Genomic DNA, 56,094 nt, shown 5'->3' with positions numbered 1-56,094 from the left:
GCTGTCGCCGAGCAGGGCGCCATTATTGGCCGCCTGGGTCGCGCCCGCATCCACTTTGACGTATTTAGTCAGCGACGCGATGGTCGACTGCAGCGAGTTATAGGCACTCACCCAGTCGGTAACCGCTTTTTTGTTCGCGTCGGTCGCACGGGTCACGGAGAGCGTTTCGTTTGCGGTGCTCTGCGCTTTCAGCGTCATCGTGGTGCCCGGCAGCGCATCGGAAATGATGTTAGTGGAGCGCTCAATTTCGATGTCATTGACGACCACTTTGGCGTTCTGCGACGCAGTCTGGATGGACAGCGCGCCAGTTTTAGACGTGGAGTCAAAGCCGATCACGCCCTGCAGGGTATCGTCGCCGGTGACCGTCACCGTCATGTCATTGCTGGTGCCGGTGGTTTTCGAGGTCAGCATCAGGCGGAAATCGCCGTCAGAGGCCTTGATAACGCTCGCAGAAACATTACCGCCCGCTTTGTTAATCGCCTTGGCAATACCATTAAGCGATGTGTCACCATCGGCCAGCGATACGGTCAGCGGTTTCGCGGTGCCCGGCTGGGTGATGGTCACAGTACGCGTGGTACCGGTGGTGTCGCCGAGCTGCGTGGTGCTGCTGGCGATAGAGCCAGACGTCAGCACCTGCGCTTTCGCCAGCTGCTTCACGTTAACGGTGTAATCACCGACCATCGCATCGCTGGTGGTGGTCGCGGCAAAGGCCGTATTGGTACTGTTGACTGACGTCGAGTTCCAGGTTGCGGGTTTGCTGAGCGCTGCCGTCGCTGTCTGCAGGCTCTGCAGCGAACCCTGCAGTTTGCTGTAGGCGCTCAACTGGGTGTTATAGGTGCTCTGCTGTTTGGTGATAACCGTCAGTTTGGTGCGCTCAGCAGATTCCAGCTTGTCATATAAATCGCCAAGCCCAAGATTCGTACCTACCGAGAGGTTACTAATAGTAGCCATGCGTGATTTCCTTAAGGTCGATGGACGTTTCAGTCTTTTATCGGCGCTGAAAAATAAAAGTTTACTCTGGAGGCTAAAAAAATAATCCCGCGAATAGGTGGCACAGTCGCAGGCTATTGAACCGATAGCGCGCCTTAAGCGAAATCCATTCCCTTCTTTATATGTCGGTAAAAGAAATACGATTCGGAGGTATTAATAAGGAAACAAAAAGCAAAAAACGCTCAGAATTTATTTATCCGATACATAAGAATAATCTTAGTTCTGAGCCTTATAAAAGAACATTAAATAAAATAAATCCTTATTAAACAGTGATATAGAAATTTTTTGAGTTTGTTTCTAAAGTCTTTTTAAGAAGCGTCGATAACCTTGTTGACGGTGAGAGACGCCGTGAGTGTTAGGCACCGAACCTAAATCCAATTTTTGAAGGAATTAAATTATGTCAGTTATCAATACTAACCTTTTGTCCCTGACCACTCAGACCAACCTGAACAAATCTCAGTCTGCTCTGGGCACTGCTATCGAGCGTCTGTCCTCTGGTCTGCGTATCAACAGCGCTAAAGATGACGCTGCTGGCCAGGCGATTGCTAACCGTATGACCTCTCAGGTTAAAGGTATGACTCAGGCTGCTCGTAACGCTAACGACGGCATCTCCCTGGTTCAGACTGCTGAAGGTAACCTGAACGAAATCAACACCAACTTACAGCGTATCCGTGAGCTGGCTGTTCAGGCTGCAAACGACACCAACGGTTCTACCGACCTGACCTCCATCAACACGGAAATCAGTCAGCGTCTGTCTGAAATCGACCGTATCGCTGGTGGCGCTAACTTCAACGGCAAAAAACTGCTGGATGGCTCTGTAAGCACCGCTCTGAGTATTCAGGTTGGCGCAGGCGTATCTTCTAACGATACCATCTCCATCGACAGCAACGCACTGATCAACGCGACTTCTGGTAGCCTGGATTCAACTCTGAGCACCTCTATCGCTGATAACTCCTCTGCACAGGCTGTTATCTCTGCTGCTGATGCTGCAATCGCTAAGATCGATACCGCGCGTTCTAACATGGGTGCGATTCAGAACCGTTTTGAATCTACCATCAACAACCTGAACAACTCTATCAACAACCTGTCTGCGGCACAGTCCCGTATCCAGGACGCTGACTACGCGACCGAAGTTTCTAACATGTCTCGCGCTCAGATCCTGCAACAGGCTGGTACTTCTGTACTGTCTCAGGCAAACCAGGTTCCGCAGTCCATGCTGTCCCTGCTGCGTTAATAGACGCTCAAGCTTTCAAAAAGGTTGCTGGAAACAGCAACCTTTTTTTTTGCCTTTCATTTATCGGCCTCCTCCTTAAATGCAATCTTCAAAATAAGCCGCTATTCGCGGGGTTTTTCCCTCCATTATGCCCGCGTCCCCGATGTTACCCTTTCAGGAAAGCTTCCTCTTTGCGTGCCGCGAGGGGTATTCACACCCAGGTTGCGACAGATATGGCCGGGTTAACTGGCAAAACGCCGTCGCGCGTTGCAATTAATGATGAGTTAAAACCGATGAATCAGTTTGCCCAGTGTCGTGCAATGCATCAGTACTACCGTGACATTTTCACCCGTAACATCTATCTACCGGAAGCGGATGCCATGCCGTCGCATCTGGTGGCGGAAGTGCTGCATTTCTGGAGCGCCGATTACGCGATGATGGAGCCTGCCATCATGGCAGCACCCACGCCCCCCGAGCTGGATGAAGAAAAAGCGCTCGCGATTAAACATCTGCTTTGCGCCGCAACGCTCGCTAATCAGGCGTTCGACAGCAAAAAGCAGGGGCATCAGATTGCCGCTGCTGAAGGTTTTGGTGAAAAAGTTACCGCGCACGTAGTGGAAGCCCTTCAGCGCGACGATTCCGTTAACGTTGTCGTTGCCGCTATTCAATTGCTGTTTCGCGTTAATGAAATCGACGGCGCGGTCTTTTTAATCTCTAATCATCTTTCGCGGCTTAGCACCAGCGCGCCGGTACTGAAAATCCTGCTGCTCATCTGCCTGATGGAAGAGGACTACAACCAGGCGCAGGTCGTGATTCAGGCGCTGACCGCAGACTCTTCCTTAATAGAGGAAGACACCATGACGCTGCTGATGATCGTTTGCGGCATTTATAAGCTCGGCGGCTGCCCCGATTCCTTTATTGATTTTCGCCCGCTGAACGAAGCGTTGCCGCTGCCGGACTACAGCCGCTATGCCTGGCCTGTCCCGAAAGCTGCAAGCGGCAATACCACGGTGCTGGTTTCCTGCGATCCGAAATACTTTTTCGACCATGCCCAGGCGCTGGTAGCCTCCGTTTACGAAACAAACGGCACTGCACTTGATGTGCATCTGCACATCTATAACTGCGATGCGCGTTGCGAAGAGCGCGTGCGCGACATGCAGGCGGCGTTCCCTGGCCTGAATATTTCCCTCAGTAGTGAAGTCATCGAACCGGTGCGCGGCATCAATGTGCATTTCGCGTCACGCCGTTTTGTCTTCCTGCGCCACGCGCTGGAGCAGTTCGATGCGCCGGTTATCCTGCTCGATGCCGACTGTCTGGTCCGTCATTCGTGGGCCGACGTGCACACGCGTCTTGATAACGCCGATTTGATCCTGACCTGCAGCGATGGCGCGCCGCTTTGGGAACGTGTACTGGGCGGCTTTATCTATGCCCGTTCGAATGAAGCGAACTTCCGTTATTTGGATATCGTGGCTCGCTTTATCGACCGTAACCTGGCGGCAGGAAACAGCGAATGGTTCCTGGATCAGGTCGCGCTCTCCTTTGGGCTCGACACGCTTCCGGCGATGGAGCAGATGCAGATCCGCCGCGAAGAGGCCGGGCGTCTTATCAGCATCAACCATACACCGGACGCGTTCAGTTGGGTGGTGACCACCGCCAAGAAGGGCGGCGGCAGCTATAACGACTACAAAATCAGCCTGATGGCGAAATATCTCGCTGCATAAGCGCTCGACTTATTGAAAACGGATGAATCACGTGACGATGCTCTACCCGGACTTTCGCATAACGCCTGTTGCTCTCCACGCCAGCGCCGCGCTGAACCACGTGTCGGCAACGCTGCCCGCATTCGCGCGCGTGCTGGAGATTGGCTGCGGGGCAGGCGAGGCGCTGATTGCGCACGCCCGCGCCTGGCCACAAAGCATCGCACTCGGCATCTCGCTTGACGAGGCGGGCATCAATGAAGGGCAGCAACAGATTCAGGCAAGCGGGCTGACTAATATTGAACTATTCGCTGCGGGGCTGGGCGATTTGCTGGCTGTTTCTCCGGGCGAGTTCGACTACATCATCATCCACCAGCAGTTTTCTCATACCGATGCCGACACGCGCGATGTGCTGCTGCGCTGGTGCCGTCAGCATCTTTCCGCGCAAGGTATTATTGCGTACTACGCGGCGCTGCCGGACACTTCTGACGACGAGACGCTTCGTCATGCGCTGGCGTTTCACTGCGCGCGCGCCGCAAGCCAGCAAGAACAGCTCGCCTCGGCTCGCGCTATGCTCGGATATCTGGCGATGACGCTACCGGACGGCACACTGAAAGCACAGGTCATTGACGCCGAAACGCTGGACGATGGTGCTCTGATGTCGCGTTATCTGGCTCGCGAGACGGCGGTAAGCGATTACACCGATTTCGCCCGCGAGATGCAGGCACTGGAACTGGAGTGTGTCGGCGACGCGCTGGCGCAGACCGAGCTTGCCGCCTCTTACGGCGAACATCAGCACAAACTGCACGCGATGATAGCAGGGCACAGCGATCGCCACAGTGCGCGTCAGTATCTTGATTTCGCAGTCAGCCGCCGCGAGCGCTTTACATTGCTTTGCGCGTCTGATGCTGCGCAGCCGTCATTTATACCGGATCTGTCAGCGCTGGACATGCTGCACTGGGCCGGCAACTTTACCCGTGTCCTCACACTGAACGGACAGGTGATTAGCGGCCATATTTCACAGTCCGGCGTGCCGGTGCGTACGGAAAACCCGGTGACGCTGCAAATTCTCGACCTGCTGGCAGGGGCCTGGCCAATGAGCCTGAGCCTCGATCAGCTGGTCTTTAACTGCCGTCTGCCAGAGCGTCCCGACGAGGATACCCGCAAGCTGGTGCTGGAATCGTTGTGCGATCTCTTTATCAACAATCTCGACGGCCTGCACTGGAGCGTTACCCCGGGCGCCTATAACTTCGCGACAAATGACGTGCTCGCGCCGGTCGTGCCGCTGCCGGAAACGGACGAAGAAATCCGCGTGCAAAACCTGTGGGGCGAAACGGTTACCGTCGCGCCCGCACACTGGCGCTGGCTGCGCGAGGGGATGACGGCCACCGACGACACGGCCTGGGAGAGCTTTACTGCGCTGCGCATTCGCGGCGTGCTGACAGGCTCGCCGCTGGCATGGAAAAACGCGATCCAGCCGTTTTTGCGCACCGGCAACGTGGCCTGGCTCAAACAATTTATCAACACGCTGCTGCTCCTGAGCGTCAGTGAGAAACGCGGTGGCCTGCTGCAAACGGAAACCAATCAGGATATCGACAACCAGCCTGACAGCATCGAGATGGACGCCATCTATGAAGAGGCCAACCGGCTGATCGGCAAAGGTATGGCGAAAGAAGCGAGAGACTATACGCGCGCGCTGCTGGAAAAAGACCCGCAGAATATGCACATCCTGCGCTGCTATTCGCGCACCTGCGTGCTGACCGGCGCGTGGGATGAGGCGCTGGACGCGCTCTGCCGACTGATGGGCTATTACTTCTCAAGCCTCGACATCTATTACGATCTCGCGACCGCGCTGCAAAAAACGCTCGACCATTTTAATGCCCGCAAAGTGGTACGCGGTCTGCTGCGGCTGGATGAAAAAAACGACGGATTCTGGAACTCGCTGGGCTCGCTCTACCACGCGCGCGGCGACATGACGCTTGCTGAAAAATGCGCGCGCGAGGCGTTTCGCTTCCAGCCGCGTAACCCGCGTTATCTGGCGATGATGGGCGTGGTGCTGAGCGATAACCAGAAGCTGGATGAGGCGCGCTATTTCCTGGAAAAATCGCTTGAGCTGGCACCAAACGATTTCGACTGCTTCACCAGCCTGCTGTTTGTGATGACCCACGACAATAAAGTGAGTGCGCAGGAACTGCTCGCGAAACACCGTGAATATGGCGAGCGTGTCACGTCCTGGGCGGCGCGCGGCGCGCTGACGCTGCCCCTTAATAATGTCAAAGATCCGCAGCGCAAACTGCGTATCGGTTTTGTGTCAGGTGACCTGCGCACGCACCCGGTCAGTAACTTTCTGCTGCCGTTCTGGGAATCGTTTGACCGCACGCGGTTTGAGCTGGTGGGTTATAACGCTGCCCCGATGCACGATGAGCTTACCGATCGCCTGAAAGCGGGCGCGGTGCTGTGGCGCGATGCGGCGCAGTTAAGCGATCGCGAACTGGCGCGCCAGATCAACGACGATGGCGTGGATATTCTTATCGATCTCTCCGGGCATACCACCTGGACGCGGCTGCCGATGTTCGCGCTGCGCCCGGCGCCGCTGCAAATGACCTGGATTGGCTATCCGGGAACCACCGGCGTGCCGGCGATGGATTACCGTCTGCTGTCGTCTACGCTTGCCAGTCCGCCGGGTCTAGCTGAGCAGTTTACCGAGCAGATTCTTTGGGTGCCGATGCGCAAAATTTTTGAGCCGCACCCGCACAGCCCGGAAGTGAATCCGCTGCCTGCGCTGCGTAACGGCCATCTTACGTTCGCAAGCTTCAACCGCCCGAAAAAGGTGAACGATGAAGTGATCGAGCTTTGGGCGCAGATCCTGGTGCGCGAACCGAGCGCGAAGCTGCTGATGGGCTTTATGGCTGATGACGAAATGATAGCGATGATGACGCGCCGTCTGACCCGCTTCGGCGCGCGTCCGGAACAGCTGATTTTCAAAATGCGTACCGGGCTTATGGGGTATCTGGAGTACCACCATCACATCGATATTCTGCTCGACGCCTTCCCGTATACCGGCGGCACGACGACCAACCACGGCGCGTGGATGGGTGTGCCGACATTAACGCTCTGCGGAGAAACAATGGCGGGGCGTCAGGGCGTGGACATTATGAATGGCTATGGACTGCCGGAATTTGTGGCGAACGATAAAGCGGACTACGTCGACAAAGCGCTCTCCTGGCAGGGCCGTTTTGAAGAACTGAACGCGATTCGTCTCTCCATGCGCAGCCGTATCCCGACCGACAACGCGGACGGGTTCAGGGTCGCGGAGACCTTCGAAAAAGGGCTTCGCGAAGCGTGGAAACTTTACTGTACCGGAGAGGCGCCGCGTTCGTTCTTCGTCGAGGAATAATGCGTCGCGACGGCATCATCCAATACCGGCTGCGGCCGGGAACTTTTGGTGTTAACACCGAGGTGTACTATGCAAAATCTATTTGTCACCAGCCCGCTGCTGCCGCCGCTGGAAGAGTTTATCCCGTATCTTGAGCAGATCTGGGAAAACAAATACCTGACCAACGGCGGCCCGTTTCATCAGCAGCTGGAAACCCAGCTCGCTGAATATCTGGGCGTGGAACACCTCTGCCTGTTTTCCAACGGCACGCTGGCGCTCCTGACCGCGCTGCAGGCACTGCGCATTACCGGTGAGGTGATCACAACACCTTATTCGTTCGTGGCGACGTCGCACTCGCTGTTGTGGAACGGCCTGACGCCGGTGTTCGCCGATATCGATCCGGTCACCTGCAATATCGATCCGAACAAAATCGAACAGCTGATTACGCCAGCGACTTCGGCAATTCTGCCGGTGCACTGCTACGGTCTGCCGTGTGACGTGGATAAAATTCAGTCCATCGCTGACGCCTGGGGCCTGAAGGTGATTTACGACGCCGCTCATGCGTTCGGCGTGAAGAAAAACCACCAGAGCATCCTGAACTGCGGCGATCTGTCGATTCTGAGCTTCCACGCCACCAAAGTGTTTAACACCTTTGAGGGCGGGGCGATTATCTGCCCGGATGCGCGCATGAAACAGCGCATCGACTATCTTAAAAACTTCGGCTTTGCCGGTGAAACCACCGTTGTGGCGCCGGGCATCAACGCCAAAATGAATGAAGTACAGGCGGCCTTCGGCCTCGTGCAGTTAGGGCATATCGATAAAGCGCTGGAAAGCCGCGCGGCTATCCACGATCGCTACTGCGAGTGGCTGAGCGATATTCCCGGCATCGAAACCTTCAGCGCGCCGGATGACGTGGAGTGGAACCACTCTTACTTTCCGATCCGCGTAGGCGATGATTTTCCGGTAAGCCGCGATGCGCTCTATGAGGCGCTGAAAGCTGAAAATATTTATTCGCGCCGTTATTTCTACCCGTTGATAAGCGCGTTCTCGATGTATCGCCATCTGCCGTCGGCGCAGCCGCAAAACCTGCCGATTGCAACCGGTATTGCCGAGCGCATTCTGTGTCTGCCGATTTTCCCGGATCTGACCGAGGACGATCAGCGCCGCGTTGTAGAGGCTATCCGCACGCAGGCCGCTCTGGGGATGACGGAGAAAGTAGCATGAAGCTTGGCATCTACGGCGCAGGCGGTTTAGGGCGCGAAGTGTTGATGCTGGCGCGCACCATTAATGCGCGTATGTCGCGCTGGAGTGAGATTTTCTTTATTGACGACGTCACCGACGCGCGCGAGGTGTACGGCGCGGCGGTGGTGCGTTTCGAGGCGCTCCCGACCGCGTGTGAAGTAGTCATTGGCATCGGTGAACCCGCGCTGCGCCAGCGTCTGGCGCAGAAACTGGAAGGTGTGGCACCGCTTGCGACACTGATTCATCCAAGCGTCGTCGTCCCGGCGCAGAGCGAAATCCGCGATGGCGCGATCCTCTGCGACGGCGCGCTGATTTCCTGCGGCGTCACGATTGGTGAAAACGCCCTGATTCAGCCGCGCGCCTGCATCGGTCATGACTGCACGATTGGCGCATACAGCGTCGTTTCAAGCCTGGCGGCGCTTGCGGGCCACTGTACGGTGGGCGAACGCGTATTTATCGGCATGAACAGCTGTGTGAAAGAACAGACCCGCATCGGCGATGACGCCATCGTCGGGATGGGATCGGCGGTATTCAGCGACGTGGCGGACGCCACGATAGTCCTCGGCAACCCGGCCAGGGCGATGCGCCAGAACACCGAAGGTAAGGTGTTTAAATAAGCGCCGCGACAGAACACTTTTTTTATCTGGAGTATGACCATGACGAACTTAGCGAAGTACAACACCATTTTTATGGAAACTTTTGACGTGCCGGAAGACGTGCTGGCGGATTACAAATATCAGGACACCCCGTCCTGGGACTCCGTGGGTCACATGACCATGATCGCCGCACTGGAAGAGACCTTCGACATCATGATGGATACTGAAGACATCATTGACTTTACCTCGTGGCAGAAAGGCAAAGAGATCCTGCAAAAATACGACGTAGAAATCGCCTGATTATGACGGAGGTCAGCATGCTGCTCGCGGGAAAAAATGCGGTAATTACCGGCTGTCTGCAGGGGATCGGCAACGCCACGATGGTCGCTTATGCGCGCCACGGGGCGAATATTTTCGCCTGCGTTCAACAGGAAGATGCGGCGTTCAGCGCGCAAATCGCTGAACTCTCTGAACAATACGGCGTGACTATCACGCCGGTCTGCTTCGACCTGCTGGACGATGCGTCCATCAAGCAGGCCGCGATGGCGATTCAGAAAGCGAAAGTGCCGGTGGATATCCTGGTGAACGTGGCAGGCGTCACGCTTGATGCACTGTTCCCGATGGTCACCATGGAGCAGTTGCACAAGACCTTCGCCATTAACTTCTTTTCGCAGATGGTGTTCACCCAGTACATCACCCGCCTGATGCTGCGCAACAAACGCGGCAGCATCATTAATATCGCCAGCATTTCCGGCCTTGACGGCAATAGCGGCCAGCTCGCTTACGCGGCCTCAAAAGCTGCGATGGTGGCGGCGACTAAAACGCTCTCTATTGAGCTGGCGCCGCAGGGCATCCGCGTGAACGCGGTTGCACCAGGCGTTATCGCCACGCCCATGACTGAAAATCTGGCAAGTGACGTCGTGGAAAGCAAGCTTTCGCAAAGCGCGCTGCGCCGTACCGGGCGGGCGGATGAAGTGGCCGATACGCTGGTATGGCTCGGCTCAGATGCCGCAAGCTACGTGACGGGCCAGGTGGTGCGTGTCGATGGCGGGATCGGTTATTAAAAGGGGAAGCCCATGTTGTTAAAAGAGAAAAACGTCATCATCACCGGTTGCGCGCGCGGTATCGGGCGCGCAATGGTGGAGGCTTTCGCCGCCGAAGGCGCATGTATTTACGCCCATGCCCGCAGCGAAACGCCGGAATTTCTTGCTGATATGGCGGCGCTTGCCGAACGCTATCAGGTGGAGATCTGGCCGTTGTGCTTTGATCTGACTGATAACGACGCGATGAAAGTCGCGGTCAAACGCCTGATGAGCGATAAACGTCCGCTGCACGCGCTGGTGAATAACGCTGGCGTCACCTGGAACGCGCTGTTCCAGATGACCTCCATGCAGGCGCTGCGCGATCAATTTGAAGTGAACTTCTTTTCGCTTTTCAGCTTTACCCAGATGGTGTCAAAGCTGATGACCCGTCAGCGTTTCGGCAGCATCGTGAATATCGCCTCGACCGCGGCTGAAGACGGTAATGCCGGTAAAGCGGCTTACGGCGCCGCCAAAGCGGCTGTCGTGGCGTTGACCCGCACTATTGCGACGGAACTTGGCGAGCAGGGCATTCGTGCCAACTGTATCGCGCCGGGCATGACCGAAACAGACATGCTCTCGACCATGCCGGATTACATCATCGAACAGACCCGTAACGGGACCGATCTGCGCCGCCTCGGCGCGCCGCAGGAGATAGCCGCTGCGGCCGTCTGGCTGGCGTCGGATCTGTCGTCTTATGTCACCGGCCAGACGATCCGTGTTGACGGTGGCCTGCGATGAACGCCCGCGTCGGTAAGCTTGTCTGCGACGCGCGCGCCATTCGCCAGTCGATTATTCGCACCGCCAGTGCCGCGCCGGTGGATGGCGTGCATCTTGGCCCTGCGCTCTCGATGGTCGAGATAGCGGCCGCCCTGTACGGTGCGGTGATGCGTTATGATCCGAAAAATATGGCATCCAGGGCGCGTGATCGTTTCCTTCTCAGTAAAGGCCATGCGGCGCTGGCGCTTTACGCCACGCTGCATCACTACGGCGTACTGAGCGACGAGGAGCTGGCGACGTTTGATCATAGCGGTTCTCGCTTTCCGGCGCTGACGCCGATGAACCCGCCGCTCGGGATTGATTTTGCGGGCGGCTCGCTCGGCATGGGCGTCGGTTACGCCTGCGGCGCGGCGCTCGCGCAGCGGTTGCGCGGCGAAAGCTGGCGACATTACATCGTGCTCGGCGACGGCGAATGCAACGAAGGCTCCGTCTGGGAAAGCGCGTTTTTCGCAGCACAACAGGGGCTGGATCAGCTCACCGCTATCGTTGACTGCAACGGGTTTCAGTCCGACTGGTCATGCGAACAGACCATCAAAATGGATTTTCCGGCATTGTGGGCTGCCTGCGGCTGGCATGTGGAAACCTGCGACGGGCATGACATCAACGCGCTGCTTGCCGCGCTGGACGCGCCGTCGCACGGCAAGCCGAAAGCCATTGTGGCGCGCACCGTGAAGGGGAAAGGGGTGTCGTTTATGGAGCACAATAACGCCTTCCACCGCGCCCGCCTTTCACCTGCCCAGCGCGACGCCGCGCTTGCCGAACTGGAGGCACACGCATGAGCCTGATAATTACGCCTGCCGAGATCCGCGCCTGGTCGATGATGGGCACGCGCGGCACCTTCGGCGTGACGCTGCTGAAACTCGCCGAAGAAAACCCGGCGCTGGTGGGCCTGACGGCGGATCTGGCTATCACTTCCGGCATGGAGCGCTTTAGCAGCACTTACCCGGAGCGCTTTTATAATCTCGGCATCGCCGAGCAGAATTTAATCGGCGTGGCGGCAGGCATGGCCTCTCAGGGGCTGGTGCCGTTCGCGACGACGTTTGCCAACTTCGCGGCGCTGCGCGCCTGCGAGCAGATGCGTCACTATCTGGGTTACTTACAAGAGAACGTGAAAGTGGTCGGGCTCGCCTCTGGCTTTGCGATGGGCATGTTCGGCACGACGCATTATGGCATTGAAGATATTGCGACGCTGCGTGCGATATCGGGGCTGACTATCCTTTCGCCTGCCGACGCGACGGCGACCGCCCAGCTCACGGAGCTTGCGGCGCGCCACCACGGGCCGGTGTATTTGCGCCTGACCGGTGGGATGCGCACGCCGGTGGTCTATCGCGAACAGGCTGCGTTTGAACTCGGCAAGGCTATGCGTCTGCGCGAAGGCGACGATATCGCACTGGTCGCGACTGGCAGTATGGTTGCCGTGGCGATGAAAGCCGCCGAGGCGCTTGATGCGCAAGGGCTACGCTGCGCGGTGGTGGATATGCACACCATCAAACCGCTGGATACTGACACGCTGAAAAGCCTGTTCGGCTGCCGTCTGCTGGTGACGCTTGAAGAACACAGCGTCGTGGGCGGGCTTGGCGGTGCGGTGGCGGAATATCTTGCTGAACAGGGCGGCGCGCCGCGACTGCTGCGACTCGGCATTCCACAGGGTTACGGCCCGGCAGGTGAATACGCCTGGATGCTGGAGCAGTGCGGGCTCACGGCCCCGCAAGTTACACAACAGATTCTGGACGCGGAGTTATGACCCCAACGCCTTTCTGGCAACTCTTTCACGCGCCACGCGATACCGTGGCGCTTATCGAAGATGGCGGCGCGACGCTGACTTATGGCGAACTGGCGCAACAGGTCGGGCAGGTGCAGGCGCATCTGCCCGCGCGCGCATTGTTATTTTGCTTTTGCGAGAACAGCGCGGCGTCGCTTACCGGTTATCTCGCGGCGCTGAATGCCCGCGCAGTGCCGGTGATGCTGGACGGACAGCTTGACGATACGCTCGCCGACGCTCTGCTGGCGCGCTGGCAGCCCGGATTTCTCTGGTTGCCGGAAAGCCGCCAGGTGCCAGGCAACGTGCTGCTGCGCCAGAATGGCTATCAGCTTGTCGCGACCGGTGAGCCTGCGCCCGCGATGGATGACGCGCTGGCACTTTTGATAACGACCTCCGGCTCGACAGGCAGCCCGAAACTGGTGCGTCAGAGCTATCAGAATCTCATCAGCAACTGCGAGAGCATTTGCGATTATCTGGCGATTGACGCGAGCGAGCGTCCGCTGGTCTATCTGCCGATGAACTATGTGTTTGGCTTATCGGTTATCCATTCCCATCTGGCGCGCGGCGCGACGCTATTAATGACTCGCAATGGCCCGGTACAACCGGGGTTCTGGGCGTTCGTGAAAAGCCAGCAGGCGACCTCGCTTGCGGGCGTGCCTTATACCTTTGAAATGCTCAACCGGCTGCGCTTTATGCGCATGGCGCTGCCATCGCTGCGCACGCTGACCCAGGCGGGCGGCAAGCTTTCCGCCGCGCTGCATGAGGCGTTCGCGGCCTGGGCGCAGGCCCAGGATAAACGTTTTATCGTGATGTATGGCGCCTCGGAGGCGACCTCGCGTATGGGCTATCTGCCGCCAGAGCAGGCGGCGTCATTGCCAGGCGCGATGGGCATCGCCATTCCGGGCGGGCGTTTTACGCTTGAAGATGAAGCGGGCAACGAAATAGCCACCCCTGATGAAACGGGTGAGCTTATCTATTACGGGGCGAATGTTTGCCTCGGCTACGCGCAAACGCGCGACGATTTAGCGCGCGGCGACGATTTCCGGGGGCGGCTCGCAACAGGCGATCTGGCCCGCCGTGACGCCCAGGGCATCTATACGATTGTCGGGCGCAAAAAACGCTTTCTCAAAGTGTTTGGTAACCGCGTCGGGCTTGATGAGCTGGAACAACTGGTGAAAAACCAGTTTGTCGGTCTCGACTGCGCCACCGGCGGCGTCGATGATCGCATCACGCTTTTTCTGACGGATGAAACACAGAGCGAGACGGTGAAAAGCTGGCTTGCGCAAACCTGTCAGCTGCATCACAGCGCGTTTCGCGTTGTGGTGCTGGCGTCCATCCCGAAAAACGCCGCCGGAAAAACGCTTTACGCACAACTGGAGGCGCTCAGTGCTTGATTACGCGCAGTGGTTACAGCAACCCCCTTATTCGCTGACGCGCGATGATAAACGCGCGCTGATGATGCAGCGTCTGCAGTGGCTGACGGAACATCACCGCGCACGCTGCGCACCATACCGCGCGATGCTGGACGGGCTGGGTGTGGATGTCGCGGCGCTCACGCAGCCGGAAGATATTCCTTTTTTGCCGGTGTCGCTGTTTAAGACCCTGACGCTTGCAAGCATGCCGCCTGATGACGCCGTGAAGGTGATGACCTCGTCCGGCACCACGGGACAAGCGGTGTCGCGTATTTATCTGGATAAACAAACCGCGGCCAATCAGCAGAAAACGCTGGTGAAGATTGTCAGCGCGTTTACCGGCGCGGGCCGTTTGCCCATGCTGATTATTGACGCGCCGTCGGTACTGAAAGACCGCACGATGTTTTCTGCGCGCGGCGCGGGTATTCTCGGTTTTTCGATATTTGGCGCCGATCGCGCCTTTGCCCTTAACGACGAGATGCTGCTGGATATGGCTGGCATTGAGGCCTTTCTTGCGAAACACGCGGGCAAACCGGTGCTGCTGTTCGGCTTCACTTTTATGGTCTGGCAGCATTTCTGGCGCGCGCTTTCGCAAAGCGGACAGCGGCTCGATCTCAGCCGAGGCATTTTGATCCACGGCGGTGGCTGGAAAAAGCTCGCCAGCGAAGCGGTATCGCCGCAGGAATTCGCCCATCGTTTGCAGGATGTCTGCGGGCTGACGCGTATTTATGATTATTACGGCATGGTAGAACAGACCGGCTGCATCTATATGCAGTGCGAAGAAGGCCATCTGCATGCCAGCATTTTCTCCGATGTAATTATCCGCGATCCGCATGACTTTTCGGTCTGTCCACCGGGGCGCGCCGGCATAGTACAGGTGCTGTCGCTTATCCCGGAGTCGTATCCGGGGCATTCGCTTCTGACGGAAGACGAGGGCGTATTGCTCGGTGAAGACGATTGTCCTTGCGGGCGCCACGGTAAATATTTCCGCATCAACGGACGCCTGCAACAGGCCGAAATCAGAGGATGTAGCGACACTTATGCAGCCCAGTTTTGATAACCTGACTTTTTTGCTGGGCGATGCCGCACAGCTTGCCGCGCTGGAGCATTTTCGTCCACGCGCGCCGTTCGATGACGAGACGCTTACTTTCTTAAGCGAGTTTTCCCGCAGGCTGCTGGCCGACCCGCGCGTGCGTGCTTACAGCGATGTGGTGAGCCTCGCGTTCTGGTGTCGCCCGGCGTCGCTTGAAAAGTTACGCCAGGAATTTATGCCGCAGGGCATTACCCAGGGCCGCGGCGTGGCGTTTCATATCGCGCCGTCAAACGTGGCGGTGAATTTCGCGTTTTCGCTGGCGGCGGGGCTGCTTACCGGCAACGCCAATATTGTGCGCCTCTCGTCGACACCTTTTGCGCAAACGACGCTTATCTGCGATGCGCTTAAAGGCGCGCTGGCTCATGTGCCTGCGCTTGCCGACAGTCTTTGCCTGGTGCAATACCCACACGATACAGCGCTGACCGATTATTTCTCCGCGCTGTGCGACGCACGGTTGATCTGGGGCGGCGATCGCACGATCGAGACGGTGCGGCGTTCACCGCTGCGCCCGCGCGGCGTCGATATCGCCTTTGCGGATCGCTATTCCTTTGCGGTGATCAACGCCGACGCGTGGCTTACCGCGCCCGATAAAGCGCGCCTGCTGGAGGCGTTTTACAACGATACGTTACTGACCAGCCAGCAGGCCTGTACGGCCGCGAAAATGGTGGTCTGGACCGGCGAGCGTACCGATGAGGCGCGCGCGCAGTTCTGGCCCGCCTTTCGCGACTGGTGCGGCGACCGCTATACGCCGCTGGCAACCACGGCCGTGAGTAATCTTGCCTGGTTTTGCGCCCATACGGTGAGCGATCCCACGCTGCGTTGTCTTGCGCAACCCGATAATCGTCTTTTCCTGGCGCAAACTCACGCGCCAAATGACGCGTTACTGGCGGATCATCATCAGAGTGGGTTGTTTATTGAATACGTTGCGCAGGATCTGCTGGACATTGCGCCGTTGTGCGGAGAGAAGTGCCAGACGATCGTCTCCTTTGGGGTAGATCCTGAGCATTTTCAACGGTTTTTAGCCACCGCCAAACCGCGTGGGGTCGATCGTATAGTGCCGCTCGGACAGAGTATGCAGTTTTCTTTGCACTGGGATGGCTATCCATTGGCCGAAATACTGACGCGTCGTTTAACTTTAGTTTCTTATTAATCTGCGAATTTTCAGTGGGTTAGCCTACAACCTGAAAATAACCCCTTATTTAGACCATTATTCGCCCGATTAAAAAGCGCTGTAGAATTAGATAATCACGCCGATAACTCAACTAACGCAGGGCCGTTTATCGTGAATTCTCTCTATACCGCTGATGGTGTAATGGATAAACACTCGCTCTGGCAGCGTTATGTCCCTCTGGTGCGTCACGAAGCGTTGCGCCTGCAGGTGCGTTTGCCGGCGAGCGTTGAACTGGACGATTTGTTACAGGCGGGCGGCATCGGCTTGCTGAATGCTGTAGAACGCTACGACGCCCTGCAAGGAACGGCATTTACCACTTACGCAGTGCAGCGTATACGTGGCGCGATGCTGGACGAGCTACGCAGCCGTGACTGGGTGCCGCGCAGTGTCCGCCGCAACGCGCGCGAGGTGGCGCAGGCAATAGGCCAACTGGAGCAGGAACTGGGGCGTAACGCGACTGAACTGGAGGTCGCAGAGCGACTGAGTATCCCGCTTGAAGAATATCGTCAGATGTTGCTCGACACGAACAATAGTCAACTGTTCTCTTATGACGAATGGCGTGAAGAGCATGGCGATAGTATCGAACTGGTGACGGAAGATAACCAGAACGAAAACCCGCTGCATCAACTGCTGGAAAGCAATTTGCGCGAGCGTGTCATGGACGCGATTGAATCGCTGCCGGAACGTGAGCAGATGGTGCTGACGCTGTACTACCAGGAAGAGCTCAATCTCAAAGAGATTGGCGCCGTACTGGAAGTGGGCGAATCAAGGGTAAGCCAGTTGCATAGCCAGGCCATCAAACGTCTGCGAACCAAGCTGGGTAAGCTATAGGTTGTTGATTCGTCATCATCCTGGTAATGCCGCACTTAGGAACGACAACCAGGAGTTATCATGACGGCGCAGCAACCTAAAAGGCGGCCCCTGAGCCGCTACCTTAAAGACTTTAAGCACTCACAGACGCATTGTGCGCATTGTCACAAGCTGCTGGATCGCATTACGCTGGTCCACCGTGGCGAAATTGTGAACAAAATAGCAATCGCTGCGCTCGACACGCTGCTTGACGAGGCCACCTGGGAGCTGGAAAAACAGGACTGGGTGGCACTCTGTCGCTTTTGCGGCGATCTGCACTGCAAAGAGCAGAGCAACTATTTCGACATCATCGGCTTTAAGCAATATCTCTTCGAGCAGACCGATATGAGCCATGGCACGATCCGCGAATACGTGGTGCGCCTGCGCCGTCTCGGCGCGCATCTTACCCAGCGTCAGGTGCCGCTTTCCCTTGCCCATGAGGACAACCTCGATGAGCACCTGGAGGCGTATCTCCCGCTGACCAGCACAAATAATTACCGTATTGCGCTTCGCAAGTATGCCCAGTATCAGCAGCTCTCCCTGGCCCCCATGGAGAAAACCGCGTCAGCGACCACTTCTGATATATATTAAAAAGGTATAAGTTGTAGCACAGTGGTTTTGATTTCTTTGCGTAACTACTTACACTACAGCTCAATTTCGTTAATTCGGGGTACTTATGAAACTTGCACTTTTAGGTCGTCAGGCGCTGATGGGCGTCATGGCTGTCGCGCTGGTCGCAGGCATGAGCGTCAAAACCTATGCCGCGGAAAACTTGCTAAATAAAGTGAAAGAGCGCGGCACGCTGCTGGTGGGGCTTGAAGGCACATATCCGCCGTTCAGCTTCCAGGGTGATGACGGCAAACTGACGGGCTTTGAAGTGGAGTTCGCCGAGGAGCTCGCAAAGCATCTGGGCGTGAAAGCTTCCCTTAAGCCGACCAAATGGGATGGGATGTTGGCTTCGCTGGATTCTAAGCGTATCGACGTGGTGATTAATCAGGTCACTATCTCCGATGAGCGTAAGAAAAAATATGATTTCTCAACGCCGTATACCGTTTCCGGTATCCAGGCGCTGGTGAAAAAAGAGAACGCCAACAGCATTAAAACCGCCGCCGATCTGAAGGGCAAAAAAGTCGGTGTCGGTCTTGGCACCAACTACGAAGAGTGGCTGCGCCAGAACGTGCAGGGCGTTGATATTCGCACCTATGATGACGATCCGACAAAATATCAGGATCTGCGCGTAGGCCGTATCGACGCTATTCTGGTGGACCGCCTGGCGGCGCTGGATCTGGTGAAGAAAACCAACAATACGCTGGCCGCGGCCGGTGAGCCGTTCTCCCGTCAGGAAGCTGGCGTTGCCGTACGTAAAGGCAATGAGGATCTGGTGCAGGCTATCGATAAAGCGATCGCGGATATGCAACAGGATGGCTCGCTGAAGAAAATTTCAGAGAAATGGTTTGGTGCGGACGTGACCAAATAACCGGTTCGTCGCTGAAAAAAGGTGCTGATATCAGCGCCTTTTTTTATGCCGCCGGAAAATTGCTGCATAATGACGGTTTAACCGCTGACTCTGGCATGAGGTCTTCTGATGCATAATCTCACCCGTTTTGCGCGTCTGGAACTTATTGGCGCGCCGACGCCACTCGAGTTCCTGCCGCGCCTGTCCGACTATCTGGGTCGGGAAATTTTCATTAAACGCGACGACGCCATGCCGGTGGCGATGGGCGGCAATAAGCTGCGCAAACTTGAGTTTCTCGCAGCCCAGGCGCTGCGCGAAGGCGCTGACACGCTGGTCACAGCGGGCGCTATCCAGTCTAACCACGTGCGCCAGACGGCGGCGGTAGCCGCGCGGCTTGGGCTACATTGTGTGGCGCTGCTGGAAAACCCCATCGGCACCCGCGAAGAAAACTATCTCACCAACGGCAACCGGCTACTGCTGGATCTCTTTAATGTTCAGGTAGAGATGTGTGAGGCGCTGGACGCGCCAGACCGTCAGCTCGACGACCTGGCGGTGCGCCTCGAAGCGCAGGGGTTTCGCCCGTACGTGATTCCGGTTGGCGGTTCGAACGTGCTGGGCGCGCTTGGGTATGTTGAAAGTACGCTTGAAATTGTGCAGCAGTGCGAAGGCATTATCCGCCCGTCGTCGGTGGTGGTGGCCTCCGGCAGCGCAGGTACGCACGCCGGGCTTGCAGTCGGGCTGGAGCAGGGGATGCCAGAGGCTGAGCTTATCGGCGTGACGGTTTCCCGAACGGTCGCGGAGCAAAAGCCGAAAGTCGTTGCATTGCAGCAGGGGGTGGCCGAGGCGCTGGAGCTTGAAGCGAAGGCAGACATCGTACTGTGGGATGACTATTTCGCGCCGGGCTACGGGAAGCCCAATGATGAAGGCATGGAGGCGGTTAAGCTGCTGGCGCGCCTTGAAGGCATTCTGCTGGATCCCGTCTATACCGGCAAAGCCATGGCCGGACTGATTGACGGCATCGCTCAGCATCGCTTTAAGGATAACGGCCCGATTCTCTTTATTCATACCGGCGGCGCACCGGCGCTGTTCGCGTACCATCCGCAAGTCTGAAAACGCAGGGTGAAACCAACATAATGCAGGAAAGTATCCAACTGGTTATCGATTCGGCGCCGTTTCTTCTGAAAGGGGCCATTTTTACGCTTGAGCTGAGCATCGGCGGCATGTTTTTCGGCCTGGTGTTAGGCTTTGTGCTGGCAATGATGCGGCTGTCGGCCTTCTGGCCGGTGTCATGGCTCGCGCGGTTTTATATTTCGGTTTTTCGCGGCACGCCGCTCATCGCACAGCTCTTTATGATTTATTACGGCCTGCCGCAATTTGGTATCGAGCTGGATCCCATTCCGGCGGCGATGATAGGACTGTCGCTGAACACTGCGGCGTACACCTCTGAAACGCTGCGCGCGGCGATTTCCTCTATCGATAAAGGGCAGTGGGAAGCCGCGGCGAGCATCGGCATGACGCCCTGGCAGACGCTGCGCCGCGCTATTCTTCCCCAGGCTGCGCGCGTGGCGCTGCCGCCGCTCGGGAACAGCTTTATTAGCCTCGTGAAGGATACGTCGCTCGCCGCCACCATTCAGGTGCCAGAGTTATTCCGCCAGGCGCAGCTGATTACCTCGCGTACGCTGGAGGTGTTCACCATGTATCTGGCCGCGTCGCTGATTTACTGGGTGATGGCGACGGTGCTGTCCGCCCTGCAAAACCATTTTGAAAACCAGTTAAACCGACAGGAGCGCGATCCGAAATGAGTGCTATTGAGGTCAAAAACCTGGTCAAGAAATTCCACGGGCAGACCGTGCTGCACGGTATCGATCTGGAAGTGCAAACCGGGGAGGTGGTAGCCATTATCGGCCCGAGCGGTTCCGGTAAAACGACGCTACTGCGCAGCATTAACCTGCTGGAACAGCCGGAGAGCGGCACCGTGCGCGTAGGCGACATTACTATTGATACCGCAAAATCTGCCCGTGAACAGCGCGGCCTGGTACGTCAGTTACGCCAGCAGGTGGGCTTTGTGTTTCAGAGCTTTAATCTGTTCCCGCATCGTACGGTGCTGGAAAACATTATTGAAGGGCCGGTCATTGTGAAGGGCGAGCCGAAAGCCGACGCCACGGCGCGTGCGCGCGAACTGCTGGCGAAAGTGGGGCTGACGGGTAAAGAGAACAGTTACCCGAAGCGGCTTTCCGGCGGACAGCAGCAGCGTGTGGCGATCGCCCGCGCGCTGGCGATGCGCCCGGAGGTTATTCTCTTTGACGAGCCGACGTCAGCGCTCGATCCTGAACTGGTCGGCGAGGTGTTGAGCGCCATCCGCCAGCTCGCACAGGAGAAACGCACCATGGTTATCGTGACGCATGAGATGAGTTTTGCTCGCGATGTGGCCGACCGCGCCATCTTTATGGACCAGGGAAAAATTGTCGAACAGGGTGAGGCGAAAGCGCTATTTGCCAACCCGACGCAGCCGCGCACGCGCCAGTTTTTAGATAAATTTCTTAATACCTGACCCTGTGCCCGGCGTGTTTTCCGCGCCGGGCTCCCGCCTGAAACCCTGGGAAAAATAAGCCTTAAAAATCTTCTGACGAATTAATCAGCACCAACAGCGCCTTAGCGATTTAATTTGCCTTAAAGCCTGAGTCTGGCTCAATGTCCCGTGCAGAATGCCGATTATTGATATTAATAATTATGTAGAATGTGTTACTTTGTCATATCACAAAAAATAATGCTTACAGCACGACAGGAGTTCCGCCCCACAGCATGAAGGAAAGTGACTTTTTTAACTGGCGTCGGGAAATGACGACCCGCTTTCAGGAAATTCAGGATTCGAGCGACATTTATTCGCTCCTGAAAACCGAAACGCAGAACCTCGAATATGATTATTTCGCGCTTTGCGTTCGCCACCCTGTGCCTTTCACTCGCCCAAAACTAACGCTCCACACAACCTATCCCGAAGCCTGGCTTGAGCATTATCAGGCGGAAAACTACTACGTGATAGACCCGGTGCTGAAGCCACAGAATTATCAAATGGGGTATCTCCCCTGGAGCGATGCGCTGTTTACTGGCGCGGCAGAAGAGCTCTGGAATGCCGCACGCGACCACGGTCTGGTCAAGGGCGTAACGCAGTGCGTCATTGCGCCTAACCGCGCCCAGGGATTTTTATCCGTCTCTGGAACCAGCTCGCGTGGACACTCCATGGCGGATGACGAACTGGCGTTGCGACTTCAGCATTTAGTGGAACAAAGTCTGGTGACTATGGGGCGGCTGGAAGATCCGGCGGCGACCGTGCTGGAAATGAAACTGAGTAAACGCGAAAAAGAGATATTGCAGTGGACGGCGGAAGGTAAAACGTCGGCGGAAATCGCGATAATATTATCTATTTCGGAAAATACAGTTAATTTCCACCAAAAAAATATGCAGAAGAAGTTTAATGCTCCAAACAAAACGCAAATTGCCTGTTATGCTGCTGCGATTGGCCTGATTTGAGCGTGTAATTCGTTCTGCGTGTCAGACACTCAGACCGGCTGGAAGAATAACCGCTTCCAGCCGGTTTTTTAATTACTGACGGTAAGCCTGTTTAATCTGCTTAACGGTATTGGTATAAACGGCCGCCTGCGCGTCGTCTTCCATTGCAGCGATCTGTTTTTCCATTTTAAGGATTACCCGGCCTGCGTCTGCCTGGCCCATCGCCTGCAGCATCAGCGTCAGCAGGGATTTCAGGCAGGATACTTCAACAGCCAGTTCCTGAATGTTCTCTGCGGTGGAAATATCGGGAGCGCTCATGTTTTATCCTCTGTCAGTGTAACGGCGTGCGCCTGGCACGCCTGTTGATGTTTTAAGGCGGCGGAGTATACCACAAGGTCCAAAAAAGTAATTAGCGACGAAATTTTGAGCGTTTCACAAGGCGTCTGGCTTATTATAATAAGGCTTTGCTGATAGAGATGATTTCCCGGCTTTCAAAGGCGCAGCGGCAGAAATATATGTTTCTAATAAGTTTCTTCGGTGTAAATTTAAAAGTTGTTTATAATCGCTTTTAAATTCACAGTTAGTAATAAGTTATACCAAAAAATGCTGTCTGTTGATTTGCCAGCTTTTTTTAAGAGGTACCTCGCATTTCCTTGTTTTAAAAAAGCGTTTTAATTCTGTTATACCCCCACAGAGTACGTACAAGTGCATTTTTTGCGTTTCAAAGTTGCGTTAAAAAACGTTAATATGGGGCGAATAAGTTACCAGCAGCGTTATCCCTTTTTGAGGAGTGTTTTCCTTTGATCAACGTTCTTCTTGTTGATGACCACGAACTGGTGCGCGCAGGGATACGACGCATACTTGAAGATATGAAGGGCATTAAAGTGGCAGGTGAAGCCTGCTGCGGCGAGGACGCCATCAAATGGTGTCGCATCCACCCTGTGGATGTGGTGCTGATGGATATGAATATGCCGGGCATAGGCGGCCTGGAGGCGACTCGCAAAATTGCTCGTTATTCTTCAGACATTAAAGTGATCATGCTTACCGTTCATACGGAGAATCCGCTTCCGGCGAAAGTGATGCAAGCCGGGGCTGCGGGGTATCTGAGTAAAGGTGCGGCTCCCGCTGAAGTGGTGAGCGCCATCCGGTCCGTTCACGCCGGACGACGCTATATCGCTTCCGACATCGCACAGCAAATGGCGCTCAGTCAAATAGAGCCCGACCGTTGCGAATCGCCTTTCGCGAGTTTGTCGGAAAGGGAATTGCAGATTATGCTCATGATTACCAAAGGCCAGAAGGTCAATGAAATCTCTGAGCAGCTTAATCTCAGCCCGAAAACCGTTAACAGCTATCGCTATCGTATGTTTAGTAAGCTAAACATCCATGGCGACGTCGAGTTGACGCATCTGGCCATTCGCCATGGCCTGTGTAACGCGGAGACCTTATCAAGTCAGTGACTGAAGTTTTTGATTCAAAATCGTTTCTGAAAACCGTCACCAGCCAGCCTGGCGTCTACCGTATGTATGACGCCAGCGGGACGGTTATCTACGTCGGCAAGGCCAAAGATCTCAAAAAACGCCTTTCCAGCTATTTCCGCAGCAACCTCGCCAGCCGTAAAACCGAAGCGCTGGTGGCGCAGATCCAGACTATCGACGTTACGGTGACCCACACCGAAACCGAAGCGCTGTTGCTGGAGCACAACTACATCAAGCTGTATCAGCCGCGCTATAACGTATTGCTGCGCGATGATAAATCCTACCCGTATATTTTCCTGAGCGGTGATACGCACCCGCGGCTGGCTATGCATCGCGGCGCCAAGCATGCCAAAGGCGAATATTTCGGCCCGTTCCCGAACGGCTACGCGGTGCGGGAAACGCTGGCGCTGCTGCAAAAGATTTTCCCGATTCGCCAGTGCGAGAACAGTGTCTACCGCAACCGTTCACGCCCCTGCCTGCAATATCAGATTGGCCGTTGTCTGGGCCCCTGTGTCGAAGGGTTGGTTAGCGAAGAAGACTACGCGCAGCAAGTCGAGTATGTGCGGCTGTTCCTTGCCGGGAAAGACGATCAGGTGATAAACCAGCTCGTCGCGCGTATGGAACAGGCGAGCCAGAATCTGGCGTTTGAAGAGGCCGCGCGGCTGCGAGATCAAATCCAGGCCGTACGCCGTGTTACGGAAAAACAGTTTGTCTCTAATAACGGTGACGATCTGGACGTTATCGGTGTGGCATTTGAGGCTGGCATGGCATGCCTGCATGTTCTGTTCATCCGGCAGGGGAAAGTGCTGGGCAGCCGTAGCTACTACCCGAAAGTGCCGAGCGGGACGGATCTTGCCGAAGTGGTGGAAACGTTTGTCGGGCAGTTCTATCTGCAGGGCAGTCAGATGCGCACGTTACCGGGCGAGATTCTGCTCGATTTCCCGTTGACTACGCCTGAACTGCTGGCGGAAACGCTGACGGATATCGCTGGTCGCCGTGTGAATGTCCAGACACGCCCGCGTGGTGACCGTGCACGTTATCTGAAGCTCGCACGCACTAATGCCGCGACGGCGTTAACCACGCGTCTGTCGCAGCAATCCACGATAAGCCAGCGTCTCACGGCGCTTGCGCAGGCGTTACATCTGCCGGAAGTGAAGCGCATGGAGTGCTTTGACATCAGCCATACCATGGGCGAGCAGACAGTCGCCTCCTGCGTAGTGTTTGATGCTAACGGACCGCTGCGTGCTGAATATCGTCGCTATAATATTACCGACATCACGCCGGGCGATGATTACGCGGCGATGAACCAGGTGTTGCGCCGTCGTTATGGCAAGGCAATTGAGGAGAGTAAAGTGCCTGATCTTATTCTCATCGATGGCGGTAAAGGGCAGTTAAGTCAGGCGAAGTCCGTTTTTGCCGAGCTGGACGTTTCCTGGGATAAACATCATCCGCTGTTGCTTGGCGTGGCGAAAGGCAGTGACCGTAAAGCAGGGCTCGAAACCTTGTTCCTTGAGCCAGAAGGAGAGGGGTTTGCACTGCCACCTGATTCTCCGGCGTTGCATGTGATTCAGCATATTCGGGATGAATCGCACAACCATGCGATAACCGGTCATCGGAAAAAACGCGCCAAAGTGAAGAATACGAGCACACTCGAAACGATTGAAGGCATCGGGCCGAAACGTCGTCAGATGCTGCTTAAATATATGGGTGGATTGCAGCCGTTGCTGAACGCATCGGTTGAAGAAATTGCAAAAGTGCCGGGTATCTCGCAAGCGCTGGCAGAAAAGATCTACTACTCGTTGAAACATTAAGGGCTATGTAGCAACATAGCGGTAATCTCAAATTATGACAGATAGTTACCTGCACTATGCGATTTAATATCCCTACATTGCTGACGCTGTTTCGTGTCATTCTGATCCCGTTTTTCGTGCTGGCGTTCTATCTGCCTTTTCACTGGGCTCCTTTCCTGTGCGCTCTCATTTTCTGCCTCGCGGCGATCACCGACTGGTTTGACGGTTTTCTTGCGCGTCGCTGGAATCAAAGTACCCGCTTCGGTGCGTTTCTCGACCCGGTGGCAGATAAAGTGATGGTAGGTATTGCCATGGTACTGGTGGCAGAACACTACCACAGTTGGTGGATTACGCTGCCCGCGGCCACTATGATTGCGCGCGAAATTATCATCTCCGCGTTGCGTGAGTGGATGGCTGAGCTTGGTAAGCGCAGCAGCGTGGCGGTTTCCTGGATTGGTAAAGTGAAGACGACGGCGCAAATGCTGGCACTCATTGGTTTACTGTGGCGTCCGAACATGTGGATCGAGTACGCAGGCATTGCGCTCTTTTTCGTCGCCGCCGTGTTGACGTTCTGGTCGATGTTCCAGTATTTGAACGCTGCCCGTGGGGATTTGCTCGAACGTTGATCTATCCGGCGCAAAATTCAGCAAACGAATCATGTTGCCTGAAAATTTCGTTGACTCATTGCGTCAGGTAAGTAGAATGCAACGCATCGAACGGCGGCACGATTCGCCGGACGGTAAATAAATCAAGTAATTAGATTCGAGCGGTTAGCTTAAATTACTTCGATAAGCGGGAATAGCTCAGTTGGTAGAGCACGACCTTGCCAAGGTCGGGGTCGCGAGTTCGAGTCTCGTTTCCCGCTCCAAATTTTGGTATTAGATTCACTGTCTGATACCTGCCTGAAAAGGCAACGCAATTCTGGCGCGTTAACAAAGCGGTTATGTAGCGGATTGCAAATCCGCCTAGTCCGGTTCGACTCCGGAACGCGCCTCCACTTTCTTCCCGAGCCCGGGTGGTGAAATCGGTAGACACAAGGGATTTAAAATCCCTCGGCGTTCGCGCTGTGCGGGTTCAAGTCCCGCCCCGGGCACCATGGGAAACACAAGAATAATCAAAGCAATAAGCAGTGTCGTGCAAACCACCTTCGGGTGGTTTTTTATTTTCTAATGGTCTCTCAAACTGCTTTTACTGCTCACCGGCTAACGGCACCAGCGCAATCTAAAATAACGCGCTATATGTGTTCACGCTTCTCTTGCGAGTTCCAGTAACCAGCCTCAGTTGCGCAGTCAGTTAATAAGATGCACCCTCGCGCCCTATCATGGCGGGCTGAACCGTCATCAGCGGCGAACACACCATTGTGCCGTATAAGCTCCATATCTGGATGTGTACCTCCAAGGTGAAACTGCCCGCTCCCGACTTACTGCCGTCGCTGAACGGGATTATTTCATCCCTGGAAACAATCTAAACTAGCGCGGGCATGATTACTGGCCTGCAGCACTACATAACAAAACCGTGTGTTAACTGGCCATTACGACAGCGGGTCGACGGTTTATGGGTGGCAAATCATTTAATAAACCTGTGCTTTTCCAGCACACCTTTATCATCAAACAGGAAAAAGGCGGTTTCGCCGAGACCATTCTGACAAACCACACCATCAGCATTCGTTTTGTCAGTGATGCCCTGACAAGCCATATTACTAACGAAAGGTCTTACCTGGCATTTCAGCGTCCGACCATCTTCAATTTTCAGTGCACCGTTGCTACCACGTTCATCTTTAGCAGGAGCAGGGCATGGGCCATCGCCCCAGTTAATACCATGATGCTTCTGAAAAGCGGAACATCCCGAAAGCATGATTACGCCAGCCATGAGCGTAACAACATGTAGGTTCTTCACCTGACACTTCCTCTGTTATTCGTTCGAATTTGATGATTTCAAAAAGCGGCGAAGTACCAACATCACTATTACGTAAATAGGGGCATTGGTACCACAATGCTGCGGTATCGTTAATCACGTAAGCCATATCACCGCTCTCGCCCAAAAGCCTAATAAGACAGACTACTGGCTGTATCAGTGCTGGCAAGGGAATCAATGTCAAAATTTCGGCCAAACAACACCGATAGCGCAAAAAAAGAGCACTTTAAAAGCGTTACAGGTCATCGTTGGCTTTTGCACACGCAAAATATAAGACGTTATCGGCGCGTTCTGGCAGGGATTTCGCTCATTCAGGAGGTGAATTTTTGCCGAAGCAGGGGGAGTGCCTTTAGCAGCATAAGCGATGGACGACTTCTCTCATTAAAACCTGTTCTGATTAAAACAGGCGGCGCTCTCTGGAGCCTGACCAATCTTTCTTTTTTCACTGCAGGCACGGGCTGCCTGATGAGATAAAGCCCTACACAGCCGGAAAGTACATGCGCCTGGCAGGAATAGCGAGAGGCCTGGCACCGGAAAAGCTGATTTATGATCGTCGGGCGTGCTATCCGTTTGTAATAACCTGTTGTGCCGACGTGAGAGGGCCAGCAACGCGCATGACTGATGCGACATTTCTGGCCCTTTGAAGTCGATTTACTTAAAGCTTAAACGAGCTTACCCCACTCAGGAGTTTTGCCGCCTGCTGGCTAAGAGAATTTGCTGCAGAGGCCATTTGCTCTACCATCGAGGCGTTTTGCTGCAGGTTACCTTCCATGTTATTTACCGCGATATTCACCTGCTCAATGCCGTAGCTTTGTTCTTTTGATGAATTATTCACCTGATTAATCAGTTGGGTCGTTTCATCAACCACATGCAGGGCCTGATCCATACGTGATGTGACATTGGCGGCGGACACAACGCCTTTTTCAACGTTCTGGATGGCTTCTTCAATAAGCGTTCTGATATCTCTTGCGGCAACGGACGAGCGCTGTGATAAAGAACGCACTTCGCCTGCTACAACCGCAAAGCCTTTGCCTTGTTCGCCTGCGCGTGCAGCTTCAACGGCAGCGTTAAGGGCGAGTATATTGGTTTGAAATGCGATGCCATCAATAATATTGGTTATTTCGGCAATCTTATTAGACGAGGCCGATATGTCATTAATGGAGTTTTGCAGTGTGCTGAGCTCACGGTTACCGTCGTGTACGATTGACTGAACCTGACTAATGAAGTGATTAGCTTCTTTCGCATTATCCAGGTTCTGTTTCACTGTCGCAGACAACTCATTCATGCTTGCCGCAGTCTCTTCCAGAGAAGAGGCATGGGATTCTGTACGTGATGAGAGGTCATCATTACTTAGCGCAATTTCACTGGCCGCGGTATCCACTTCTGCGCTGGCCGCTTTAACGCCGGACAGGACTTCGTGTAGTTTAGACAGCAGGTGATTAAAGCTCGTAGCCGTTGACCCCAGTTCATCTTTTTTATCAAGATCAACACGCTGCGTTAAATCCAGATGTTCACCGATATGTTTCATGCTGCCTTGCAAAGTATTCAGGCCGTTTTTCAGGTAATTAAGAATGCTGTAAGACGACAGTGCGGTAATCACCACCGCGGTACAAATTATGCCAATCAGCAGCCAAAAAGTACTCAGGTACTGTTTGTTATTCTCCTGGGCAAAATTGGTTGCAATTTCATAGTTATAAGCAAGCATTTTTTTAATGCTATCGCTCAAGGCCACCGAGGCTGTAGCTGTTTCTCCCCCATCGGCAACCATGATCCTGGCAGCATCAACACCCTGCGTATTATAAATATCAACGGTCTTATTAACTTTCTCCAGATAGACGTTGAAACTTTGAAGCGTGGAATTTATTGCCTGCGTATCTTTCTCATCTGATGTCAGATGGGATTTATAATAATTTAATCCCTCCTGCGCCTTGCTTAAAAAGTCGCGAGCATTAGTCATATGCTTTTCAAACGCGGTTTTGTTCGTTGCGAGCAGGCCCATCAGTATTTGCCGTCTCGCTTCCTCACGATTTTGAGATATTTCGCCGATTTTATGGATGCTCGGCAGTGAGTTAGTTGCGACATAATCAAAGCGATCTTGCGCATGATACAGAGAATTTATGCTTAATATTCCAAGCATTAGTAGCGCAACGAGCGTAAAGCCGAAGATAATCGATAGTTTCTTTAAAATGGTCATGAGAAATCCCTGGTGTGGCGAAAATGAATCTTCCTCTTTTATCGACGCCCAAAGCTAAATCTTTATGTCGCCAGAAAAATGTTTCTATTTTTTGTATATTAATAAACAAATCAATAAGTAAGCCTGACTGGCAGGCGGGAATGACTAAGGAATATATTTCTTGAGGGGCTCGCGGGAAGGTGAAAATAGCAAAGCGGCAGTGATATGGAATTGATATATCAACAGGTTAAATGCAAAACCCATGTGGATGCCACAAAAAAGACAGATTTTCTGACAATACTGATTTTGTGACTTACCCTTGGTTTTTAAACGCGGCAGCTGGCTGGAAGACAGGCAACGTGTGCCTGAGGCCGGATATCAATATCCACCGATATAAAAGAGGAGAGATTTAGTGACAGAGATGTTCTTCGATAGCGGTTCTGCCCTGGCTCGCACGCTCATCATTGGCGTACTCGCTTACATTAATCTCATCATTTTGCTCCGTTTGTCTGGCCGCCGGACACTCTCCAAAATGAATGCCTTTGATCTGGTTATCACCGTCGCGCTGGGATCGACATATGCAACGGTTCTGCTTAACCGTAATGTATCCCTTGCTCAGGGGACGCTCGCGTTCACGCTATTGATAGCGCTTCAATATACGGTGACCTGGACAAGCGTCAGGGTGAGCTGGTTTCGCAAACTGGTCACCGGGGAACCCGCTTTATTGTTTTATCAGGGGCATTTTCTTCAACAGGCAATGCGCGCATCACGTGTGACTCAGGATGAAATTCGCGCGGCGGTTCGGGCGGGGGGAATCGCTCAACTGGAAGAGGTCGATGCCGTGGTGCTGGAAACTGACGGGAGTTTCAGTATTGTCAGGTCTGGCTCAAAGCGTGCTTCTGCGCTTTCTGGCGTCAACCTGCCTGACCGTAGTGATTAACGCCTGCCTCAGCCGTCTATTGGGCAGCTCAGCGGGCCTCGAAAGAGTGTCCGCGCATCGCTGCAATTCGAAGGCGCAGGGAAAGGCGCCGCGCAGAACAGAGCCTCAAAGTTGGTAGCTTGAAGACATACGCTTACGTCAAATAAGCTACGTTCAGGGAATTTTTTATAGGATTTCAGTATGTCACGGCTACATCACGTTAAATGGGGCGTAATGGCCACGCTTTCCGTTACGCTTCTTGTGGGATGTATTCCTTATCCAAGAGAAAGACCGGGCTATATTGATCTCTGTAAACGTCAATATGAGTTTAATGTCGACAGCCCGAACGGGAAGCAAGATATTATCCTGGAAACCTATCTCTACGATCACGCTATTCCCGGCAATTATATGCCGGAGAAACAAGGCAACTTTACTATCCCTTTTGTGCAAGGCCCAGAAGCACGGCCTGAATTTTATGTGCAGCTGATTGCTTATAATAAAGGCCGGCAACGTCCGTCCCGTACGGGAAGTAAAGGGACGCCGCCTGTCCCTGTCATGCTGGATACCCGTAAGGCTTATATCGATCTGGGCGACGGTAAACGCCTTCAGGCGCGACCTGAGATTTTTCTTGGGACAACAACATTCCCCTATGATTTTCCGGAAGATAACATGGCATACGCCAGGCCTTCTCCTTATGACATCAACAGTGATGAAGTGCATCGTAATGTACCGCGGATCACTAACAATGATGATTACGGTTCGGCGTACGTCGTTTTCAATATTTATAACAAAGATGCGAACGTAGCATGGACAATCCACGCTGGCGTACTTGAAGTGGAAGGACAAAAAATAACAATCCCACCATTTAAGTTATGTTATCAGCCAACATTAAAGTGGATCGGAATAGAACCCCTGATGCGTCCCTGATATGTGCGGAATAAAAGGAAAGAATGATGAGTTTCGAGCGGAAAAAAGCACACGCGCTTGCTTTGATGAAAAGTAAAAATCTGTGGCTAAGTAATTATGTTCCACCCCTGGTACATGGATTATGGAAATTAGGGATTAATATACCGCCTTTGCCTTTCGCTCCCGTGTGGCAAGTTATCATCATAATGGGGCTTGATTTCGGTATTATATGGGGAATATTTATGTGGTTTTGCGACTGGAGATCTCATGGCGTACAACCGTCCGAGGCGTTTGTACGGAGTCTTATGTATGGGGTTTTCTCGGGCGTAGCGTCAGCCGCGTTTCATCGATGGCGTAAACGCGTGCATAACCTGCCAGACTGGAAAGATCTGTAGTCGCCTGTGTATGTCGCAAGCCTATGCGGGTCTCTCACGCCCGGTTACTGTCATTTCCCTTAAGTCATTCTCATGATCATAGTCACATTCAGGCAATAAACTCTGACTGGTCTATATATCATGTATTCGCATTTGCGGTGAGCTGCTACCTTTAATTCGCACCCCATCATGGTGCTGCCCATTAGCTGCAATGAGTTTTCCTGGTCAGTGCAGCCCCAGGTTGAGCCATTCTGCACCTGACTCGCTCGGGGGAAAATCGTACATTGCGGAATAAGGGCCAGGTAAGGCCCAACCGGTCACACGCTAAGCCAGTCCATGAGGACTGGCTTTTTTTATCGCAATTATTGTCATCAAAAGCCACGTCTGAGCCTCGCGCATCGCATTCGTATCGTGTTCGCCAGTGCCCTGCCAGATTTCAGCGCTTACGCGCACTGGCTTAAATCGTTATGGTTTTTTAAACAGACAAGGAGAAGACGATGGAATACCTGCTTACTGATCAAGCCGACGAGGCGCTGAAAGCGCAAATTAAAAAACAGGTCAATGTGTATAACGCAGACCATATGCCGATGAATGCGCAAGAGGTGATTATCCGCGTAAACGATGCGCAGGGAAATCTGGTGGGCGGCCTTACCGGGCGCAGCGTCTGGGGCTGCCTGCATATCGATTTCTTGTGGGTGGATGAAACGCTGCGGGGGCAGGGGACGGGCGCTACGCTCATCGCCATGGCGGAAGATGAGGGGCGTAAGCGCGGCTGTAAACGCGTATTCGTCGACACGTTTAGCTTTCAGGCACCCGAATTTTACCGCAAGCAGGGTTATGAGGTTTACGGCGTGGCGCCGGATTATCTCAACAACCATACTCGCTTTTATCTCGGCAAGCCGTTGAGTCTTTAAGATGCATATTGAAAAGCGCGTCCGGATTGCTCTACCGGACGCGCGCGTTAATCAGCCCACTTCGCGCAGCACGCCTGCGCTAATCAGAAACTGAATCGCCACAATACTCAGACCACAAAGGAAGACGACAGCCAGCATCACCTTTCCGCCCGCAACCCGCCAGCCCGCTGAATGATGTTTGCGGCTCTGCCAGACGAGCAGGGAGGGCAGCAGCAGCGCCAGCACGGCCAGCGCCACGCCAGCATAGCCGAGCGCCATCACGAACCCCTGCGGATAAAAGAGCGCAAACGCCAGCGGTGGAATAAAGGTCAGCAGCCCGCTCTGCGCACGGCCGGCGAGCGTCCGACGGCGTTTAAACATATCCGCCAGATAGTCGAACAGCCCAAGGGACACGCCGAGAAATGAGGTGGCCAGCGCCAAATCCGCAAAGAGGTGCACCGCCAGTTCGACATGCGGCAAGGCAACGACATCGCGTACGGCCTGTAATAAACCATTCAATCCGGCATGGGTCGCGAGCAAGCCGATAAAGGTCGTGGAGGGAATGGTTCCAAGTGTTGCCAGTTGCCAGAAGAGATACGCGACCAGCGGTATCGCGCTGCCGGTGATAAAGATAACCCTCAGCTTACGCACGTCGCCTTTCATATAGCTCACCACGCTCGGTACGCTGCCGTGAAACCCAAAAGAAGTAAACATGACCGGCAGGGCAGAAAGCGCCAGCCCTTGCTCCAGCGGCATTGTCAGCAGATTCGCCTGATGAATGTGCGGCATCATCATCACCAGCATCACAACCAGAAAGACGATTTTCGCCGTAAACAGCAGCCGGTTGACGAGATCCACACTGTGCGTGCCAATACTGACGATAAGCCCGCCCACGAGGGTAAAGGCCAGCACGCCGGCCGCAGGCGTCAGGTGCAGCCCCGTCCACTGGCTAAGGCTTGATGCCAGCAACTCGCCTGCGCCGCTGATATAAGCCGCCGTAAGCGCATACATTAAAAACAACATGCTGAAGCCCGCAAGCCACTGCCCCGGTTTGCCCAGATAATGCAGCGCCAGTGTTCCAAGCCCTGTAGAAGCCGCGTGGTGCTGGTAGACCTCGACCAGCAGGAGCGCGGTATAACACATCAACGCCCACAATAAAAAGAGCAGGAGCGCCGTCACGCCAAAGCCGACGCCAGCCGCCGCCAGCGGCATAGCGAGCATTCCTGCGCCGATCGTTGTACCGGCGACGATAAAAATACTGCCAAGAGTGCGGTTCTTCACGCGGTGTGCTGTCCTGAAACGATTGCCAGAAAAGAATGCTGCGCAGGGTAAAGAATTCTGACCTTTTCGTCAAACTGGCGTTACGAAAGCTGTAATTTTATCTTTACGGGTTTCTGGCAGGCAGCAGGGTGCCTTTCCCGGAAAGGAGAGGCGCTAAATCACGTTAACAACGAAGATAAAAGAAGGGGCAGAATAAACTGAAGGGAAAGTAAAACCGGTAATGGCGAGCACCATTACCGTGGAAATATCAGGCCTGCGCGTCGAGGGTCGCCAGTTCTTTATCGATAAAGTAAAGGCCTTCACCGCTTTTACCTGCCAGGCTCAGTTTATCCAGTACCGATTTAAACAGTTTCTCTTCTTCGTGTTGTTCTGCAACGTACCATTGCAGGAAATTAAACGTTGGATAATCCTGAGTTGTCATCGCCACATGCGCCAGTGCATTAATCTGGCGGGTAATGAGCTGTTCATGTTCGTAGGTTGCCTGGAAAAGTGCATCCAGCGAGGCGTAGTCAGCAAACGGTGACGGCACCGCATTAATGCGCGGGAAACTGCCAGTATCGGTCAGATAGTTGAAAAGACGCTGCATATGCGTCATCTCTTCCTGCGCATGACGGCTTAAAAAGGCCGCCGCCCCTTCAAAGCTATGGTAGCTGCACCAGGCGCTCATCTGCTGATAAAGCAGAGAAGAATAGAGTTCAAGATTCATCTGCTCATTAAGTTTTTCAATCATATCTGGCTTCAGCATAGTCGCTCCGCAATAGGGGGGGTAATTATCGCTGCACTATAATTTGTTATTAAACTGTTTGCAAAACATAAAATAAAAAATATCCGGCGTTAATAATGCAAACAGGAATTAAAATCATTTATTAATGAAATGAGAATTATTATTGAGGGCGGGAAGACGCGAAATAAAAATCAGGTAAATATTAGCGGTGAGAATTTACGTAAAGCCGCGGGAAAATCTTCGGGAGCGCCGAAAAGAAAAAGCCACTGCGCGACGGCAGTGGCTGTAAAGCGCCATTACCAGCCGCTTGCGGCGTGGTTATTAATGGTGTAACCGCGGCACTGATACTCCAGCACGATGGAGTCGTTTAGGCACTGCGTGCCGGTAATGACGGAACAGGTTTTCACCGGCGCGCCATAGGCCTCGGCCACAGCATATCCCCAGTCCTGGCACTGGCGGTTCGCCATCGACTGCGCCACATAGTTATCCACCTTCGCATGTTGCAGGGGCTGTTCGCTGATCCCAAGCCTGACGGTGCCGGTAACTTTACTGCCGCCAACAATCTGTGGCGTTTTGGTAATGGTGCAACCGCCCAGCGCGAGCAGCGCGGTAATTAAAATGACCTTGCGCATCGGTTTTCTCACAAAGTTTGCCTTATTAGCATCATGCCACGGTCATGCCTTTTGCAATCGCCTGAAAAGCCGCCGGTTCACCCTGTTTTACGCGCCTTAGCAGGAAGGTAACGTTACGTTACTTTAAACATTTACTTAACTTTATTGTTTCATTGCTTAAGTTTGTCGTGCGCAGGCCGACAACTACGATACGGTAAGTCTTCATCTGTGACACAAAGAAGTACAGAGAGGACCGGGACAGATACCGTCATGATCCGCGCAGGGACGGCTTCTTAACACCGGGAATCGACTATGAACTTTATCCGTAATGTCAAAATCCGCGCGATGGTCGTGTGGGTCTTGTTGTTTTCCACTATCGCCTGGGTGGGGGTCTCTGGCGCGACCCTCTGGTTTCTACATCACCTGGAAAATAGTCTTAAACTGACGCCCGAGCAGGCGGGCTGGGTCGATACCGCCCAGTTTATGCTCAGCGCCTCTGTGGTGGGCAGCATTGCGCTCACTATCCTGATGGAACGCTACCTCTATTTCTGTCTGGTGCGCCCCGTTGAAATTATTCGCGAGCATCTGCATGTGCTGGCAGACGGCAACCTGGAAGTACAACTTCAGGATCTTGGCCGCAACTGCATCGGACTGATGGTGCCCTATATCCAGCGTATGCAGGATAACTGGGAAAAAACCGTCAGCGCCATTCGGGCAAGTGCCGAGACCATTCGCAGCCATTCGGGCGAAGTGTCAGGCGTTAACAATGAACTGTCTACCCGCTCCGAAGAGCAGGCCGCCGCGCTTGAACAGACCAGCTCCAGCATGGAGCAACTCAGCAGTACGGTGAAACTCAATGCGGAAAACGCAAGCCACGCCAGTACGCTTGCCCGCAACGCCACGCGTACAGCACAGACGGGCGGGGAGTCGGTGAAGCAGGTGATGGACACCATGTCACGCATCTCCAGCAGCTCCAGCAAAATTGTCGATATCACGACAGTCATTAACAGCATTGCGTTCCAGACCAACATCCTGGCGCTCAACGCGGCCGTAGAAGCGGCACGCGCAGGTGAGCAGGGCCGCGGTTTTGCGGTGGTAGCGGGGGAAGTTCGCAATCTTGCCAGCCGCAGTGCGCAGGCAGCGAAAGAGATTGAAACGCTGCTTAACGAATCGGTCAGCAACATCCAGACTGGTTCCGGGCAGGTGAAAAAAGCGGGCGAGGCGATGGACGATATCCTGAGCGCCGTACGCCAGGTCAATGACATCATGGGTGAAATCGCGAGCGCCTCTGGCGAGCAAAGCGATGGGATCACCCAGATTGGTCTTGCGGTAAAAGAGATGGATGCCGTTACGCAGCAAAACGTGCAACTGGTGCAGCAGTCGGTACTCGCCTCAAACGATCTGGAGCGTCAGGCCGGCCATCTGACCGAAGTCGTCGGGCTGTTCCGTCTGGCGGGGCATAATACTCGTGCGAAGCCTGCGCCCACGGCCGCGCTCGTACGTCCTGCGCCTGCAAGCGCCGCGTCGCCGAAGGTCGCCGTCGGGGAGACCAACTGGGAAACCTTCTGATAAACCGGGCATGAAAGAAAACTGTGAGCACCACTCTATTTTCTAAAACAATTTTTCATTTAATTTGAAAGTGCGTTTGGTGGATAGTATGGTTAGTTCACAGTTTGCTATTCATAGCCTTTTCAGGAGAGAACCCAATGAAAATTGCACTGATGATGGAAAACAGTCAGGCGGCCAAAAACGCTATCATCTATAAAGAGCTGAAAGCGGTGGCGGATGAGAAAGCGTTCCCGGTGTACAACGTCGGTATGAGCGATGAAAACGATCATCATCTGACCTACATCCACCTGGGGATTATGGCGAGCATCCTGCTGAATTCCAAAGCAGTGGATTTTGTGGTCACCGGCTGCGGCACCGGTCAGGGCGCGCTGATGTCCCTGAACATCCATCCGGGTGTGGTGTGCGGTTACTGCATCGATCCGGCGGACGCCTTCCTGTTCGCGCAAATCAACAACGGTAACGCGCTGGCGCTGCCTTTCGCGAAAGGCTTTGGCTGGGGCGCGGAGCTCAACGTACGCTTTATCTTTGAAAAAGCCTTTACCGGCCGTAATGGCGAGGGGTACCCGCCGGAGCGTAAAGAGCCGCAGGTGCGCAACGCCGGTATTCTCAACCAGGTCAAAGCAGCCGTAGTGAAAGAGAACTATCTCGACACGCTGCGCGCTATCGACCCGGAGCTGGTGAAAACCGCAGTGTCCGGCGAGCGTTTCCAGCAGTGCTTCTTCGACAACTGCCAGGATAAAGCCATCGAAGGGTTTGTCCGCGAGATCCTGGGTTAATCCCATCTTCTGAAAAAGCCAGCCTGCGGGCTGGCTTTTTTTATGCCTGTTTGCCGGATACGCTGCTGCCCGCGTGGGTGGCAAGCCTAAGCGTATCAACCATTCCCGCAAGACTTATCAGCGCTATCATCACGAATGCCAGCCGAAAGCTGACGCCCGGAATCCCGCCAGGCAACCAGGCGTCGCTTATCACCTCACCAAGCCGAATGCCGATTGCGCCGAGCGTCACGCCAAGCCCGACAGCAAGCTGTGTCGCGGTACTAAAGAGCGTATTGGCGTAACTCATCTCGTCGGAAGGCACGTCGGCAAACGCCAGCGTGCTAATGCCGGTGAACTGAATCGAGCGAAACACCCCGCCCAGAAAAAGAATCAGCAGAATAAGCCACACCGGCGTCCCGGGCGTCAGCAGGGCGCAGGCGAGGAGCGCCAGCACATTAAGCAGGCCGTTTATCAGCAATAGCGGTTTAAACCCAAGCCAGCGGATGAGCGGGGTGGTGGCGGGCTTGATGGTCAGGTTACCGGCAAATACCGCAAGCACCAGCAGGCCGGAGTGAAACGCGTCCATGCCGAAACCCACCTGAAAGAGCAGCGGTAATAAAAACGGCACCGCGCTTATCGAGGCGCGAAACAGCGAACCGCCATACATCGTGACGCGAAAGGTCGGCACCGACATGGCGCTAAGACGAATCATCGGAAATGGCGCACGACGAAAATGGCGCAGCGCAAAGATAAGCGCGCCGACACCCGCGAGCAGCAGCGCGCCCGCCAGCCAGCCGTTGGCATCCCGCGCGGCCAGCATTTCCATCGCGCACACCAGTGCCACCATCGCCAGTGCGGTTGCGATAAATCCCGGCATATCAAACGGGCGGCGGTCATCGTCGTGCTTATCCGGAATGAGGCGCCAGGCGAGCGCCATCGCCAGCAGACCGGCGGGCAGGTTGATAAAGAAGATCCAGCGCCAGTTGGCGTAGCTTGTGATAAATCCGCCAAGCGGCGGGCCGATGATCGGCGCAACCAGCGCAGGCCACGTCAGCGTGGCGATGGCGGTAATCAGCTGATGTTTCGGCGTGACGCGCAGCACCGCAAGCCGCCCGACTGGCACCATCAACGCGCCGCCTGCGCCCTGCAAGACGCGCATCAGCACAAACATCTCCAGCGAGTTGGCAAGCCCACACAGCACCGAGGCACCGGTGAAAATCCCCAGCGCCAGTGTAAACACCTTGCGCGCGCCGAAGCGGTCGGCAATCCAGCCGCTTGCCGGGATAAGCACGGCGAGCGTCAACAGGTAGGCGCTGATGCCGATATTCAGCGCAACGGCCTCAACGCCGAACGTCTGCGCCATGGTGGGTAGCGCGGTGGCGATCACCGTACCGTCGAGAAACTCCATAAAGAAGGCGCCTGCCACCAGCAGCGCGGCGGGAGACACGCCTCCCGCGCCTGGCTTCGCCATGTGTTGCCCCATGCCTGCTCCCTAAAAAATTTTTTTAAACTTTAACCAAAAGATGTAAGCGATAAGCGTCGGAAAAATCAGCATTTTATTAACATGCAGCTTAAAGTTGTTAACTAAATGGCGTGATTTTAATCACAAAATGGTTGATTTTTGTGACGCAAGTCATATTATTGGCCTACAGCAACCTGCTAACCATAATGAACAATATCGGAGCACCCATGAAACTGCGCAAAATCCTCAAAAGCATGTTTGAAAACTACTGCAAAACCTTCAAAGACGTTCCGCCGGGCGGGATGTTCTGATAAAAAAACCTGCCGCCTGGCAGGTTTTTTTTTGCCGGAATCTGACGTTATACGCTTCTTTAGCGCCTTCTCAAACTTCCGTTCTTTTTTTCTGAAATGGCAGTTTATTTTTAGCCGCTGCGCGCCATGTCGCATTCGACGGGCTTTGCCGTTACTATGTGCGGCTTCATGCTAAGGAGAACGCAATGTCACAATCCCTCACTGCCGAAGATGAACTGGTTTCCGATGTCGTCGCCTGCCAGTTGGTTATCAAACAGATCCTGGACGTTATCGACGTCATCGCGCCTGTGGAAGTGCGCGACAAAATGGCAAGCCAGCTTAAGAGCATCGATTTCTCCGGCCATCCTTCCGCCGATCCGGTGACGCTGCGCGCTATCCAGAAAGCGGTCGCGCTGATTGAGTTGCGCTTCACCCCGCAGAACGAAGCGCACTAAGAAAGCGGCCCTCCGGGGCCGTTTTCAGTTAAAAAATCCCATCCAGGCGCAGGCCAGAAGCCAGAGCGCCATCAGCCGCTGAAAACGCACCAGCGCTGTCGGGCTTTTAAAGACCCGATGCACACTGCTGCCAAGCCACGCCCAGGCGGCAAGACACAACAGTGAAATCACCAGAAAACCGCCCGCCTGAAAGAGAAGGGTAGCGATAGGGTTTGTCTGACGCGGGGCAAACACGGTTACTACTGCCATCGCCATCATCCAGGTTTTAGGGTTAATAAGCTGCAACGTCGCCGCGGCACGGGCACCAAAAGGCCGGGTAGCCTCACCTGCCAGTGAGACCGCGGGCGACCAGAACAGTTGCCAGCTCAGCACGCTCAGCCAGAGCGCGCCCGCAAGCGCCATCAGGCGCGACAGCCACGGCGCGTGACGCAACGCCTCACCAGGACCGACGCCGCACAGCAGCACAATGGCACACGAGGCAAAGCAGGCGCCCGCGACCGCAGGCAGCGTGGCGCGCGTGCCATAGCGCTGGCTGTTAGTGAGGATAAGAATGTTGGTCGGGCCTGGCGTAATCGAGGCCACAAAGGCAAAAAACAAAAAGGGCAGTTGTTGTGAAAGCAGGCTCATAGGATCTCCCGTTGTCTGAGCCGCTATCTTTGAATACTCAGCTGCCCGCGTCTGGAAGATTCGTGCACAGTCTGCGGTAGTGAGCGGGCGAGAGCCGGTAGGCGCGCTGAAACCAGCGCCCGAGATGACTCTGATCGGCAAAACCGAGCGCCGCCGCCACGTCAGCAGGCGTGGTGCCGCGTGCGAGCATTGCTCTTGCTCTGGCAAGACGCAGTTGCACCAGCCAGGCGTGGGGCGCCATCCCAAAGGCGTGTTTGAACGTGCGCGTGAGCGTAAAGCGGTCAGTGCCGAGCACCTGTGCCAGCTCCGCAAGCCCGATATTGTCGCCAATATGCGCATAGAGATAGTCACGGGCGCGCTCTGCCATAACCGCGTCGCGAATATCGCCCGGCAGCCGTTTACGCCACTGGCAGTGGCGTGTGAGCTGGCTCAGCAGATTATCCATCACGCCCTGCTGCACAATGCGCATCTCATCCTGATGCAGCGTGGTGAACGTCGTAGCGATGGACTGCGCCAGTGCAGGATCGCGGGCAATCGTCTGTGCAAAGCGCAGCTCGTAACTGTCCGGAAGCGCGGCGTACAGCCCGCCCAGGGTGCGGTGCAGCCATGCGGCATCCAGATAAAACGTCAGGTAGGTAAAACCGCCAGCAAGCGGCGCATCGCCGTCGTGAGTTTCCCCGGGTTCGAGTAAAAACGCTGCGCCCGGCGTGCTCTGGTGACGCTCCCGGCGACAGTGAAATTGTTGAGTGCCGGAGAGCGTCATGCCCACCAGATAACTGTCATGCCAGTGCGGATCGTACGCGTGGCCTTCAAAATGGGCGCGAATGGTTTCGATGCCGGTATCAGCATGCTGACGTAATTCAATCCAGTCTTTTGCCATAGCGTCTCCTGGGAAAGGAAACCCTAGCATAACGAATATTTAACAAAAATCTGGAAGATTTGTGCATGCGGCCCGCAGACCGCCCGTTCAGAAAGACGGTCAGAAGAATAACTGCACCAGCAGATAGCTGGCGGCGCAGGCGCAACTTACACCAATCAGGCCTGGCAAGATAAAGCTGTGGTTTAAAATGAATTTGCCGATGCGGGTGGTGCCGGAGCGGTCAAAACCGATACACGCCAGATCGCTTGGGTAGGTGGGCAGCACGAAATACCCATAGGAGGCCGGGAAAAACGCCACCAGCATTTTTGGCTCGACGCCCAGCATCAACCCCATCGGCGCGACGGCGGTCAGCGCTGCCGCCTGGCTGTTAACCAGCTTGGAGACCAAAAACAGCACCAGCGCATACGTCCACGGATGGCTTTTCACCACGCCTTCCAGCGCCATTTTCAGCTCTTCGAGATGGGCCTGAAAAAACGTGTCACTCATCCACGCCACGCCGAACACCGAGAAAATCGCCACCATCCCGGCCTTAAACACCGCACCGCTGGAAATTGACGCGGCATTCACCTTGCAGACGACCAGCATTACGGCGCCCGCAATCAGCATCATCATCTGGATAACCAGATTCATAGAGAGCGGTGCGATTTTACCTTTGACCTCAAATGCCGGACGCAGAGCAGGCAGCGCGCCGAGCAGCACCACCAGCAAAATAGCCGCGAAGAAAATCCAGGTGGACCACCAGGCGTGTTTATCAAAGCGCTGATTCATCAACGTATCAGTGCCGCCGTAAATAAATTCGCGCTGTTTCGGGTCGCGAATGCGCGCCTGGAAGGCCTCGTCGTCATCGAGATTTTTGCCGCGCCGCAGGCTCCAGAGCGCGGCAATCAACACGCCAAAGAGCGAAGCAGGAACAGACACGGCGAGGATCTCAAGAATACTCCACGCCTCCCCGACGCCATGCTGTGCCCCAAGGATGGAGACCAGCGACACCACCGCCACCGACACCGGCGAGGCCGTAATCGCCATTTGCGAGGCAACCGAGGCCACGGCCATCGGGCGCTCCGGACGAATATTTTTCTTAAGTGCGATATCCGCGATGATAGGGAACATGGTGTACACCACATGCCCGGTGCCGCACAGAAAGGTCAGCGTCCAGGTGGTGAGCGGGGCGAGCAGCGTGATGTGTTGCGGATGACGCCGCAACAGCCGTTCGGCGAACTGCATCATCACGTTAAGACCGCCTGCGGTTTGCAGCGTCGCGGCGCAGCCTATTACCGCAAGGATGGTCAGCATCACGTCCACCGGCGGCTTGCCCGGTTCCAGCCCAAAGATAAAGGTTAAAAGAAACAGTCCGATGCCGCTGATTAAGCCAAGCCCCATCCCGCCGAAGCGGGTGCCAGCCAGCAGACACAAAATAATGACAATAAATTCGAGGGTGATCATAAGGCTCCTGCCACACAAAGTTGGGTGAATCGCTTAAGCATTACAAATTGTGCGGTTAATCATTGCGAGCCAGATCAGTTTTATAAAAACCTAACAAAAACAATACATTGTTAACTTTTATTTAACGCAGTGGACCCGGTAAGAAGCAGGGCAAGTAATACGCAGGCAAAACGAAAGCGCCCTCAGGTGAGGGCGCGGGGCATCAGGGATAAAGGGGAGGAAAATTAAAGCGCGTGTTCCATCATGCCCAGCAGACGCTGGTCGGCCTCTTCGGCGCCCAGTCCTGCTTTGCGCGCGTGATGAAGCTCCTGAAGGATGGTGTCCAGCAACGCCTCATCCTGGCGTAGCTCCTGCTCGAAATCGCCGAGCATGGCGAGTGTCGCCTCGTCGCGGGCGGCCTGCGCCTCGCTCATCAGCCGCGCCAGCGCAGCATGTCGGCCAGTCAGTTCTTCCTGCATCTGGCGGAAAATCGCCTCAAGGCTTGAGCAATCAGGTTTCACCGATTTAAGGCCGCTAACCACAGGGTTTGCGCCCGTTTCTTTCAGATAATCGAATAACCGCATCATCTGGGTCACGTTATGCTGCGCCTGCTGGCGTAACACGGTCGCGCTGCCGTTCAGGCTTTGCTGCGCGCACCAGTCGCTGTAATACAGACACAGGTTTGATGCGTAAAATTCCTGATTCATTTGTGCGTTCAGTTTTTGTACCACGCCGATTGGAGCTATATTCATATCCTTTTGAGTGGGTGAAAAGGGAGCGGTTGTCGGTCGCGACAGAGTGCGCTTCCGGCCTGCCCTTTCCCGGCTGGCCGCCACTCATCAACCGCAATAAAGAAGCGTGCTTTATCGTTCCCTGATGTATTAAGCCTGGTATAAATGAGGCTTTTTTCCAGTCCCGGCGTTTCTTTTCTGAAACGTGACGCAGCGCTGAATTTATAATGAAACAATGTTTCATTATTGTTTTGGCCCGATGCGGCAGGTACTTAATGCAGTGAGAACGTTACAGACAAAAGGAGCGAAAAATGAAAAAAGCGGCGGTGCTGCTGGCACCCGGATTTGAAGAGGGAGAAGCCATTGTCACTATCGATATATTACGACGGCTGAACATTGAGGTCGAAACACTCGCCTGTGCCGATACACGCGCCGTGGAAAGTTACCACGGGATCCCCATGGTGGCCGACGCGCGACTCGCGGAGCGTCCTGATACGCTCTACGATGCGGTGGTGTTGCCGGGCGGCCCGCAGGGCAGTGTGAATCTGGCGGCGAATGCGCAGGTCATCGCGTTTGTCGCGCGTCATGATGAGGCCCAAAAGCTCATCTGCCCGATTTGCTCGGCAGCCGCCCGCGTGCTCGCCGCTAATGGATTACTGAAAGGCCGCCGCTATGTCTGCTCGGGTGAGCTGTGGCAGACGGTCACGGACGGCGAATATGTTGATGCGCCGGTCGTCGAAGATGGCAATCTTATCAGCGGGAAAGGGCTGGGGCGGGTTTTTGATTTTGCGCTGACTGTTGCCGCGCGCTTAACCGGCGATGAAGATGCCGCCCGCGATCACGCCGACCACATCTATTACCCCTGGTAAAGCAGACTTACGGCACGGGCTATACTTACCTGACGTTCGCAACAAGGAGGAAAGTATGACCCTATCGTGTGAAACGCTTTATCTGCGCGAGTCTTGCGGCGGCGTGCCTAATAATACGCTGCCGGTGCTGCTCTACCGGCAGGTGCTCCCTGGCGAGGCCGACGACGCGGCAGTCTGGTTTGAGCAACGCTTCGGCGAGCATGACTGGCCCGCGCGCTGGCGTTACCCGGTCTTCACCTATACCCACTTTCATTCCAATACCCATGAAGTGCTCGGCATCTATGAAGGCCACGCGCAAATCCAGCTTGGCGGCGAAGAGGGCCCGGTGGTGACGCTGCATACGGGCGACGCAGTGCTGATCCCGGCGGGCGTCGGGCATAAGCAAATCGATGCCAGCGCCGACTTCATGGCCGTTGGTGCCTACCCGGACGGGTATTCCCCCGATAAATTCCTCGATGAGCCTGCGCAACTGGCGCAAACACGCGCGAATGTTATCCGTGTGGCGACGCCCACGCGCGATCCACTCTTCGGCACCGACAGCGGTCTTGTCACGCACTGGTAGCCTTCAGGGATTCTCCGGCTGGGCTTATGGAGATATCTGCTAAGCCCGCTTTCAATCATCATACATATCGGGTCAGATTTATGCCCGATTATGCTGTATTTATGTACGCAATCACTGTAATTCCATGATGTGATTTCGCTCTCCTATGGAGAATTAATTTCCCGCTAAAACTATCTCCAGCGTTAGCCACTTCCGGGAGGGAATGGCTAATACGTTGTTTTCTGTCCGATTAAAAGAACCTTTCAGGTTTTTACCCTGCATAAAAGAAAGCTAAAGCTGGAGATAACCATGCACAAATTTACTAAAGCGCTGGCAGCCATCGGTCTCGCCGCCGTTATGTCACAATCCGCTATCGCAGAAACCATGAAGCTTGGTTTTCTGGTGAAACAGCCTGAAGAACCGTGGTTCCAGACCGAATGGAAATTCGCTGATAAAGCCGGTAAGGACCTGGGTTTTGAGGTGATCAAAATCGCGGTGCCGGACGGTGAAAAAACCCTGAACGCTATCGACAGCCTCGCGGCGAGCGGTGCGAAAGGGTTTGTTATCTGTACGCCAGACCCGAAACTCGGCTCGGCGATTGTTGCGAAAGCGCGCGGTTACGACATGAAAGTCATTGCAGTCGATGACCAGTTCGTAACGGCCAAAGGCAAGCCGATGGAAACCGTACCGCTGGTGATGATGGCGGCGACCAAAATCGGTGAGCGTCAGGGCCAGGAGCTTTATAAAGAGATGCAAAAACGCGGCTGGGATGTCAAAGAGACCGGCGTAATGGCTATCACCGCCGATGAGCTCGACACCGCGCGCCGCCGCACTTCAGGTTCCATGGACGCGCTGAAAGCCGCGGGCTTCCCGGAAAAACAGATCTATAAAGTCCCGACCAAATCTAATGACATCCCCGGCGCGTTCGACGCCGCCAACTCCATGCTTGTTCAGCATCCGGAAGTCAAACACTGGCTGGTGGTTGGCATGAACGACAACACCGTGCTGGGCGGCGTGCGCGCGACAGAAGGGCAGGGCTTTAAAGCGGCTGACGTTATCGGCATTGGCATCAACGGCGTCGATGCGATTAGCGAGCTTTCCAAAGCGCAGGCCACCGGCTTCTACGGCTCCCTGCTGCCAAGCCCGGACGTACACGGCTATAAATCCAGCGAAATGCTCTACAACTGGGTCACCAAAGGCGCCGAGCCGCCGAAGTTCACCGAAGTCACCGACGTGGTGTTGATCACCCGCGACAACTTTAAAGAGGAACTGGCGAAAAAAGGTCTTGGCGGCAAGTAATGGGCGATTTATCGCGGTTCGGGCGCGTTTACGCGCCCGCTTTTTGAGTGGCCCGGAGGTTTCATGCAGACATCTTCCCCCTATCTCTCGTTTCGCGGCATCGGGAAAACCTTTCCCGGCGTGAAGGCGCTTACCGATATCAGCTTCGACTGCCACGCAGGCCAGGTTCATGCGCTGATGGGTGAAAACGGCGCCGGTAAATCGACGCTGCTGAAAATTCTCAGCGGCAACTATGCGCCGACCACCGGCTCGATCGCCATTAAAGGCGAAGAGGTCACCTTTAGCGACACAACGGCGGCGCTGAACGCGGGCGTTGCCATCATCTACCAGGAGCTGCATCTGGTGCCGGAGATGAGCGTCGCGGAAAACATCTATTTGGGCCAGATCCCCCACAAGGCCGGGATAGTCAATCGTTCGCTGCTCAACTATGAGGCAAAAATCCAGCTGGAACATCTCGGGCTCGATATCGATCCGCAGACCCCGCTGAAATATCTCTCCATCGGTCAGTGGCAGATGGTGGAAATTGCCAAAGCGCTGGCGCGTAACGCCAAAATCATTGCGTTCGATGAGCCGACCAGTTCGCTCTCCGCGCGTGAAATCGAGCATCTGTTTCGTGTCATTCGTGAGTTGCGCAAAGAAGGGCGCGTGATCCTGTACGTCTCACACCGCATGGAGGAGATTTTTGCCTTAAGCGATGCCATTACCGTGTTCAAAGATGGTCGCTATGTGCGCACCTTCACGGATATGCAGCAGGTCAATCACGACAGCCTCGTGCAGGCGATGGTCGGGCGCGATCTGGGTGATATCTACGGCTGGCAGCCGCGTGAATATGGCCCCGAACGTCTGCGTCTTGACGCCGTTAAAGCGCCGGGCGTGCGCGCGCCGGTGAGTCTTAGCGTCAGAAGCGGTGAAATCGTCGGCCTGTTCGGGCTGGTGGGCGCCGGGCGCAGCGAATTAATGAAAGGCATGTTTGGCGGCACGCGCATCACCAGCGGTCAGGTGCTGATCGACGGCGAACCAGTCGCGATTCGCGCGCCGGGCGATGCTATCCGCGCGGGCATGATGCTCTGTCCGGAAGATCGCAAAGCCGACGGCATCATCCCGGTACACTCCGTGCAGGACAACATCAACATCAGCGCGCGGCGCAAGCACATCAGCGCCGGTTGCCTTATCAACAACGGCTGGGAGCAGGATAACGCCCGCCATCATATTCGCTCGCTGAATATCAAAACCCCCGGCGCTGAGCAGCTGATTATGAATCTTTCGGGCGGCAACCAGCAGAAGGCTATTCTCGGCCGCTGGCTGTCGGAGGAGATGAAAGTGATCCTGCTTGATGAGCCGACCCGCGGGATTGATGTCGGGGCGAAACATGAAATCTATAACGTTATCTACGCGCTGGCGGCGCAGGGGGTGGCGGTGCTGTTCGCCTCAAGCGATCTGCCGGAAGTGCTTGGCGTGGCCGACCGCATTCTTGTTATGCGTGAAGGTGAAATCGCCGGTGAATTACTGCACGAGGAGGCCAGCGAATCTACGGCGCTCAGCCTCGCTATGCCCAAAACCAGCCAGGCTGTCGCTTAAGTAAGGAGAAATTATGTCATCACTAACCACATCCGGTGCGCCGAAGTCCTCATTCTCCGTGGGTCGCATCTGGGATCAGTACGGTATGCTGGTTGTCTTCGCTGTGTTGTTCCTCGCCTGCGCTATCTTCGTGCCGAACTTCGCCACCTTTATCAACATGAAAGGCCTGGGGCTGGCAATCTCGATGTCCGGGATGGTGGCCTGCGGCATGTTGTTCTGTCTCGCCTCCGGCGATTTTGACCTCTCGGTCGCGTCGGTTATTGCCTGCGCAGGGGTTACCACCGCAGTGGTCATCAACATGACCGAAAGCCTGTGGATCGGCGTCGCGGCTGGCCTGCTGCTTGGCGTGGCGAGCGGTCTGGTGAACGGTTTTGTTATCGCGAAACTGAAAATCAACGCGCTGATTACGACGCTTGCCACCATGCAGATTGTGCGCGGCCTTGCGTACATCATCTCTGACGGTAAAGCGGTTGGTATCGAGGACGAAAGCTTCTTTACCCTCGGTTATGCCAACTGGCTCGGGCTGCCAGCGCCTATCTGGCTGACGGTCGCCTGCCTGATTGTGTTTGGTTTCCTGCTCAACAAAACCACGTTTGGCCGTAATACGCTCGCGATTGGCGGTAATGAAGAGGCGGTGCGTCTTGCCGGGGTCCCGGTGGTTCGCACCAAGATAATCATCTTTGTGCTGTCAGGCCTGGTGTCGGCGGCGGCGGGCATTATTCTCGCCTCGCGTATGACCAGCGGCCAGCCGATGACCTCAATAGGCTATGAGCTTATCGTTATCTCTGCGTGCGTGCTTGGTGGCGTTTCTCTGAAAGGCGGCATAGGAAAAATCTCGTATGTGGTGGCGGGGGTGCTTATCCTTGGGACCGTCGAAAACGCCATGAACTTACTGAATATTTCCCCGTTCGCGCAATATGTCGTACGCGGCCTGATCCTGCTTGCCGCGGTGATTTTCGACCGTTACAAACAGAAAGCTAAACGCGTCGCATAACGTTATTTCCTGTCTTTATTCCTGCCCAAAACCTTTCCGCCTGTGCTTTTTCAGACAGGCGGAAAGCGTTGTCGAATGGCGACACTCGTCACACTGTCTATACTTACACGGTCAGTAAAACTATCAGATAACCTCAGGGTTAGCTGTTTAACCCGTAAGGAAAGGAGGAAACACTGGTGGACGATGTGCTAGCAGTACCGCCCGTAACCCGCGAAAATCTGGCCTTTTTTTTCGACCTTGACGGCACGCTTGCCGACATCAAGCCTCACCCCGATCAAGTGTTCATCCCTTCCGACGTGCGTCGCCTGCTCCAGAAACTCGCCGACATGAATGACGGAGCCCTGGCATTGATTTCAGGACGTTCCATGACGGAGCTGGACCAGCTTGCCGCGCCGCACCATTTTCCGCTGGCAGGTGTCCACGGGGCCGAGCGTCGTGATATCCATGACCAGCACCATGTTGTGACGCTGCCGCCAACGCTGATTGCGCGTCTGCAGCAGGAGCTTGAAGCTGCGCTGGCGACGATGCCCGGCACTGAGCTTGAAGCGAAAGGCATGGCCTTCGCGCTGCATTATCGCGGCGCGCCGGAATATGAAGCGCAGATTCTGGCGCTGGCGGAACGCCTTGCCAGCCAGCATGAGCAGCTTGGGCTGCAACCTGGTAAATGCGTCGTAGAATTAAAGCCGCTTGGCATTAATAAAGGCGCGGCTATCGAGGCCTTCATGAAGGAAGCGCCGTTCGCAGGCCGCGTACCGGTATTTGTGGGTGATGACCTCACTGACGAAGCCGGGTTTTATATCGTTAACCAGCTTAATGGTATCAGCGTGAAAGTCGGGCAGGGGGATACCCAGGCGAAGTGGCATCTCGCCGACGTCCCGGCCGTTCACGCCTGGCTTAACGCTGTTGCTCAACATCAAGAACAAGAAAAAAAAATTTTAAATAAAAGGAGAGAAGGCTATGAGTCGCTTAGTCGTAGTATCTAATCGTATTGCCCCGCCGGATGATAAAAAGAGCAGCGCAGGGGGCCTCGCGGTAGGGATACTGGGTGCGCTGAAAGCAGCAGGCGGCCTGTGGTTTGGCTGGAGCGGTGAAATCGGCAACGAGGACGCCCCGCTTAAAAAAGTAACGCAAGGCAACATCACCTGGGCCTCATTTAATCTGAGCGAACAGGATCACGAGCTCTATTACAACCAGTTTTCCAACGCCGTGCTGTGGCCGGCTTTCCACTACCGCCTGGATCTCGTGAATTTTCAGCGTGAGGCATGGGAAGGGTACCTGCGCGTCAACAGCCTGCTTGCCGATAAACTCAAGCCGCTGATTGAGCCGGAAGATAACCTGTGGATCCACGATTACCATCTGTTGCCGTTTGCCAGCGAACTGCGTAAACGCGGCGTGAATAACCGCATCGGCTTCTTCCTGCATATTCCTTTCCCGACGCCGGAAATCTTCAACGCGCTGCCAACGAACACAGAACTGCTGGAACAGCTTTGCGATTACGATCTGCTGGGCTTCCAGACCGAAAACGACCGTGTCGCCTTCCTGGATTGTCTTGCGTTGCAGACCTCGCTCACAACCAATCGCGATGGCGAACATGTTGCCTACGGCAAGACCTTCCGTACCGAGGTGTATCCGATTGGCATCGAGCCTGATGAAATCGCGCAGGCCGCCGCCGGCCCGCTGCCGCCGAAACTGGCGCAGCTTAAAGCCGAACTTGCCAATGTGAAGAATATCTTCTCGGTTGAACGCCTGGATTATTCCAAAGGGCTGCCGGAGCGTTTCCAGGCGTTCGAGACGCTGCTTGAGAAATACCCGGAGCACCACGGCAAAATTCGTTACACCCAGATTGCGCCGACTTCGCGCGGCGATGTGCAGGCCTATCAGGATATCCGTCATCAGCTTGAGACCGAGTCCGGGCGCATTAACGGCAAATATGGCCAGCTGGGCTGGACGCCGCTTTATTACCTCAACCAGCACTTCGACCGTAAACTGCTGATGAAGGTCTTCCGTTATTCAGACGTGGGGCTGGTGACGCCGCTGCGTGACGGGATGAACCTGGTGGCGAAGGAGTATGTGGCCGCGCAAGACCCGAAAAACCCCGGCGTGCTGGTGCTGTCCCAGTTTGCGGGCGCGGCGAATGAACTGACTGCCGCGTTGCTGGTGAACCCGTACGATCGCGATGACGTGGCCGCCGCGCTCGACCGTGCGCTAAAAATGCCGCTTGCTGAGCGTATCGCACGCCACAGCGAGATGCTGGAGATTGTCCGTAAGAACGACATCAATCACTGGCAGGAGGCCTTTATTCAGGACCTAAAGCAGATAACGCCACGCAGCGCTGAACGTGAGTTGCAGCAAAAAGTGGCGACCTTCCCAAAACTGGCCTGATGCCACGCTTCTCTTCCCGGGCGCCCGCCCGGGAAGTCATCATTAATCTAGCGCCACCAGCAGAAGATCGGTTCTGCTCGCCGCTAAGATGCTCTTCGCCGAACACACCGCCTTGCTAAAGAAACTGTGGTTATGATTGCCGCAGATAACCAGGTCAATGTCATCTTTTTCACATATATCGTGAATATATTCTCCCAGCTCGCCGCTGGCGATAATCGTCTTTTCAATGGGATAGTCCGCCGCGTTTCTCAGGGCTTCCAGAAAGGTCTGCGTCTCTTCATACATGACGTCGCGCAAATTTTCGAGCATTGGCGCTGACATTTGATTAAAGAGTTCTGGATCTGTGGCGATAGTAATAAGAGTGATCTTGCCGTTCACCGGTTTGACCAGGGAGACGGCGCGGGCTAAAAGGCGGTGGCTTTCTGGCGTGACAGCCACGGCGACCAGCACATGCGAGTAGCTCATAGAGATGTCCTTGTCACTTAAGAGAAAACAGCAGGGAACAGCGATGAGATAGATAGTACGCCCATTAGGCGCGCAGGGGAGCTAAGGATGCGATTTGAACTGTGAAGTGGTTCATATAAATACATTAAGTATTCTAATGAAAAGAATAAATTGCGGTTTATTCCTTCTCTGAAACATGTTGTAACTGTGTTACAAACGACGCCCTATCACAAATCCGACCACTTTCCCTTCAAAAATGCATGATTAGCGTGCTTGCTTTTATTTAGGTTAACTTACTGAAATTAAAGGGTAAGTTGATTTAAGTACTCCCCCGATAGTACTGTTTCTTTTATAGTGACTTTTCGTGACCAGCGAAGGTTAAATAATTGCTGTAGGAAAGTATAACCGGGTGCTACATGGTACTTTAGGCTGAATGAATATTCGGATTTTTACGCATTGCCATCTACTCGATTGGTTATTTTTTGTACAAAATAAAAGCGATTCTGATGTTTTTTTAGTGACTTTTTCCGAAAATGTGTGATACTCGTCACACTTTTTCCAAAATCTCTTCATAAGCACATTGTGTGAATGATGTCCGCCGAGTACGATTTGCTCGATTTAGGAAAAATCTTAAGTAAGTGTAAGGAAATGATGAAAGGCGTGCACGGAGCCTGCCAGGGATAATCGAATTTGACGGGGACAACGTTTCACCGACAAGTCTGGTTTCACCGATGCATTTTGGCCGTAACGATTTATTTTTTTACCGGGATTTGCCCGGCGACATCACGGGGTGCGGCTCAGCCGCGTTAAAATAATAGTTTGTTATTGGATGGGAAAAATGCATACATCCGAGTTGCTGAAACATATTTATGACATCAACCTGTCATATTTGTTACTTGCCCAGCGCTTGATCAGTCAGGATAAAGCGTCTGCGATGTTTCGTCTGGGAATCAGCGAAGAGATGGCGTCCACGCTTGGCGACCTGACTCTTCCGCAGATGGTGAAACTGGCTGAAACCAATCAGCTTGTCTGTCAGTTCCGCTTCCAGGATCATCAGTCCATTACGCGTTTAACGCAGGAATCGCGTGTTGACGATCTGCAACAGATCCACACCGGCATTCTGCTGTCTACGCGTCTGCTCAACGAGGCCAACGGCACCGAAGACGTCGCCAGGAAGAAAAGGGCGTAATCTATGACCGACAAGAGCATTGTTCAGGAAGCCCGTGATATCCAGCTCGCCATGGAACTCATTACCCTTGGCGCACGTTTACAGATGCTGGAAAGTGAAACGCAACTTAGCCGCGGTCGACTCATCAAACTTTATAAAGAGCTGCGGGGCAGCCCGCCGCCTAAAGGTATGTTGCCCTTTTCCACGGACTGGTTCATGACCTGGGAGCAGAACATCCACGCCTCGATGTTCTGTAACGCCTGGCAGTATCTGCTGCGTACCGGGTTATGTTCAGGCGTTGACGCTGTTATCAAAGCGTATCGTCTGTACCTGGAGCAATGCCCGCAAGAAAACGACGAAGGCCCGCTGCTGGCGCTGACCCGCGCCTGGACGCTGGTGCGTTTTGTAGACAGTGGAATGCTTCAATTATCCCGTTGCAATAGCTGCGGCGGCAATTTTGTTACCCATGCACATCAGCCGGTTGGCAGCTTCGCATGCAGCCTGTGCCAACCGCCATCTCGCGCCGTAAAAAGACGTAAACTTTCGCGAGATGCTGCCGATATTATTCCACAACTGCTGGATGAACAGGTCGAACAGGCCGTTTAACCGGATAGGTGTGGAAAACCACTCCAGCAGCGGCCCAAAAGGCCGCTGCTTTTTTTTTCCTAACTTAAACCGGCAACGTTTTCTGCTTACCTGAACGTCCTCGCCATAGCCAACAGCGGAAGGATGATGTCGTGCTGATTTTAATAGGTTACCTGGTCATTCTGGGAACGGTTTTCGGTGGATACATGATGACCGGAGGCCACCTTGGTGCACTCTATCAACCCGCCGAGTTAATTATTATCGGCGGAGCGGGTGTGGGTGCGTTTATCGTCGGTAATAACGGGAAAGCGATTAAAGGTACGCTGAAAGCGCTGCCGCTGCTGTTTCGCCGCTCCAAATACACCAAAAGTATGTACATGGATCTCATGGCGCTGCTGTACCGCCTGATGACCAAATCGCGCCAGCAGGGGATGTTCTCGCTGGAGCGTGATATCGAGAACCCGAAAGAGAGCGAGATTTTCACCAGCTACCCGCGCATCCTGGCGGATAACACCATGCTGGAGTTCATTACCGATTATCTGCGCCTCATCATCAGCGGCAACATGAACACCTTTGAGATTGAAGCGCTGATGGACGAAGAGATCGAAACGCACGAAAGCGAAGCTGAAGTACCCGCCAACAGCCTGGGGCTGATGGGTGACTCACTTCCGGCGTTCGGTATCGTGGCGGCGGTAATGGGCGTGGTGCACGCGCTGGCGTCTGCGGACCGTCCGGCGGCTGAGCTCGGCGCGCTTATCGCGCATGCGATGGTGGGGACGTTCCTCGGCATCCTGCTGGCTTACGGCTTCGTGTCGCCGCTCGCGACCGTACTGCGCCAGAAGAGTGCTGAAACCACCAAAATGATGCAGTGCGTGAAGGTGACGCTGCTGTCGAGCCTCAACGGTTATGCGCCGCCTATCGCGGTAGAGTTTGGTCGTAAGACGCTCTATTCGAGCGAGCGTCCTTCCTTCACCGAGCTGGATGAACACGTTCGCGCGGTGAAATCGCCTAACCAGCAGCAGGTGACAGAGGACGCATGAAAAACAGTAACCACCCCGTCGTTATCGTAAAAAAGCGCAAGCATAAAGGGCACGGCGGCGGTTCGCACGGCTCCTGGAAAATCGCTTACGCCGACTTTATGACCGCCATGATGGCTTTCTTTCTGGTGATGTGGCTTATCTCCATCTCCAGTCCGAAAGAGCTGACGCAGATTGCGGAATATTTCCGCACACCGCTGTCGGCTGCCATCACCGGTGGTCAGCGCATCGCCGATAGCCAGAGCCCGATTCCGGGGGGTGGAGATGACGTCACGCAATCGCAGGGTGAAGTGAAAAAAACGCCAGACATCGACGAGCTTAAAAAACGCATGGAGCGTAATCGCCTGCAGAAACTGCGCGGCGATCTGGATCAGCTGATCGAAGCCGACCCGAAACTGCGCGCACTGCGTCCGCATTTGCGTATTGACCTGGTTCAGGAAGGGCTGCGTATTCAGATTATCGATAGCCAGAACCGCCCGATGTTCAAAACCGGCAGTGCCGAAGTCGAGCCGTATATGCGCGACATTCTGCGCGCTATCGCGCCGGTGCTGAACGGTATACCAAACAAAGTCAGCCTGTCAGGTCATACCGATGACTTCCCGTATGCCAACGGCGAGCGCGGTTACAGTAACTGGGAACTCTCGGCAGACCGCGCCAACGCGTCGCGTCGTGAGCTGGTTATCGGCGGGCTTGATGATGGAAAAGTTCTGCGCGTGGTCGGCATGGCCGCCACGATGCGACTGGCGGAGAAAGGGGCGAATGAAGCCCTCAACCGCCGCATAAGTTTGCTGGTGCTCAACAAGCAGTCGGAAGATGCCATCGTGCATGAAAACGCCGAAAGCGAAAACGAGTCACTGAGCGTATTACAACAACCGGGCGCCGTCCCCCCGGCCTCAAACCCAACACCGTCCCAACCGGTTACGAGGTGATAGCGTGAGTATGGATATTAGCGATTTTTATCAGACATTTTTCGATGAGGCCGACGAACTGTTGGCTGACATGGAGCAGCATTTGCTCGATCTGGTGCCCGAGGCGCCCGATGCCGAACAGCTAAATGCCATATTCCGCGCCGCACACTCTATTAAGGGCGGAGCGGGGACCTTTGGCTTCACCATCCTGCAGGAAACCACCCATCTTATGGAAAACCTGCTGGATGAAGCACGTCGGGGTGAAATGCAACTGAACACCGACATCATCAACCTGTTTTTGGAAACCAAAGATATTATGCAGGAACAGCTTGACGCTTATAAAAGCTCTCAGGAGCCGGACGCAGCCAGCTTTGAATATATCTGTCAGGCCCTGCGCCAGCTGGCACTCGAAGCCAAAGGCCAGGCACCTGCGGCGGCCGCGACACTTTCTGTTGTCGAAACAGACGCTGCGGCGGCTGCACCGGCTGCCACCACAGATGGCGGCAAACTGCGCATCAAACTTGGCAAACTCAAGGGCACAGAAACGGAGCTCTTACAAGAGGAGCTTAGCAATCTGGGCACCTTGAGCCAGATTGAAAAAGGCGAAGATCATCTGATTGCGACGCTTGAAACCAGCGCCAGCGCAGATGACATCACTGCCGTGCTCTGCTTCGTGATTGAAATCGACCAGATTGAATTCCTGCCGATGCCTGCCGCAGAAGCCGCACCGGCTGAGCCGGTCGTCGAGGCAGTCGTCGCACCGGTTGCACCGGTTGCAGCGCCTGCGCCGAAAGCGCCTGCCGCCAGCGCCCCGC

At 54.8% G+C, this 56,094-nt stretch carries 56 protein-coding genes and 3 tRNA genes (2 of these 59 only partly in view); 46 read left to right on the top strand and 13 right to left on the bottom strand.

Going from position 1 to position 56,094, the window contains the following annotated elements; translation table 11 throughout:
- Positions 1 to 951 carry the 5' portion of a flagellar filament capping protein FliD gene (gene fliD / locus AFK62_RS12060; RefSeq protein ID WP_007668400.1) on the bottom strand. Its footprint begins 474 nt before the window's first position, so the window shows 951 of its 1,425 coding nt (coding positions 1-951); its start codon is at positions 949 to 951; its stop codon lies beyond the left edge, outside the window.
- 436 nt (positions 952 to 1,387) lie between these two features.
- Between fliD and AFK62_RS12055 the strand changes: the two genes are divergently transcribed.
- From AFK62_RS12055 to sdiA, 20 genes are all read left to right on the top strand, one after another.
- Entirely contained in the window at positions 1,388 to 2,224 is an 837-nt protein-coding gene (locus tag AFK62_RS12055; RefSeq protein WP_007668398.1) for a flagellin N-terminal helical domain-containing protein, read from the top strand.
- Between the two features lie 212 nt (positions 2,225 to 2,436).
- Positions 2,437 to 3,924, top strand: coding sequence for a hypothetical protein (locus AFK62_RS12050; RefSeq protein WP_007668397.1), 1,488 nt, complete (start codon positions 2,437 to 2,439; stop codon positions 3,922 to 3,924).
- 22 nt (positions 3,925 to 3,946) lie between these two features.
- Entirely contained in the window at positions 3,947 to 7,297 is a 3,351-nt protein-coding gene (locus AFK62_RS12045; protein WP_007668395.1) for a bifunctional class I SAM-dependent methyltransferase/glycosyltransferase, read from the top strand.
- Between the two features lie 69 nt (positions 7,298 to 7,366).
- Positions 7,367 to 8,500: a DegT/DnrJ/EryC1/StrS family aminotransferase gene (locus AFK62_RS12040; protein ID WP_007668393.1), complete on the top strand. Its 1,134-nt coding sequence runs from the start codon at positions 7,367 to 7,369 to the stop codon at positions 8,498 to 8,500.
- Positions 8,497 to 9,135, top strand: a complete 639-nt coding sequence (locus AFK62_RS12035) for a NeuD/PglB/VioB family sugar acetyltransferase (protein ID WP_007668389.1) — start codon at positions 8,497 to 8,499, stop codon at positions 9,133 to 9,135. Before AFK62_RS12040 ends, AFK62_RS12035 begins: the two co-directional genes overlap by 4 nt.
- Positions 9,136 to 9,174: 39 nt before the next feature.
- Entirely contained in the window at positions 9,175 to 9,414 is a 240-nt protein-coding gene (locus AFK62_RS12030; RefSeq protein WP_007668377.1) for a hypothetical protein, read from the top strand.
- 17 nt (positions 9,415 to 9,431) lie between these two features.
- Positions 9,432 to 10,178 carry an SDR family NAD(P)-dependent oxidoreductase gene (locus AFK62_RS12025; RefSeq protein ID WP_007668373.1) on the top strand — a complete coding sequence of 249 codons (747 nt, stop codon included), beginning with the start codon at positions 9,432 to 9,434 and terminating at the stop codon, positions 10,176 to 10,178.
- Positions 10,179 to 10,190: 12 nt separating this feature from the next.
- Complete coding sequence (locus AFK62_RS12020) at positions 10,191 to 10,934, top strand: SDR family NAD(P)-dependent oxidoreductase (protein ID WP_007668370.1); 744 nt, start codon at positions 10,191 to 10,193, stop codon at positions 10,932 to 10,934.
- The gene (locus AFK62_RS12015) at positions 10,931 to 11,752 is read left to right on the top strand and encodes a transketolase (RefSeq protein WP_007668368.1); all 822 of its coding nucleotides are present in this window, start codon (positions 10,931 to 10,933) and stop codon (positions 11,750 to 11,752) included. Before AFK62_RS12020 ends, AFK62_RS12015 begins: the two co-directional genes overlap by 4 nt.
- Positions 11,749 to 12,717, top strand: a complete 969-nt coding sequence (locus AFK62_RS12010) for a transketolase family protein (RefSeq protein WP_007668366.1) — start codon at positions 11,749 to 11,751, stop codon at positions 12,715 to 12,717. The genes AFK62_RS12015 and AFK62_RS12010 overlap by 4 nt, the downstream gene beginning before the upstream one ends.
- Positions 12,714 to 14,129, top strand: a complete 1,416-nt coding sequence (locus AFK62_RS12005; RefSeq protein ID WP_053531932.1) for an AMP-binding protein — start codon at positions 12,714 to 12,716, stop codon at positions 14,127 to 14,129. Before AFK62_RS12010 ends, AFK62_RS12005 begins: the two co-directional genes overlap by 4 nt.
- Positions 14,122 to 15,204 carry a LuxE/PaaK family acyltransferase gene (locus tag AFK62_RS12000; protein WP_007668359.1) on the top strand — a complete coding sequence of 361 codons (1,083 nt, stop codon included), beginning with the start codon at positions 14,122 to 14,124 and terminating at the stop codon, positions 15,202 to 15,204. Before AFK62_RS12005 ends, AFK62_RS12000 begins: the two co-directional genes overlap by 8 nt.
- On the top strand, positions 15,188 to 16,390 hold the full coding sequence (locus AFK62_RS11995; RefSeq protein WP_007668357.1) for an acyl-CoA reductase: 1,203 nt from the start codon (positions 15,188 to 15,190) through the stop codon (positions 16,388 to 16,390). The genes AFK62_RS12000 and AFK62_RS11995 overlap by 17 nt, the downstream gene beginning before the upstream one ends.
- 132 nt (positions 16,391 to 16,522) lie before the next feature.
- Entirely contained in the window at positions 16,523 to 17,242 is a 720-nt protein-coding gene (locus AFK62_RS11990; protein ID WP_032984158.1) for an RNA polymerase sigma factor FliA, read from the top strand.
- Between the two features lie 60 nt (positions 17,243 to 17,302).
- Positions 17,303 to 17,851, top strand: coding sequence for a flagella biosynthesis regulatory protein FliZ (gene fliZ, locus AFK62_RS11985; protein WP_007668354.1), 549 nt, complete (start codon positions 17,303 to 17,305; stop codon positions 17,849 to 17,851).
- Positions 17,852 to 17,936: 85 nt separating this feature from the next.
- Entirely contained in the window at positions 17,937 to 18,737 is an 801-nt protein-coding gene (gene tcyJ / locus AFK62_RS11980) for a cystine ABC transporter substrate-binding protein (RefSeq protein ID WP_007668353.1), read from the top strand.
- A 108-nt stretch (positions 18,738 to 18,845) separates the two neighbouring features.
- Positions 18,846 to 19,826, top strand: coding sequence for a D-cysteine desulfhydrase (gene dcyD / locus AFK62_RS11975; protein ID WP_007668351.1), 981 nt, complete (start codon positions 18,846 to 18,848; stop codon positions 19,824 to 19,826).
- 23 nt (positions 19,827 to 19,849) lie between these two features.
- Positions 19,850 to 20,518, top strand: a complete 669-nt coding sequence (gene tcyL / locus AFK62_RS11970; protein ID WP_007668350.1) for a cystine ABC transporter permease — start codon at positions 19,850 to 19,852, stop codon at positions 20,516 to 20,518.
- Positions 20,515 to 21,267, top strand: a complete 753-nt coding sequence (tcyN, locus tag AFK62_RS11965; protein ID WP_007668348.1) for an L-cystine ABC transporter ATP-binding protein TcyN — start codon at positions 20,515 to 20,517, stop codon at positions 21,265 to 21,267. Before tcyL ends, tcyN begins: the two co-directional genes overlap by 4 nt.
- Positions 21,268 to 21,518: 251 nt before the next feature.
- Positions 21,519 to 22,244: a transcriptional regulator SdiA gene (sdiA, locus tag AFK62_RS11960; RefSeq protein WP_007668346.1), complete on the top strand. Its 726-nt coding sequence runs from the start codon at positions 21,519 to 21,521 to the stop codon at positions 22,242 to 22,244.
- Between the two features lie 72 nt (positions 22,245 to 22,316).
- Here the strand turns inward: sdiA and AFK62_RS11955 are convergent, their stop codons facing one another.
- Positions 22,317 to 22,541 carry a DUF2594 family protein gene (locus AFK62_RS11955; protein ID WP_007668345.1) on the bottom strand — a complete coding sequence of 75 codons (225 nt, stop codon included), beginning with the start codon at positions 22,539 to 22,541 and terminating at the stop codon, positions 22,317 to 22,319.
- Between the two features lie 482 nt (positions 22,542 to 23,023).
- On the opposite strand from AFK62_RS11955, the gene uvrY reads away from it, so the two are divergent.
- From uvrY to AFK62_RS11925, 6 genes are all read left to right on the top strand, one after another.
- On the top strand, positions 23,024 to 23,680 hold the full coding sequence (gene uvrY / locus AFK62_RS11950) for a UvrY/SirA/GacA family response regulator transcription factor (RefSeq protein WP_007668344.1): 657 nt from the start codon (positions 23,024 to 23,026) through the stop codon (positions 23,678 to 23,680).
- Entirely contained in the window at positions 23,677 to 25,509 is a 1,833-nt protein-coding gene (uvrC, locus tag AFK62_RS11945) for an excinuclease ABC subunit UvrC (protein WP_007668343.1), read from the top strand. Before uvrY ends, uvrC begins: the two co-directional genes overlap by 4 nt.
- Positions 25,510 to 25,565: 56 nt before the next feature.
- Complete coding sequence (pgsA, locus tag AFK62_RS11940; RefSeq protein ID WP_032984157.1) at positions 25,566 to 26,114, top strand: CDP-diacylglycerol--glycerol-3-phosphate 3-phosphatidyltransferase; 549 nt, start codon at positions 25,566 to 25,568, stop codon at positions 26,112 to 26,114.
- 166 nt (positions 26,115 to 26,280) lie between these two features.
- Positions 26,281 to 26,356: transfer RNA gene (locus AFK62_RS11935), tRNA-Gly, on the top strand.
- A 55-nt stretch (positions 26,357 to 26,411) separates the two neighbouring features.
- Positions 26,412 to 26,485: transfer RNA gene (locus AFK62_RS11930), tRNA-Cys, on the top strand.
- A gap of 12 nt (positions 26,486 to 26,497) precedes the next feature.
- Positions 26,498 to 26,584: transfer RNA gene (locus AFK62_RS11925), tRNA-Leu, on the top strand.
- Positions 26,585 to 27,054: 470 nt separating this feature from the next.
- On the opposite strand, the gene AFK62_RS21310 is transcribed toward AFK62_RS11925, so the two are convergent.
- A complete protein-coding gene (locus AFK62_RS21310) occupies positions 27,055 to 27,384 on the bottom strand; it encodes a hypothetical protein (protein ID WP_129232613.1) in 330 nt (109 codons plus the stop codon).
- A gap of 673 nt (positions 27,385 to 28,057) precedes the next feature.
- Complete coding sequence (locus AFK62_RS11915; protein WP_032984743.1) at positions 28,058 to 29,596, bottom strand: methyl-accepting chemotaxis protein; 1,539 nt, start codon at positions 29,594 to 29,596, stop codon at positions 28,058 to 28,060.
- A 400-nt stretch (positions 29,597 to 29,996) separates the two neighbouring features.
- Here AFK62_RS11915 and AFK62_RS11910 point away from each other — a divergent pair, with 400 nt between their 5' ends.
- The 4 genes from AFK62_RS11910 to AFK62_RS11895 all read left to right on the top strand — a co-directional run bounded on the left by AFK62_RS11910 (position 29,997) and on the right by AFK62_RS11895 (position 32,688).
- Positions 29,997 to 30,515, top strand: coding sequence for a DUF421 domain-containing protein (locus tag AFK62_RS11910; protein WP_032984747.1), 519 nt, complete (start codon positions 29,997 to 29,999; stop codon positions 30,513 to 30,515).
- A gap of 213 nt (positions 30,516 to 30,728) precedes the next feature.
- Entirely contained in the window at positions 30,729 to 31,421 is a 693-nt protein-coding gene (locus tag AFK62_RS22865; RefSeq protein ID WP_235509455.1) for a hypothetical protein, read from the top strand.
- Between the two features lie 23 nt (positions 31,422 to 31,444).
- Positions 31,445 to 31,795 (top strand): DUF6404 family protein, encoded by a 351-nt coding sequence (locus AFK62_RS22860; RefSeq protein ID WP_407641219.1) that lies wholly within the window; start codon positions 31,445 to 31,447, stop codon positions 31,793 to 31,795.
- Between the two features lie 476 nt (positions 31,796 to 32,271).
- Entirely contained in the window at positions 32,272 to 32,688 is a 417-nt protein-coding gene (locus tag AFK62_RS11895) for a GNAT family N-acetyltransferase (protein ID WP_007678100.1), read from the top strand.
- A 51-nt stretch (positions 32,689 to 32,739) separates the two neighbouring features.
- Here AFK62_RS11895 and tyrP read toward each other — a convergent pair whose 3' ends face one another.
- The 3 genes from tyrP to yecR all read right to left on the bottom strand — a co-directional run bounded on the left by tyrP (position 32,740) and on the right by yecR (position 35,316).
- The gene (gene tyrP, locus AFK62_RS11890; protein WP_007678098.1) at positions 32,740 to 33,948 is read right to left on the bottom strand and encodes a tyrosine transporter TyrP; all 1,209 of its coding nucleotides are present in this window, start codon (positions 33,946 to 33,948) and stop codon (positions 32,740 to 32,742) included.
- A gap of 247 nt (positions 33,949 to 34,195) precedes the next feature.
- Positions 34,196 to 34,693, bottom strand: a complete 498-nt coding sequence (gene ftnA / locus AFK62_RS11885) for a non-heme ferritin (RefSeq protein WP_007678096.1) — start codon at positions 34,691 to 34,693, stop codon at positions 34,196 to 34,198.
- A 275-nt stretch (positions 34,694 to 34,968) separates the two neighbouring features.
- Positions 34,969 to 35,316, bottom strand: coding sequence for a YecR family lipoprotein (yecR, locus tag AFK62_RS11880; protein ID WP_007678093.1), 348 nt, complete (start codon positions 35,314 to 35,316; stop codon positions 34,969 to 34,971).
- A 279-nt stretch (positions 35,317 to 35,595) separates the two neighbouring features.
- Between yecR and AFK62_RS11875 the strand changes: the two genes are divergently transcribed.
- Complete coding sequence (locus AFK62_RS11875; protein WP_007678090.1) at positions 35,596 to 36,852, top strand: methyl-accepting chemotaxis protein; 1,257 nt, start codon at positions 35,596 to 35,598, stop codon at positions 36,850 to 36,852.
- Between the two features lie 137 nt (positions 36,853 to 36,989).
- A complete protein-coding gene (locus AFK62_RS11870; protein ID WP_053531930.1) occupies positions 36,990 to 37,628 on the top strand; it encodes an RpiB/LacA/LacB family sugar-phosphate isomerase in 639 nt (212 codons plus the stop codon).
- A 40-nt stretch (positions 37,629 to 37,668) separates the two neighbouring features.
- Here AFK62_RS11870 and AFK62_RS11865 read toward each other — a convergent pair whose 3' ends face one another.
- The gene (locus AFK62_RS11865; protein WP_007678084.1) at positions 37,669 to 39,090 is read right to left on the bottom strand and encodes an MFS transporter; all 1,422 of its coding nucleotides are present in this window, start codon (positions 39,088 to 39,090) and stop codon (positions 37,669 to 37,671) included.
- A 206-nt stretch (positions 39,091 to 39,296) separates the two neighbouring features.
- On the opposite strand from AFK62_RS11865, the gene azuC reads away from it, so the two are divergent.
- Together azuC and AFK62_RS11860 are read left to right on the top strand one after the other, a co-directional pair.
- The gene (gene azuC, locus AFK62_RS22225) at positions 39,297 to 39,380 is read left to right on the top strand and encodes a stress response protein AzuC (RefSeq protein ID WP_004136622.1); all 84 of its coding nucleotides are present in this window, start codon (positions 39,297 to 39,299) and stop codon (positions 39,378 to 39,380) included.
- A gap of 185 nt (positions 39,381 to 39,565) precedes the next feature.
- On the top strand, positions 39,566 to 39,814 hold the full coding sequence (locus tag AFK62_RS11860) for a DUF2766 family protein (RefSeq protein ID WP_004387991.1): 249 nt from the start codon (positions 39,566 to 39,568) through the stop codon (positions 39,812 to 39,814).
- A 24-nt stretch (positions 39,815 to 39,838) separates the two neighbouring features.
- Here AFK62_RS11860 and AFK62_RS11855 read toward each other — a convergent pair whose 3' ends face one another.
- From AFK62_RS11855 to AFK62_RS11840, 4 genes are all read right to left on the bottom strand, one after another.
- On the bottom strand, positions 39,839 to 40,441 hold the full coding sequence (locus AFK62_RS11855) for a LysE family translocator (RefSeq protein ID WP_007678075.1): 603 nt from the start codon (positions 40,439 to 40,441) through the stop codon (positions 39,839 to 39,841).
- Between the two features lie 37 nt (positions 40,442 to 40,478).
- Positions 40,479 to 41,321: an AraC family transcriptional regulator gene (locus tag AFK62_RS11850; RefSeq protein WP_007678071.1), complete on the bottom strand. Its 843-nt coding sequence runs from the start codon at positions 41,319 to 41,321 to the stop codon at positions 40,479 to 40,481.
- A gap of 99 nt (positions 41,322 to 41,420) precedes the next feature.
- Positions 41,421 to 42,764: an anaerobic C4-dicarboxylate transporter gene (locus AFK62_RS11845; RefSeq protein WP_053531929.1), complete on the bottom strand. Its 1,344-nt coding sequence runs from the start codon at positions 42,762 to 42,764 to the stop codon at positions 41,421 to 41,423.
- A 224-nt stretch (positions 42,765 to 42,988) separates the two neighbouring features.
- Positions 42,989 to 43,489: a non-heme ferritin-like protein gene (locus AFK62_RS11840; RefSeq protein WP_032984746.1), complete on the bottom strand. Its 501-nt coding sequence runs from the start codon at positions 43,487 to 43,489 to the stop codon at positions 42,989 to 42,991.
- A 296-nt stretch (positions 43,490 to 43,785) separates the two neighbouring features.
- On the opposite strand from AFK62_RS11840, the gene AFK62_RS11835 reads away from it, so the two are divergent.
- From AFK62_RS11835 to otsA, 7 genes are all read left to right on the top strand, one after another.
- The gene (locus AFK62_RS11835) at positions 43,786 to 44,343 is read left to right on the top strand and encodes a DJ-1 family glyoxalase III (RefSeq protein ID WP_053531928.1); all 558 of its coding nucleotides are present in this window, start codon (positions 43,786 to 43,788) and stop codon (positions 44,341 to 44,343) included.
- Positions 44,344 to 44,398: 55 nt separating this feature from the next.
- The gene (locus AFK62_RS11830) at positions 44,399 to 44,905 is read left to right on the top strand and encodes a cupin domain-containing protein (protein WP_007678064.1); all 507 of its coding nucleotides are present in this window, start codon (positions 44,399 to 44,401) and stop codon (positions 44,903 to 44,905) included.
- Positions 44,906 to 45,193: 288 nt separating this feature from the next.
- Positions 45,194 to 46,183, top strand: a complete 990-nt coding sequence (araF, locus tag AFK62_RS11825; protein ID WP_007678050.1) for an arabinose ABC transporter substrate-binding protein AraF — start codon at positions 45,194 to 45,196, stop codon at positions 46,181 to 46,183.
- Between the two features lie 63 nt (positions 46,184 to 46,246).
- Positions 46,247 to 47,761 (top strand): L-arabinose ABC transporter ATP-binding protein AraG, encoded by a 1,515-nt coding sequence (gene araG / locus AFK62_RS11820; RefSeq protein WP_007678048.1) that lies wholly within the window; start codon positions 46,247 to 46,249, stop codon positions 47,759 to 47,761.
- A 13-nt stretch (positions 47,762 to 47,774) separates the two neighbouring features.
- Positions 47,775 to 48,755, top strand: coding sequence for an arabinose ABC transporter permease AraH (gene araH / locus AFK62_RS11815; protein WP_007678046.1), 981 nt, complete (start codon positions 47,775 to 47,777; stop codon positions 48,753 to 48,755).
- A 176-nt stretch (positions 48,756 to 48,931) separates the two neighbouring features.
- Positions 48,932 to 49,738 (top strand): trehalose-phosphatase, encoded by an 807-nt coding sequence (otsB, locus tag AFK62_RS11810; protein WP_053531927.1) that lies wholly within the window; start codon positions 48,932 to 48,934, stop codon positions 49,736 to 49,738.
- Positions 49,713 to 51,137 carry an alpha,alpha-trehalose-phosphate synthase gene (otsA, locus tag AFK62_RS11805; RefSeq protein ID WP_007678040.1) on the top strand — a complete coding sequence of 475 codons (1,425 nt, stop codon included), beginning with the start codon at positions 49,713 to 49,715 and terminating at the stop codon, positions 51,135 to 51,137. The genes otsB and otsA overlap by 26 nt, the downstream gene beginning before the upstream one ends.
- Before the next feature lie 42 nt (positions 51,138 to 51,179).
- Here otsA and uspC read toward each other — a convergent pair whose 3' ends face one another.
- A complete protein-coding gene (gene uspC / locus AFK62_RS11800) occupies positions 51,180 to 51,602 on the bottom strand; it encodes a universal stress protein UspC (RefSeq protein ID WP_007678038.1) in 423 nt (140 codons plus the stop codon).
- Between the two features lie 817 nt (positions 51,603 to 52,419).
- On the opposite strand from uspC, the gene flhD reads away from it, so the two are divergent.
- The 5 genes from flhD to cheA form a co-directional block, all read left to right on the top strand.
- Positions 52,420 to 52,770 (top strand): flagellar transcriptional regulator FlhD, encoded by a 351-nt coding sequence (gene flhD, locus AFK62_RS11795; protein WP_015741652.1) that lies wholly within the window; start codon positions 52,420 to 52,422, stop codon positions 52,768 to 52,770.
- 3 nt (positions 52,771 to 52,773) lie between these two features.
- Entirely contained in the window at positions 52,774 to 53,355 is a 582-nt protein-coding gene (gene flhC / locus AFK62_RS11790) for a flagellar transcriptional regulator FlhC (RefSeq protein WP_007678035.1), read from the top strand.
- Between the two features lie 131 nt (positions 53,356 to 53,486).
- On the top strand, positions 53,487 to 54,374 hold the full coding sequence (motA, locus tag AFK62_RS11785) for a flagellar motor stator protein MotA (RefSeq protein WP_007678033.1): 888 nt from the start codon (positions 53,487 to 53,489) through the stop codon (positions 54,372 to 54,374).
- Positions 54,371 to 55,300, top strand: coding sequence for a flagellar motor protein MotB (gene motB, locus AFK62_RS11780; RefSeq protein ID WP_053531926.1), 930 nt, complete (start codon positions 54,371 to 54,373; stop codon positions 55,298 to 55,300). Before motA ends, motB begins: the two co-directional genes overlap by 4 nt.
- Positions 55,301 to 55,310: 10 nt before the next feature.
- On the top strand, positions 55,311 to 56,094 hold the start of the coding sequence (gene cheA, locus AFK62_RS11775) for a chemotaxis protein CheA (protein ID WP_007678029.1). 1,220 nt of this gene lie beyond the right edge of the window; 784 of the gene's 2,004 nt are visible here — the first part of the coding sequence; the start codon lies at positions 55,311 to 55,313; its stop codon lies beyond the right edge, outside the window.

This window comes from Cronobacter condimenti 1330 (assembly GCF_001277255.1).
Taxonomy (GTDB): Bacteria; Pseudomonadota; Gammaproteobacteria; order Enterobacterales; family Enterobacteriaceae; genus Cronobacter; species Cronobacter condimenti.
Note: the sequence above shows the minus strand (reverse complement) of the source record. Positions and strands in the feature narration are given on the sequence as shown.

Bases quoted from the DNA above. Each gene is read 5' to 3' on its own strand.
- AFK62_RS11855 (WP_007678075.1), bottom strand. From the start codon at position 40,441: ATGAGCCTGCTTTCACAACAACTGCCCTTTTTGTTTTTTGCCTTTGTG.
- uspC (WP_007678038.1), bottom strand. From the start codon at position 51,602: ATGAGCTACTCGCATGTGCTGGTCGCCGTGGCTGTCACGCCAGAAAGC.
- AFK62_RS11850 (WP_007678071.1), bottom strand. From the start codon at position 41,321: ATGGCAAAAGACTGGATTGAATTACGTCAGCATGCTGATACCGGCATC.
- tcyN (WP_007668348.1), top strand. From the start codon at position 20,515: ATGAGTGCTATTGAGGTCAAAAACCTGGTCAAGAAATTCCACGGGCAG.
- AFK62_RS11845 (WP_053531929.1), bottom strand. From the start codon at position 42,764: ATGATCACCCTCGAATTTATTGTCATTATTTTGTGTCTGCTGGCTGGC.
- fliZ (WP_007668354.1), top strand. From the start codon at position 17,303: ATGACGGCGCAGCAACCTAAAAGGCGGCCCCTGAGCCGCTACCTTAAA.
- otsA (WP_007678040.1), top strand. From the start codon at position 49,713: ATGAGTCGCTTAGTCGTAGTATCTAATCGTATTGCCCCGCCGGATGAT.
- AFK62_RS11860 (WP_004387991.1), top strand. From the start codon at position 39,566: ATGTCACAATCCCTCACTGCCGAAGATGAACTGGTTTCCGATGTCGTC.
- AFK62_RS11995 (WP_007668357.1), top strand. From the start codon at position 15,188: ATGCAGCCCAGTTTTGATAACCTGACTTTTTTGCTGGGCGATGCCGCA.
- sdiA (WP_007668346.1), top strand. From the start codon at position 21,519: ATGAAGGAAAGTGACTTTTTTAACTGGCGTCGGGAAATGACGACCCGC.
- AFK62_RS11915 (WP_032984743.1), bottom strand. From the start codon at position 29,596: ATGACCATTTTAAAGAAACTATCGATTATCTTCGGCTTTACGCTCGTT.
- AFK62_RS12020 (WP_007668370.1), top strand. From the start codon at position 10,191: ATGTTGTTAAAAGAGAAAAACGTCATCATCACCGGTTGCGCGCGCGGT.
- azuC (WP_004136622.1), top strand. From the start codon at position 39,297: ATGAAACTGCGCAAAATCCTCAAAAGCATGTTTGAAAACTACTGCAAA.
- flhD (WP_015741652.1), top strand. From the start codon at position 52,420: ATGCATACATCCGAGTTGCTGAAACATATTTATGACATCAACCTGTCA.
- AFK62_RS12045 (WP_007668395.1), top strand. From the start codon at position 3,947: ATGAATCACGTGACGATGCTCTACCCGGACTTTCGCATAACGCCTGTT.
- flhC (WP_007678035.1), top strand. From the start codon at position 52,774: ATGACCGACAAGAGCATTGTTCAGGAAGCCCGTGATATCCAGCTCGCC.
- AFK62_RS12015 (WP_007668368.1), top strand. From the start codon at position 10,931: ATGAACGCCCGCGTCGGTAAGCTTGTCTGCGACGCGCGCGCCATTCGC.
- AFK62_RS12010 (WP_007668366.1), top strand. From the start codon at position 11,749: ATGAGCCTGATAATTACGCCTGCCGAGATCCGCGCCTGGTCGATGATG.
- AFK62_RS12030 (WP_007668377.1), top strand. From the start codon at position 9,175: ATGACGAACTTAGCGAAGTACAACACCATTTTTATGGAAACTTTTGAC.
- ftnA (WP_007678096.1), bottom strand. From the start codon at position 34,693: ATGCTGAAGCCAGATATGATTGAAAAACTTAATGAGCAGATGAATCTT.
- araG (WP_007678048.1), top strand. From the start codon at position 46,247: ATGCAGACATCTTCCCCCTATCTCTCGTTTCGCGGCATCGGGAAAACC.
- AFK62_RS12035 (WP_007668389.1), top strand. From the start codon at position 8,497: ATGAAGCTTGGCATCTACGGCGCAGGCGGTTTAGGGCGCGAAGTGTTG.
- AFK62_RS12050 (WP_007668397.1), top strand. From the start codon at position 2,437: ATGGCCGGGTTAACTGGCAAAACGCCGTCGCGCGTTGCAATTAATGAT.
- AFK62_RS11870 (WP_053531930.1), top strand. From the start codon at position 36,990: ATGAAAATTGCACTGATGATGGAAAACAGTCAGGCGGCCAAAAACGCT.
- AFK62_RS12055 (WP_007668398.1), top strand. From the start codon at position 1,388: ATGTCAGTTATCAATACTAACCTTTTGTCCCTGACCACTCAGACCAAC.
- AFK62_RS22865 (WP_235509455.1), top strand. From the start codon at position 30,729: ATGGCCACGCTTTCCGTTACGCTTCTTGTGGGATGTATTCCTTATCCA.
- AFK62_RS11875 (WP_007678090.1), top strand. From the start codon at position 35,596: ATGAACTTTATCCGTAATGTCAAAATCCGCGCGATGGTCGTGTGGGTC.
- AFK62_RS22860 (WP_407641219.1), top strand. From the start codon at position 31,445: ATGATGAGTTTCGAGCGGAAAAAAGCACACGCGCTTGCTTTGATGAAA.
- motB (WP_053531926.1), top strand. From the start codon at position 54,371: ATGAAAAACAGTAACCACCCCGTCGTTATCGTAAAAAAGCGCAAGCAT.
- AFK62_RS11835 (WP_053531928.1), top strand. From the start codon at position 43,786: ATGAAAAAAGCGGCGGTGCTGCTGGCACCCGGATTTGAAGAGGGAGAA.
- AFK62_RS11895 (WP_007678100.1), top strand. From the start codon at position 32,272: ATGGAATACCTGCTTACTGATCAAGCCGACGAGGCGCTGAAAGCGCAA.
- araH (WP_007678046.1), top strand. From the start codon at position 47,775: ATGTCATCACTAACCACATCCGGTGCGCCGAAGTCCTCATTCTCCGTG.
- tcyL (WP_007668350.1), top strand. From the start codon at position 19,850: ATGCAGGAAAGTATCCAACTGGTTATCGATTCGGCGCCGTTTCTTCTG.
- AFK62_RS11955 (WP_007668345.1), bottom strand. From the start codon at position 22,541: ATGAGCGCTCCCGATATTTCCACCGCAGAGAACATTCAGGAACTGGCT.
- AFK62_RS12040 (WP_007668393.1), top strand. From the start codon at position 7,367: ATGCAAAATCTATTTGTCACCAGCCCGCTGCTGCCGCCGCTGGAAGAG.
- AFK62_RS11830 (WP_007678064.1), top strand. From the start codon at position 44,399: ATGACCCTATCGTGTGAAACGCTTTATCTGCGCGAGTCTTGCGGCGGC.
- araF (WP_007678050.1), top strand. From the start codon at position 45,194: ATGCACAAATTTACTAAAGCGCTGGCAGCCATCGGTCTCGCCGCCGTT.
- dcyD (WP_007668351.1), top strand. From the start codon at position 18,846: ATGCATAATCTCACCCGTTTTGCGCGTCTGGAACTTATTGGCGCGCCG.
- pgsA (WP_032984157.1), top strand. From the start codon at position 25,566: ATGCGATTTAATATCCCTACATTGCTGACGCTGTTTCGTGTCATTCTG.
- tcyJ (WP_007668353.1), top strand. From the start codon at position 17,937: ATGAAACTTGCACTTTTAGGTCGTCAGGCGCTGATGGGCGTCATGGCT.
- AFK62_RS12025 (WP_007668373.1), top strand. From the start codon at position 9,432: ATGCTGCTCGCGGGAAAAAATGCGGTAATTACCGGCTGTCTGCAGGGG.
- AFK62_RS11910 (WP_032984747.1), top strand. From the start codon at position 29,997: ATGTTCTTCGATAGCGGTTCTGCCCTGGCTCGCACGCTCATCATTGGC.
- AFK62_RS11865 (WP_007678084.1), bottom strand. From the start codon at position 39,090: ATGGGGCAACACATGGCGAAGCCAGGCGCGGGAGGCGTGTCTCCCGCC.
- AFK62_RS12005 (WP_053531932.1), top strand. From the start codon at position 12,714: ATGACCCCAACGCCTTTCTGGCAACTCTTTCACGCGCCACGCGATACC.